Here is a 49,534-nt window from a genome sequence, read left to right on the forward strand (position 1 = left end):
AGGCGATCTTGTTCGTTGCAGCGAGTGGGGTCCGGTTCCGCGCCGCCGGCGACGCACCGGCCGCGACCGTCAGGGCCTAGACACCATAACAGCCTTTCAGCGTGTTGTAGGCCTGATTGATCACTTTCAGCTTTTCTTCCGCATCGCGGTTGCCGCCGTTGGCGTCGGGATGGTGGATCTTCACCAGTTCGCGGTAGCGCGCCTTGATCCGCACGAAATCGACCGGCGGCGCCAGGTCCAGCACGACCAGCGCGTCCTCCTCCGGGGTGCGCGCGGCGGCCCGGCGCGATGCCTGCTCGTCGCCGGGGCCGCGGCCGGTCTCGCCGCCGAAGGTGAAGCCGAAGCCATGGGTGGCGCGCTCGCGCAGGAACTTCTCCTGCGCCTGCCAGTAGCCGAGCGGCCAGCTCGGCCGCTGCCAGGTGGTGTCGCGCCGGGTTTCCGCCTCGATCTGCTCCGACGTCATGCCGGCGTAGTAATCCCACGAGGCGTTGTAGGCGCGGACATGGGCGAGGCAGAACCAGAAATACTCGTTCAGCCGGTCCCGCCCCTTGGGCGCACGGTGCTCACCTTCCGCGGTGCAGCCGGGGTGTTCGCACATCCGAAGGGCCGGATGGCGCGGTTCCTCGTACAAGCGAGCGGACGATCGTGCGCGGTTGCGTTGCATCGGGAAAGTATGGGGAGATGGGCCGCTGCTGGCAAGCACGCGGGCCGCGCCGGGCCTGGGTTCCGCGCACATATCGGCCTTGACAGCGGACCCGCCGCCGCCCCACGTCTCGGGGCCACGCCCCCTTGCGAGGACCACCCCGATGATCTACGCCGAACGCATCCGCCGGAAGCTGACCGAAGGCCTGGCGCCGACCCGTCTGGAGGTGGTCGACGAGTCCGGCCGCCACGCCGGCCATGCCGGCGCCCGCCCCGAGGGCGAGACGCACTTCAACGTCACCGTGGTGTCCAGCGCCTTCGATGGCAAGTCGCGGGTCGACCGGCAGCGCATGGTCTACGCGCTTCTGACGGACGAGCTGGCCGAGCGCGTCCACGCCCTGGCGCTCACCACCGCGACCCCGGCCGAGGTGGCCTGACCGGGGACCGGGGCGAGCCGGCCGGCGGGCCCGCATACGAATGCATGCAACCATCGCGCGATAGAGTCGATCCGCGACCGCGGTGAGCATGCAACATGGGTTGCAATTCGCGACGCATTCAGTACATTGCGGGTTATACAACCGACGTCGCCCCCGGCCCGGCCCCGTTCCGCCGGCCGGCGCCGAGCGGAGAAAGGGCAGCCCATGGCGAAGCGAGGGCCGAAGCGCAGGTCCGTGACTGCTCTGGGGGTGGAACCCCTGCGCAGCCAGAACGTGATGGTGAGGGGCCACCGGACCAGCATGCGGCTCGAGCCGTCCATGTGGGACGCGCTTGAGGAGATCGCACGGCGCGAAGCGCATGGCGTCAACGACCTGTGCACCCGCATCAAGGACCGCATCGACGAGCAGGCCCGCCAGCGCGGCCTGGCGCCCGAGGACAGCGACGTGACCCTCACCTCGGCCGTGCGGGTCTTCATCGCCGCCTATTTCCGCCGGGCCTGCACCGAGGACGGCCATTCGCGGGCGCGCCACGGCGAGGGCGACCCGTTCACCGGAACGCCCTTCGACCTCGACAAAGCGGACGACGACGAACCGCCGCCGGGCGGCGGCGCGGCGCGCCCCCTGCCCGACGGGGGCGAAGGCGGCCTGGGCGGGGCGCGCAAGCCGGAGACGACCGGGGCCGGCATCCACCGCCTGTGAGGGGCCGGGGCCAGCACCCCCGGGGGGGGCAGCCGCGGCGGCGGCGGGATCAGTCCGCCGCGTCGACCGCGCGCGGCCCGGTGTAGTGGGCCGGCCAGCGCTGGCGCGCCACCTCGCCGTCGCTGGCGAACATGTGGCACATGTTGAGCAGCACCGGGCGCGTGTGCCCCGGCTCCGCCGGCCGCCCCTCGGTCGCCGCCTGCCGCGCCCGCTCCCGGCTGAGGATGGGATAGATGGTCTGGAAGGCGGTGGTGCCGAGCGGCCCCAACAGCTCCACCAGGTGCGTGCAGCCGTGCACCCCGCCCAGGCGCTCGCGCACCGCGCGGGTCCAGCCCGCGGCGATGGAGAGGCCGACCAGCTTCTGGAAGGCGTCGACGATGCGGCCGCAGCCGTGGTACGGGCTCTTGTCGGTGACCGCCTCGACGGCCCGCACGGTGAGACTGTCGTCCACCGTCAGGCGCAGCCACATCTCGTGGATCGGGTCGCCCGGCTCCAGACGGCCCCGCTCCTCGGTGGTGAAGGCGTAGGCCTTGACGTCGGTGAGGTGGCCCTCGATGTCCCACAGCCCGTCGGCGCGCCGGTACCCGTTGAGGGTCAGGGTCCGGGTGTGGATGGGCTCGCGCTCGGCCGGGTCGGTGAGGGGCATGTCCGTGGCTTCGGTTGCTGCAATGCACAGCGAATATCGGGGCATGCCGGCCGCCGGTCAAGCCGGCGGCCGCGCGCGACCGACCGCGGTCAGGACGCCTGGACGGAGAAATGCGAGCCGAAGAAGAACGCCTCGCGCTCCTTGATCTCCTCTTCCAGGTTGTGGCGGACCTCGCTGTAGAGGTCGCGCACCGAGACGATGCCGACCACCGTGCCGCCGTCCACCACCGGCAGGTGGCGGTAGCGGTGGCGCTCCATCAGGTCCAGCGCCTCGCTGGCCGGCGCGTCGGGACCCAGCGTGTCGGGGTCGGCGGTCATCACCGCCGACAGCGGCGTTGTGGCGATGTCGCGGCCGGCGGCGGCGACCCGCACGGTGAGATCGCGTTCGGTGAAGATCCCCTTGAGCGTGGTCCCCTCGGTGACCAGGACCGCGGCGATCCGGTTCTTGGCCATCCGCTGCACGGCCTCGGCGACCGTGGCGCCGGGGGGCAGGCAGACCAGCGTCTGGTTCTTGATGACATCGGGGATGAGCTTGCGCTGCGGCATCGGTCGTTCCTCGCGTCCCTGTTGATGAAAGGCGTCCGTTATCAACCGACGATCCCCGTCGGCGTCCGGACGCTCGCATTCACTGTGCGGGATGCGGGGCGCTCGTTCAAGTCGCCTGCGGCGGCGCCGGCGGCGAGGGCGGCGACGGGGCCGGCGCGGCCGCTGATGGGGCCGGCGGGGACGGCGCAGGGCCGGCCGCCGGCCCCCCCGCAGGCGCCCCCGCCGGCGCCGGCATCGCCGCCGCGGCCGGGGCCGGCTTGACGAAGGGCCGCCGCAGCTCCGGCGGCGGCACCACCCGCAGCACCGTGATCTGGTGGCGGTGGCGGCGCAGGATCTCGAAGCGGAAGCCGTAGAAGGTGAAGACCTGGCCGACCTCCGGGATGCGCCGCGCCTCGTTCAGCACCAGGCCGGCGATGGTCGAGGCCTTGTCGTCGGGCAGCCGCCATTCGAACTGCCGGTTGAGGTCGCGCAGGGTCACCCAGCCGTCGACGATGTAGGCCCCGTTGGGCTGGGGGCGCACGCCGGCCACCTGGGCGTCGAGCTCGTCGGAGATGTCGCCGACGATCTCCTCCAGGATGTCCTCCAGGGTCACGACCCCCATCAGGCTTCCGTACTCGTCGACCACCAGGGCGAAGTGCTCGCGGCGCTGGCGGAAGGCCTGGAGCTGGTCGAACAGCGTGGTGGTGTCGGGGATGAACCAGGGCCGGGCGGCGATCAGCGCCACGTCCAGGTCCTCCAGGTTGGCGCCGCGCGCCCGCACCTCGCGCAGCAGCGCCTTGGCGTGCAGGACGCCGACGATGTTGTCGGTCTCGTCCTTCCACAGGGGCAGGCGGGTGAACGGGCTGCCCAGCACCTCGTCGGCGATCTGCGCCGGCGGCTGGCCGGCGTCGATCATCACGACGTTGCGGCGGTGGGTCATGATCTCCGACACCTCGACCTCCGCCAGGTCGAGGATGGAGCGCAGCATGGCCCGCTCGTGCCGGACCTCCTCGTCCTCCTGCTCCTCGGACTCCTCGCCTCGGTGCAGCTCGATGGCGCCGCGCAGTTCCTCGGCGGAGCTGCCCACCGAGATCTGCTGGATGTCGGCGCCGAACAGGCGGAAGATCTGCGCCACCACCCAGCCCACCGCCGCCGTCACCGGGCCGAACAGCCAGACCACCGCGGCGATCGGCCGGGCCACCGCCAGCGCCGACCGGTCGGCGTGGTTGAGCGAGTAGGTCTTGGGCATGACCTCGGAGAAGACGACCACCAGCACCGTCATGCCCAGCGTGGCGTAAGCCACGCCGCGATCGCCGAACACGCCGATCAGCACGCTCGTCGCCAGGGCCGACGCCAGGATGTTGACCATGTTGTTGCCGAGCAGGATGGCGCCGATCACCCGCTCCTTGCGCTCGCGCAGCCGGTTCACCAGGCGCGCACGGACGCTGCCCTCCTGCTCGAGCTGGTGCATGCGCGGGCGCGACGCCGCGGTGAGCGCCGTTTCCGCGCCGGAGAAGAACGCCGACATCATCAAAAGCACGACGACGGCGCCGAGTGACAACCACAAGGTCAGGTCCATGGAGGCAAACCCACTGGGCTAGCGGCGGACGGCGTCGTCCAGGAGGGCGCGCACCGCATCGGCCGGCACGTCGCGCTGGGTGAAGGCCGCGCCGATGGCGCGGGTCAGGACAAAGGTGATGCGGCCATCCTTGACCTTCTTGTCCTTGGCCATGTGGCCGATCAGCTCGTCGACGTCCCAGGCCACGCCGGACACCTCGGCCGGCGACACCGGCAGCCCGACGGCGGCGAGGTGGCGGCGCGCCCGCCCGGCGTCGGCCTCCGGGCACAGGCCCAGGCGCACCGACAGGTCGAAGGCCAGCACCATGCCGATGGCCACCGCCTCGCCGTGCAGCAGCCGCCCGCCGAAGCCGGTGGCCGCCTCCAGGGCGTGGCCGAAGGTGTGGCCGAGGTTGAGCAGCGCCCGCTCGCCGCTTTCGCGCTCGTCGGCGCCGACGATCGCGGCCTTGGCGCGGCAGCTCACCGTCACGGCGTGGCGGCGGGCGTCGGCGTCGCCGTCGACCACGCGCCCGCCGTTCTCCTCCAGCCAGGCGAAGAAGTCGGGCTGGCGGATCAGCCCGTACTTGGCCACCTCGGCATAGCCGGCCAGCACCTCGCGCCTGGGCAGGGTGTCCAGGGTCGCGGTGTCGGCGATCACCAGGCGCGGCTGGTGGAAGGCGCCCACCAGGTTCTTGCCGTGGCGCGTGTTCACGCCGGTCTTGCCGCCGACCGAGCTGTCGACCTGCGACAGCAGGGTCGTCGGCACCTGGATGAAGTCGATGCCGCGCAGGGCGATGGCGGCGGCGAAGCCGGTGATGTCGCCGACGACCCCGCCGCCCAGCGCGACCAGCACGGCGGCGCGCTCGATGCGGCGGCCCAGAACGGCGTCCATCAGCCGTTCCAGATGGGCGAAGTCCTTGGTCTTCTCGCCGGCCGGCAGGACCACGGCCTCGGCCGGGACCAGGCCCGCCGCCTCCAGGGCGCGGTTCAAGGTGGCGAGGTGCAGCGCCGCCACGGTCTCGTCGGTGACGACGATGGGCGCCCGGCCGCCGGTCACGGCGGCGATCGGCGCACCGGCCCCGGCAAGGATGCCGTCACCCACCAGGATGTCGTAGCTGCGGGGGCCGAGGTCGACCCGCACGGTGTCGGTCATCGCTGTGTCTCCTGCTGCGCGCCCGGCCCCAGCGCGAGGCCGAAATGGTCCTCCAGCGCCTCCAGGACCCGGTCGACGGTGTGCTCGGGCGGGTGCTCGTCGCTGACCACGCTCAGATCCGCCTCGGCGTACACGGGATAGCGCACCGCGATCAGGCGTTCCAGGGTCTCGCGCGGGTTCCCCTGCTTGAGGAGCGGCCGGTTGCCGCGCCGCGCCGTGCGCGCCAGCAGCACGTCGAGGTCGGCCTTGAGCCACACCGACACCGCCCGCTCGCGCACCAGGGCACGGGTCAGCGGGTCCATGAAGGCGCCGCCGCCGGTGGCCAGGATGTGCACCGGCGTCTCGGCCAGCAACCGGGCGATGACCTTGCGCTCGCCGATGCGGAACGCCGGTTCGCCGTCGCGGACGAAGATCTCCTCGATGCTGCAGCCCGCCGCCTTCTCGATCTCGGTGTCCGCGTCGCGGAACGGCAGGCCCAGCCGCGCCGCCAGCCGGCGGCCGATGGCGCTCTTCCCGGCCCCCATCAGGCCGACCAGAACCACCGTACGCGGCAGGGCCGGCAGGGCCGGCGGCGCATGCGGACGGCCGGTGTCGGCGGGCGGGGATCGGTCGGTCTTGGGCACTCGGGTCTCCTGGTCGCGCACGGGTCCCGGCGGGCCGCTGTTGCGTCGCGGGAACCGCTCGGGATAAGGTGGTTACTCCATACGGGCGTCGGTTGGCCGCCGGAGTCGCGGTCGTCAGTGCGTCTTAGCACGAAGCGCGTCCTTGTCCCATCCCGTACGGATTGTCGCCGTGGCACGTTCCCGCTATCGCTCCTCGTCCTACAACTCCTCGGGTCACATGAGCCGCATGGTCTCGGTCCTGGTCGTCCTCCTGCTGATCGTCCTGGGCGGCGGCATGGCGCTTCTCGCCACCTGGGAACTGCCCGCCCCGTCGCAGACGGTGGAAAGGGTCATTCCGGATGAGCGCTTCCCGCGCTGACGCCGGCCGCCCGCCGGCGCCGGGCTGAGGGGGCGCCGCGCCATGGCCCGCCGGGGCAGACCCTGCAAGCCGCGCCCGCTGGCCCGCTCGCCGCACGTCGACGCGTTCCTCGACATGCTGCTGGCCGAGCGCGGCGCCGCCACCAACACGCGCGACGCCTACGGCCGCGACCTCGCCGACGTGGCGCTGTGGCTGGCGCAGCGGGGCGCCGTGCTGGAGGACGCCTCCAGCGACGACCTGCGCGACTACCTCGACCACCTCGTGCGCTCCGGCGTGGCGCCGGCCCCGCGCACGGTGGCGCGCCGGCTGTCGGCCCTGCGCCAGTTCTTCCGCTTCCTGGTGTCGGAGGGACGGCGCGCCGACGACCCGTCGTCGGCCCTGGACAGCCCGCGCCAGGGCCGCCCGCTGCCCAAGATCCTGTCCGAGGCCGAGGTGCTGGCGTTGATCGAGACGGCGCGCCGGCGCGGCGGGGCGGAGGGGATGCGCCTGGTGGCGCTCCTGGAGATCCTCTACGCCACCGGGCTGCGGGTGTCGGAGCTGGTCGGGCTGCCGCTGGCCGGGCTGCTGCGCGACGGCCGCGGCCTGATCGTGCGCGGCAAGGGCGGCAAGGAGCGGATGGTGCCGCTGTCGGAGCCGGCCAGCGCCGCCATCGCCGCCTACCTGCCGCTGCGCCCCGCCTTTCTGGTGGGCGGGCGCGAGGGCCGCCAGGCCGGCTTCCTGTTCCCCTCGCGCAGCTCCGCCGACGGGCACCTGACGCGCCAGCGCTTCGCCCAGCTCCTCAAGGACCTGACGGTGGCGGCCGGGATCGACCCCGACAAGGTCAGCCCCCACGTGCTGCGCCACGCCTTCGCCACCCATCTGCTGGACCGCGGCGCCGACCTGCGCTCGGTCCAGAAGATGCTGGGCCACGCCGACATCGCCACGACCCAGATCTACACCCACGTGGTGTCCGACCGGCTGCGCCGGGTGGTGGTGGAGAACCATCCCCTGGCCGGCGCGGCCATGGCCCTGGCCGGGACGGCCGAGCCCGGAGCCGGGACGGCCGAGCCCGGAGCCGGGACGGCCGACCCCGGGGCCGTGTCGGCCGAGCCCGGGGCCGTGTCGGCCGCGCCCGGGGCCGTGTCGGCCGAGACCAAGGTCGACGCCCCGTAGCCCCGGGCGGGCGCGGCACAGCGCGCCTTGGGCGACCCTCACGCCTGTGCTATACCCCCGGTTGGAATGGGGCCGCGCCGCGGGCGAAGGACCGATGAACCGAGGGGAACACGCGATGGCGACCATCATCTCCGGTCTGGAGGTCCTGGGGCCCGTGACGCCGGGACCGGACGGCGTGGTGACGCCGGACGCCCTGGCCCTCCTGGCCGAGCTGGAGGGGCGCTTCGGGCCCGAGCGCCAGCGCCTGCTGGCGGTCCGCGAGACCCGCCAGGCCCGCATCGGGGCCGGGGCGCGGCCCGACGTCCTGCCGGAGACGCGGGCGGTCCGCGAGGCCGCCTGGAGCGCCGCCCCGCCGCCCCGCGACCTGCAGGACCGCCGGGTCGAGATCGCCGCCCCGCCGGCTGAGCGCGCAGCGTTCGTCGCGGCGCTCACCTCCGGCGCCGCCGTCGTCACCGCCGATTTCGAGGACGCGACCGCGCCGACCTGGGCCAACCTGCTGGAGGGCCAGGCCACCCTGCGCGACGCCGTGCGCGGGACCCTCGCGCACAGCGACCCCGACGGCGGCCGGGCTCACGCCGCCGGCGGCCACGCCGCCGTGCTCCAGGTGCGCCCGCGCGGCTGGCACCTGCCGGAGCGCCACGTCCTCATGGAGGGCGAACCGGTGTCCGCCGCCCTGTTCGACACCGCCCTGTTCCTCGCCCACAACGCCCGGGCGCTGATCGAGCGGGGCAGCGGCCCCTATCTCTGCCTGCCCAAGCTGGAAAGCCATTTCGAGGCGCGGCTGTGGAACGAGGCGCTGACGGTGGCCGAGGAGTACCTCGGCCTGCCCCACGGCGCCGTCCGGGTCACCGTGATGGTGGAGACGATCCACGCCGCCCTGGAGCTGGACGAGATCGTCTACGAACTGCGCGGGCGCTGCGCCGGTCTCGCCTGCGGGCCCTGGGACCACATCCTCAGCGTCGCCAGGGCGTTGCGCGACGACCCCGCCTTCGCCCTGCCCGACCGCGCGGCGTTGACCGCGGCGTGCCCGCTGGTGGCGGCGCAGGGACGGCTGGCGGTGGCCATCGGGCACCGCCGCGGCCTGCCGGTGATCGGCGGGATGGCCACGGCCCTGCCGGTCCCCTACGACACCGCCGCCAACGACGCCGCCCTCGCCGAGGTGCGCGCCGCGGCGGAGCGCGCGGTCGCCGCCGGCCAGGACGGCATGCGGGTCGCACACCCCGCCCTGGTGGAGGTCGCGCGGTCGGTGTTCGACACCCGCCCGCCCGCCGGCCCCGCCGCCAGCCCCGGGCCGGACGGCGCGGCGGTCGCGGCGGCCGGCCTTCTCGACCCGCCGCCGGGTCCGAGGAGCGAGGCCGGGCTGCGCCGCAACGTCGCCGTCGGCCTCGCCTATGTCGAGGCGTGGCTGAGCGGCACCGGCTGGGTGCACCTGTTCGACCGGGTCGAGGACGCGGCCACCGCCGACGTCGCGCGCACCCTGCTGTGGCAGTGGCAGCGCCACGGCGCGGCGCTGGACGACGGCCGCACGGTGACCGCCGACCTGATCCACCGCACCATCGCCGAGGAGCTGGCGGCGGCGCGCCAGCGCGTCGGCGCCGAGGCCTTCGCCGCCGGCCTCTGGGAAGAGGCCGCCCGCCTGTTCGGCGACGTGGCCACCGCGGACGCGTTCGTGCCGTTCCTGACCCTGCCGCTCTACGACCGGCTGGTCGACCGGGGGGCGTGAAGCCCCCCTACGTGTTGGCGTCGATGTAGGCCAGCAGCGTGTCCCAGTCGGCGCGGTGCTCGGCCGCGCGCTTGCCCGTCAGGTCGAACAGGCTGAGGCCGCTGGCCGCCGCGTCGGAGTAGATCTGGCTGTCGCGCAGCCGCGTCGCCACGGTGTGGCCGAGGCCGCCGAGGAAGGCGTCGAGGCGCTCCGACGCCTTGGTGCGCGCCTTCATGCGGTTGCCGACCACCGCCACCGCCTTCTTGTTCTTGGCGATCGGCTTCAGCTCCTCCAGCTTCTTCAGGAATCGCTGGGTCGCCTGCTCGTCGAAGGCGCCGGGCAGCACGGGAAGGACGACGATGTCGGCCATCCGCACCAGCTCCTCGATCTGCTTGGCCTTGAGCGCCGCCGGGGCGTCGATCACGAGGCGCTGCGTGCCCTTGGGAGGGTCGACGAAGTCCTTGGCCCAATCGATCCCGACCAGCGCGCTGGCGGCCGGCGGACGGCGCTCGACCCAGCCCAGCGACGAGCGCTGGCGGTCGACGTCGGCCAGCGCCGTGGCGTGCCCGGCCCTGGCGTAGGCGGCGGCGAGATGGGTGGCGATGGTGGTCTTGCCACACCCGCCCTTGATGTTGGCGACGAGGATTGCGCGCATGGTCGGCCCAGGTTACGGGGAGTGGGGGGGCTTGGACCAGAAGGGCTTCGCGTCGGCGAATTCCTCCCAGGCGCGGCAGAGCCGGGGCTCCAGCACGGCGATGCCGCGGGCGTGCCAGCCGATCACCAGCCCGGCCGCGCGGGCCTCGCCCGGGGCCACCGGGCTGCCGTCGTCGTGCAGGCCGTGCATCAGCCGGGTCGCCGTCGCCACGTCGTTGAGGTGGCCCAGGGAATCCTGGAACGCCGACAGCTCCGCGCCATAGCGCTTGGCCGCCTTCTCGTCGTAGAGGGTGCGGAAGAACTCGGTGGCGTAGCGCAACTTCTTCATGGCGATGCGCAGCTGGTGGCGGTCGTCGACCGACAGATGCGCGAAGCCGCGGCCGGCCTTGCGCGCCTTGCGGTGGCGCTTGGCCAGCAGTTCGCCGGCCAGCTCGGCCACCGGCTTGAACAGGCGGGCCGACTGCTCGCTGACCGGCTGCGCCCGCCAGCCCTGGCGCTCCAGCCACGCCGCGAGGTCGAGCTGGAAGGCGCCGTAGCGCGGCGACATCAGCGCCTCGCGCACCCCGGCGTAGGCGGCGTCGCGCTTCGCCCGCACCGCCGCCTCCAGCCCGTCGAGGTCGGCCAGCAGGGGCTTGCCGTGGCCGTTGGCGTCGGCGAAGCCGGTGCGCACCGGGGCGAACAGCTCGGTCAGGAAGACGTCCCAGTCGCGCGCCGGGCCGAGCACCGAGCCCAGCCACTTCACCTCGCCCACCATCCAGTCGTACTGGTCCGGCGGCAGGAAGGGGCGGAACAGGGCCAGGGCGGAGCGCAGCCGGCGCAGCCCGACCCGCATCTGGTGCACACCCTCGGGGTCGTCGCCGGCCAGCGTGCAGGCCTCGTTCACCGCCGCGTGGGTCAGGCAGCTCCGCACGATGCGGGCCAGCGCCGTCTCCACCGTGTCCTCGGCGTCCAGCGCCACCTTCTCCGCCTTCACCGGCCCGTCGGCGGTGCCGTCGGCCAGGGCGAAGCCGCGCGCCGCCTTGGTGCGGGTCTCCAGGCGCAGCGGCGCGACCTTGGCGAGGTCGGCCGCCAGCTCGAACAGGGCGGCGCTGTCGCCACCCTTCAGCTCCAGCTCCAGCTCCGACACCGCCAGGGTGGCGCCGTCGGGCAGCCGGATCTCACCCTGGTCGATCGCCACCTCGATGGTGGCGCCGGCCACCCCGAAGCCGGTGAGCACCCGGACGTTGCGCTGGATGTGGGTCTCGAACACCGGCGCCAACGCCGCGGCCTCGACGCCGTCCAGCAGGGCCAGCGCCTCGGCGTCCACCACCTTGGCGAGGTCGAAGGACGGCCCGTCCACCGCGGCCTCCCATTCGCCGCGGGTCAGGCCCGACTCCGACGACGGCGACGACTTCACGGTCTGGATGTAGGCGTCGCCCTGCCGGCGCACCCGCAGCGTCGCCCCGCGCGCCGACAGGGCGCGCTCGGGCGTGTCGAAGTAGACGCTCTCCAGGGCCTTGGTGACGGCGCGGCCGCGGCCGCGGCCCTTCAGCACCGGGGCGCGGCGCAGCGCCTCCAGATCCTGGGGGCGGACGCTCAGCTTGAGCTCGGTCTCACGGTTGGACTCGGGGGTGTCGGTCATCGTCGGTTCCGCTTGGCGCCCTGGTGTCGGATGGATCGCGGGAAGGGCAATGCGGCCGGCCCGCCAAAGGTTCCATGGTCCGCCACCCGTCGGCACCCGGGGCGAGCGCCGGCGACAACAATATTACAGTAATATGACAACTATATGACAGCCTTCGTGCTTGGCGCCGATTGCGCCTCCGCCCGATACGATCACGAAGAACCGGATTTCGCAAGAACCATCACTTTCGAAAGGAACGCCAGCTCACACGACCGGACGGCAAGACCGGCACCGGCGAACAGCGCCGGCAGGTCGGTCGCGGCGTAGTCGGCGAAGTACGGCTCGTGGAAGGCCACCGGGAAGAGCCGCAGCAGCCCGTCCATGGCGGGGTCGTCACCGGCCTGCAGGCTGTCCACGAACACGGCGATCCCGTCCGGCTTGAGGACCCGGGCGATCTCCGCGGCGACCCGCGGCCGCACCCGGCGCGGCAGCTCGTGGAACAGGTAGATGCAGGTCACCACGTCCTGGCTGGCGTCCGGCAGCGGCATGGCCTCGGCCAGCGCCTGGACCGTGCGGGTGCTGCGCGCCCACGGCGCCAGGCGGCGGCGCGCCTCGGCCAGATAGGCGTGGGAGAGGTCCAGCGCCACGGCCTCCAGGCGGGGATGGTTGTCCTTCACGAAGGTGAGGAAGCGGCCGGTCCCGGCGGCGACGTCGAGCAGCCGGCAGGCGGCCTGGCGGCGGTCCCTCAAATGGACATGGATGGGCACCAGGGCCTGGCGGCGCATGGCATCGGCGCCGCCGCCGAACAGCACCTCCACCTGGTGGTCGTAGAGCCGCGCGCTGTCCGCGGACAGGTAGCCGTCGGTCTGGAAATGGAAGTTCTGGCGGTAGTAGGCGGGCAGCCGCTCCGAACCCGGGGGCGGTGTCCGGCGCACCTCGGCGCCGACCCGCGCCTGGCGCCGCCGGCTCACCGCCGGCAGGTCGGCGAAGAAGGCGGCGGCGGCGGCGAGCACGCGGCGCGGCGCCGGCACCAGGTCGTGGGGCATGCGGTAGTGGCCGGCGGCGATGTGGGCGAGGTCGCGGGCCATCAGCCCGCGCAGGGCCGCCAGGATGGCGCGGCGATCGGGGACGGCGAGATCCGGCGGCCGCCGTTCCCGCGGCACCGCCGGCCCGCTCAGCCGCGCCGCCAGCGCGTATTGCCCGAAGAACCACGCCACCCGCGCCGCCTGCCCGGCGGTGTAGGCGAGCCGCCCGGCCGGGCCGAGCCAAGTGCCGTCACTCATGCACAGCAAGATGGTGGCCCGGCGGCCGAGTCCCAGGGGGTGGGCGGAATTGCCGTCCTCAGGAGGCCGGCGGGTCCGACGGCAGCAGGCGCTTCTTGTAGGCCACGGGGTTCATGTCGCGGATGTCGACGCTGACGCTGGTCACCGTCGGCAGCAGGCCGGCGAGGGCGCTGCGCAGGCGCACCGCCAGATGCTCCTTCTGGGCGTCGCTGCGCCCCTCCAGCAGGAAGGCGGTGACGTGCAGGAACGTCTCCTCCGGCCGCGGCAGGCGGTAGTGGTCGAACGCGGCGGCGCGGATCTTGATGTCGGCCGGGTCCATGACGCCGCTGCCGGCGCCGGCCTCGTGCACCGCCTCCATGACCGCGGCCATGTCGGCGACGGACTCCACGGGGCGGGCGTACTCGATGACGAAATGGGGCATGGCTCGGCGCTCCGCTGGAATGGGTCAGAACAGCGAAAAGTACTCGCGCTCCTCCCATTCCGACACCGTGGTGAGGTAGCGCTGCCACTCCGCCTGCTTGATGGTGGCGAGGTAGTCGACGAAGGTGTCGCCCAGCGCCCGGCGGTAGAAGGAGCCGCCGCGGAACGCGTCGAGCGCCTCGACCAGGCTGCGCGGCAGCACCGCGGCGTCGCTGTCGTAGGGCCGGTCGACCGGCGCCGGCGGCTCCAGGCCGCGCGCGACGCCGTCGAGTCCGCTCAGCACCTGCGAGGCCAGGTAGAGGTAGGGGTTGGCCGCGGGCTCGCCGATGCGGTTCTCGATGCGGCTGCCGCCGTCGCCGGGCCCGGCCAGGCAGCGGATCATGGCGCCACGGTTGTCGCGGCCCCACTGGATGCGGTCCGGGGCCAGGGTGAAGGGGCGGTAGCGCTTGTAGCCGTTGATGGTCGGCGTCGACAGGATGCAGCTCTCGCGGGCGTGGGCGAGGATTCCGGCGATCCACTGCCCGCCCAGCGGCGAGATCGCCTGCCCCTCCTCGGGCATGAACAGGTTGGCGCCGCTGGCGGCGTCCACCAGGGACTGGTGGAGGTGCCAGCCGCTGGCCATGGAATCGGGGAAGCGCGGCCGGCACATGAAGGTGGCGTGCAGCCCGGCGCGCCGGCACACCTGCTTCACCATGGAGCGGAACAGCACCATGTTGTCGGCCTGGGTCATGCCGTCGGCGGGGTCGAAGGTCACCTCGCACTGGCTGGGCCCGAACTCCGCCTCCAGCGAGCGCAGCGGCAGGCCGAGCCCCAGGCCGTTGCGGCGCACCAGGGTGAAGACCTCCTCCAGCTGGTCGAAGCGGTCCTCGGTCAGGTACTGGTAGCCGTGGGAGATCAGCTCCGTCTCGGGCGGCGCCTCGGGCTGGCCGGCGTCGGCCATGCCGAGGCGCGGGTCGGTCACCCGCAGCACGTGGAACTCCACCTCCAGCCCGGCGACGAAGCGCCGGCCGCTGGCCTCGAGCCGGGCCAGGGCGTCGCGCAGGATGGTGCGGGTGGACAGCGCCACCGGCCGGCCGTCCAGGTGGTAGAGGTCGGCCAGCAGCCAGCCGCTCTGGGGCGACCACGGCAGCACCCGGAAGGTGGTCGGGTCGGGCACCATCAGCAGGTCGCCGGCCCCGGTCATCTCGCCGGCGCCGAAGCCGGCGTCGTCCTGCCACACCGGGAACACGGTGCGGTGGGAGGTGTCCTTGAGCAGCAGGGTGGAGGTGACGGTGACGCCGCTGCGGAAGGTCGCGGCCAGCGCGTCGGCCATCACCGTCTTGCCGCGCAGCACGCCGTGCTGGTCGACGAAGGAGATCCGCACGACCTCCAGCCCCTGGTCCTCGACGGTCGTCAGCGCCGCCTCCGCCGCGGCATGGGCGGCGTCCGTCCACAGGGCGTGGCGTGCGACGAAACCCGACCGTCCGTAGTTTCCGGTATCCCTTGCCATGGCGTCCCTCTCGCGGGTCAGTGGCCGGGGCGGCGGACGCCCCGGCGGGTCGGTTCAGATGCGCGGTGGTCTGTGCCCGGCGGGCGACCGCCCCGTCACAGGGCGGCGTCCCACGGGCAGGCCGCGCGGCGCGCCGCGTCGCGCGCCAGCCACGAATCGTGCCACGCCGCGGTCGGGGCGATGGCGTCCACCGACACCGGCCCCTTGATGGCCGCCGCGGCGGCCGCGTCGGGGCGCAGCGGCAGGCCGCCGCCATCGCCGCCGTTGGCCACGGTGGCGATGGCGGCGCGCAGCATGCGGCGGTAGCGGACGATGGCGGCGTCGGAGGTCGCCAGATGCTCGGTCGTGCGGTCCTGGATCGGGCCCATGGACTCGCACGCCCACTGGTCGTGGACGTTGATGTCCAGCCCCATGCCGGTGTAGGTCAGCGTCTCCTGCTCGCGCGGGTCGTGGCCGTAGTTGTTGGCGCGGTTGCGCACCGGCGCGTAGTCCGGCAGCGTGTGCTCCTTCAGGCGCTGCGCCCGCATGGTCTCCTTGTCCACCGGCCGGGTGAAGCTGGTGAACATGGCGTACCAGTAGCAGCGCTCGTCATCGACCGGCACGTGCCACTGGGTGATGGTCATCTCGTTGGACATCGGGATGGTGATGGCGCAGGGGAAGACCTGGTTGGTGACCCGCACGTGGCTGCTGCCGTTGGCGAGGTCGCGCAGCGCGATGATGCGCAGGCCCCAGTCCGTCTCCTCGACCTTCAGCTCGGGCCGCGGGAACTCCCGCAGCACCTTGGTCATCGGCAGCTCGGTGTCGGCGGCGGTGTCGCGGAACTGCTTGCCGTAGCTGTCCTTGGGGTCCTCGTCCATGAGGAAGCGGTGGAGGAACGAGGCGTGCGCCGGGTCGATGCCGACCTCCAGCGCCTGCAGCCAGTTGCACTCCCACAGGCCCTTGAAGGCGAAGACGTGGGTGTCCGGGGCGACGAAGCAGTCGAAGGCCGGGAAGGCCGGCGGCTCGCCCGGGCCGAGATAGGCCCAGACGATGCCGTTGCGCTCCACCACCGGGTAGGCGGCGGTGCGGATGCGCTCGTGCATCTTCGACCCCGCCGGCTCGGCCGGCTGCTCGGTGCACTGGCCGGTGGCGTCGAAGTGCCAGCCGTGGAAGGGGCAGCGGAGGCCGCCGTCCTCGACCCGGCCGAAGCACATGTCGGCGCCACGGTGCGGGCAGTGCCGGCCGACCAGGCCCAGCCCGCCGTCGGGCTGGCGGAACAGGGCCAGCTTCTCGCCCAGCAGGGTCACCGGCACCACCGGGCGGCCGGCCCGCAGCTCCTCGCTCAGCGCGGCCGGCATCCAGTAGCGCCGGAGCAGCTCGCCCGCCGGCGTCCCGGGGCCGACCCGCGTGATCTCGTCGTTGCGTTCTTTGCTGATCATCGACGCATCTCCTGAAAAATCTTGTTCGTTCGTTGGTCACCGGCGGCCGGCGCCGTCACGCCACGTCCTTCAGACGGCGTTCGGGATCGGCGGCCACCGCCTTGGGCAGGTCGACGCCGGCGCCGACCAGGCGGCGGGCGGCAATGTGGTCGGCCGGCCGGTTGACGGAATCGACGCGGACCAGACGGTCGCCGCGGTAGTGGAAGAGGGAGAACCGCCCCTCCTCCGTGCGGCCGCGGCAGACCACGTCGTCGGCGTCCAGGGCGTCGCCGACCATCTGGATCTTGAGGTCCAGCTGGTCCGACCAGAACCACGGCGCGGCGCGCGGCGGGCGCGGCGCCCCGGCGATGGCGGCGGCCACGGTCTTGGCCTGGTCCACCGCGTTCTGGACGGATTCGGTGCGGCGCGCCACGCCGGTCAGGGGGTCGGCCCAGGCGGCGCAGTCGCCGGCGGCGTGGACGCCCGGCGCCGCGGTGGCGCAGTCCGCGTCGACCGGAATGCCGTCGCCGCCGGGCAGGTCGAGCGCGCCGGCCAGGACCACGTCCGCCACCGCGCCGATGCCCACCACCACCAGGTCGGCCTTGAGCGCCCGCCCGTCGGCCAGCCGCACCCGCCGCCCCCCGTCGGCCAACGGCTCCACCGCCACCACCCGGGCGGAGAACAGGAAGGCGGTGCCGGCGGCGCGGTGCCGCGCCTCCAGGAAGCCGGACAGCACCGGCGGGAACAGGCGGGCCAGCACCCGCCCCTCGCTCTCTACGACGCTGACCGCCTTGCCCAGGGTGCGGGCGGTGGCGGCGACCTCCAGCCCGATGAAGCCGGCGCCCACCACCACCACGCGGGTGGCGGCGGCGAGGCGGCCGCGCAGGGCGTCGGCGTCGGCCAGGGTGCGCAGGGTCACCACCGCCGCGTCGTCGCCGCCCGGCACCGGCAGCGGCCGGGCCAGGGCGCCGGTCGCCAGGACCAGGTGGTCGCAGGCGATCTCCTCGGGGACCGCCTGGGGGGCGCCGCCCGCCGGCTCCAGCCGCAGCCGCCTTCCGTCGGCCTCCAGCCCGCGCACCCGGGCGCCGGCGATCAGCTCGATGCCCTTGGCGGCGAAGAAGTCGGGGCCGCGCAGGGCCAGCGCCGCGGCGTCGACGGCGCCGGCGAGGTAGGCTTTGGAGAGCGGCGGGCGCTGGTAGGGCCGCGCCGTCGCGGCGTCGATCAGCCGCACCGGCCCGGCATAGCCCAGCTCGCGCAGGCTGGCCGCCGCCTGGACCCCGGCGTGGGAGGCGCCGACGATGGCCACCCCGCCGGCCGGCCCGCGGCTCACGACTGGCGCTCCGGCACCGTGAAGACCGCACCGGCCAGCGCCGGCACCACCGGGATCTGGCAGCTCAGCCGGCTTTCGGCGCGGCGTTCCGCCGCCGTCTCCTCCAGCATCGCCTCCTCCTCCTCGTCCGGCGGGGCGAGGCGGGCGGCGACGGCGGGGTCGGCGTAGACGTGGCAGGTGGCGCACATGCAGCTGCCGCCGCACTCCGCCTCGACGCCCTCGACGTTGTTGAAGACGGCGGCCTGCATGACGCTCTGGCCGACCGGGGCGTCGACCGCGACGAGCGCGCCGTCGGGCAGCCGGAACGTGATCGTGACCGTCTCGCTCATGATGGGTCCTCGTGAGATCGGGATCAGCCGCCGCCCAGCAGGCGGGGCAGGTACAGGGAAATCGCCGGGAAGGCGACGAGGATGGCCAGGCGCACCACGTCGGCGAGGACGAAGGGCAGCACCCCCACCATGACGTCGCCGAGCTTCAGGTCCTCCACCGCCCCCTTGACCACGAAGAGGTTCATGCCGACCGGCGGCGAGATCAGGCCGGTCTCCACCGTCACCACGGCGATCACGCCGAACCAGATCGGGTCGAAGCCGCTGGCCACCACCACGGGAAAGAAGATCGGCACGGTCAGCAGGATCATCGCCAGGCTCTCCAGGAAGCAGCCCATGACGATGTAGAAGACGACGATGGCCGCCATCACCTGCCACGGGGCCAGCCCGTAGGCCTGGATCATGTCGACCATGGCGAAGGAGATCTGGCTGACCGACAGCAGGAAGCCGAAGACCTCGGCGCCGATGAGGATGACGAAGATGGTGGCGGTGACCGCCACCGTCTCCACCACGGCCTCGCGGAAGCCGTCCCAGGTCAGGCCCCGCCACAGCGCCAGCACCAGCGCCAGGAAGGCGCCGACACCGCCGGCCTCGGTGGGGGTGAAGAGGCCGCCGTAGAGGCCGCCCATCACCAGCCCGAACAGCAGCGCCACCGGGGCGAACTGGCGCAGCGCAGCGCCCAGGGTGGCGGCGCCGTCGTCGGCACCGCCCTCCGCCGCCGCGGGATCGGGGCGCCAGTGCCGCGCCATGATCATCACGGTGACGAGGTAGAGGGAATAGGCCAGCAACCCCGGCAGGAAGCCGGCCAGGAACATGTCGCCGACCGAGGTCTCGGTGATCAGGCCATAGAGCAGCAGCGCCACCGAGGGCGGGATCATGATGCCCAGCGTGCCGCCGGCCGCCAGCGCCCCGGCCGCCAGGCGCGGGTGGTAGCCCTGGCGCCGCATCTCCGGATAGGCGACGCGGGTCATCGTCGAGGCGGTCGCCAGCGACGAGCCGGACACCGCGGAGAAGGCCGCGCTGCCGGTCACCGCGGCCAGCGCCAGGCCGCCGTTCCAGCCCCGGGTGAAGAAGCGGGCGGCGTCGAACAGGTCCTTGGACAGCCCCGCCCGCGACGCCAGGCTGCCCATCAGCAGGAACAGCGGGATCAGGGTGAAGGAGTAGTTGGAGGCGGTTTCGAAGGCGCCGGTCTCGATCACCTGCAAGGCCGGGGCGACGCCGACGATGGCGGCGAAGCCACCGGCGCCGACGAGGATCATCGACAGCCCGACGGGGCAGCCGACGGCAAGCAGCGCCAGCACGGCGGCGATGCCGATCAACCCGATCGTCAATGGGTCCAAGGCTCAGACTCCCGTGGGCTTCGCCGGCTTGAACCGCCTCAGCGCGAGCCACACGCCGGTGGCGGCGAGCCCGAGGCAGAACAGGGTCAGCGTCCCGTAGATGAGGTAGAGCGGCACCTGCAGGTCCTGAGTGGCGTCGCCGCGCGCGGCCATGGTCAGCGTCTTTTCACCGAACAGCCACGCGAGGATGCCGCCGAAGGCGGCCAGCACCAGGTCCCAGGCCCGTTCCAGGGCCCGGCGCAGCCATCCCGGCAGGGCGCCGACCAGCAGGTCGACGCTGACCAGCCCGCCGAGCGCCGCCCGCGGCAGCGCCGCGAAGACCAGGATGAGCAGGGAATAGCTCGCCACTTCGATGGCACCGGGGACGATCAGATTGACCGTGCCCCCGGTGGCGTCGAACAGGGCGCGCGCCGCCACGCTCTCGACGACGACGGCGAGCATCGCCACCGTCGCCGCGAACGCGATCCAGTCGAAGATCCGGATCAGGCGTTCCATGGAGGGGTCCGCCCCTGCGTCAGAGTTCGGCCTTGCAGGCGGCGACGTAGCCCTTGACCTTCTCGTAGGTCGCGGTGCCCGGCAGCCCCTGGGAGTCCAGCTTGTCGAGATAGGCCTTGGTGGCGCGGGCGGCGGCGGCCTCCCAGGCCGGGCGCTCGGCGGCGCTCAGCGCGTGGATCTGCCCGCCGGTCGCCGCGATCTGGGCGATGCCGTCCTTGTCGCCCTGGTCGTAGCCGCGCCCGGCGACCACCGCCCACTTCATGCCGGAGTTGGCGTCGACCACCGCCTTGAGATCGGCCGGCAGCGCCTCGTAGGCCGCCTTGTTCATGGCGACCACGAACGCCAGGGAGTAGAAGCCGAAATCGGTGTGCTGGCTGCCCACCTCATAGGTGCGGAAGCTCTTCACCGACTCCCACGGCAGCATGTAGCCGTCGATGGCGCCGCGCTGCATCGCCTCGTAGGTCGCCGGGGCGGGCATGCCCACGGGCTCCGCGCCGAGCTGGCTCAGCAGCTCGCCCACGACCTCCGTCGGGCGGCGGATCTTCAGCCCCTTCAGGTCGTCCAGGGTGGTCACGGCCTTGTCCTTGGTGTGCAGGTGCCCGGGGCCGTGGGTGTGGACGTAGAGGACGTGGGTCTCCTTGTACTCCGCATCCAGCGCGCCGCTGTCATACAGCTTCTGGAACGCGCAGGAGCCGACGGCGCCGGTCTCGAACAGGCCCGGCAGCTCGACGATCTGGCTCAAGGGGAAGCGGTTGGCGGTGTAGCCCTGGACCGTCCAGGCGATGTCGGCGATGCCGGTCTTGGCGTTGTCGTACCCCGCCGGCGCCTTGCCCAGGGTCTGGGCGGGGAACACGGTGACGCCGATGCGCCCGCCGGACTCGGCCTCGACCGCCTTGGCCCAGGCATCGAACATCTTGTCGTGCTGCCAGCTGCCCTGGGGCATGAAGTGGGCGTAGCGCAGATTGACGTCGGCGGCCTGGGCGACGCCGAGGCACGAGGCGCACCCGGTGACGACCGCGGCGACGGCGGCGGCGGCGGCGGCGGTGGCGGTGGCCGCGGACTTGAGAGCGTTGGCTGCTGTCTTCATAACCCTGTTCCCCTTTTTTTACCCTGTACGTTTCGCCTCACATGAGCGATTATCGATCATCGGAGCTATTATCGCTCACCTGCCCGATTATAGGGATCGCTGCCGGGCGGCCGTCAAGCGTGGAATTGGAAGAATTCGCATGAACAACCCCGTGTCTGATAAGGACATTTCCCTCACCTTCGCCAAGGGCCTGGACGTGGTGGAAGCGTTCGGGGCCGGCGACCACGCCATGACCATTCCCGACATCGCCCGCAAGACCGGGCTGAACCGCACGGTCGCCCGCCGGCTGGTCCTGACCCTGGAGCATCTCGGTTACCTGGAGTGCCGCAACCGGGTCTACACCCTGACCCCGCGGGTGCTGCGGCTGGCCGCGGGATTCCTGCAGGGGCGCCAGGTCGGCAAGTCGATCATGCCGATCCTCCACGCCTTTTCCGGGCGCCTGGGCGAAGCGATCTCCTTCGCCATGCTCGACGGCGGCGAGGCGGTCTACGTCGCCCATTCCCCGGGGGAGCCGCACATGATCACCATGGGCTTCACCATGGGCACCCGGCTGCCGCTGCTGCCCACCGGCCTGGGCCGCGCCCTGCTCGCCTACAGCGCCCCCGCCGACCGCGAGCGGCTGCTGGCCGACCTGCCGCTCCAGCCCTTCACCCGGACCACCAAGCGCAGCCTCGACGAGGTGCGGCGCGACCTCGCCGACACGGTCGCGCGCGGCTACGCCCATGTGGAGGGGGAGTTCGAGGAGGGCGTGTCCTCCCTGGCGGTGCCGGTGCTGCGCCCCGACGACACCCTGGTCGGCGCGCTGGGCGTCGTCGGCCCCAGCCCGCGATTCGCCGACGAGGCGGCGCGCCGCCTGCGCGTCGGCGTGCTGCGGGACTGCGCCCAGGCGATCGCCGCCGCCTCCTGATCCCGCGGCGGCCGCCCGGGCGCGCAGGGGCTCCCCCGCTCGTCCGGGCGGGGTCGCCCCGCGGCGGGTCCCTGCGACCCGGGCGCCGTTGCAATGCGCGGCGCCCTGTGCTTCGGTTGCGGCAAAATCAGACCCAGTGGAGCTCGCGGCCATGCCCGATTTCAACACCATCGACGACCTCGACGTGACCGGAAAAACGGTGCTGGTCCGCGCCGACCTGAACGTGCCGGTGAAGGACGGCCAGGTCAGCGACACCACCCGCATCGACCGCCTCGCCCCGACCCTGACGGAGCTGGCGTCCAAGGGCGCCAAGGTCGCCATCCTCTCCCACTTCGGCCGGCCCAAGGGCGGGCCCGACGCCAAGAACTCGCTGCGCCTGGTGCTGCCGGCCCTGTCCAAGGCGGTCGGCCAGGAGGTCGCGTTCGCCGAGGATTGTGTCGGCCCCGCCGCCAAGGCCGCCATCGACGCCCTCGCCCCCGGCGCCATGGTGCTGCTGGAGAACACCCGCTTCCACGCCGAGGAGGAGAAGAACGAGGCGGCCTTCGCCTCGGCCATGGCGGCGCTGGGCGACCTCTACGTCAACGACGCGTTCTCCGCCGCCCACCGTGCCCACGCCTCCACCGAGGGCGTGGCCCACCACCTGCCGGCCGCCGCCGGCCGGCTGATGCAGGCCGAACTGGAGGCGCTGGGCAAGGCGCTGGAGAAGCCGGAGCGCCCGGTGTGCGCGGTGGTCGGCGGCGCCAAGATCTCCACCAAGCTCGACCTGCTGGGCAACCTGGTGAAGCGGGTCGACATGCTGGTTCTGGGCGGCGGCATGGCCAACACCTTCCTCTACGCCCAGGGCACCGACGTCGGCGCCTCCCTGTGCGAGAAGGACATGGCCGACCAGGCCCGCGCCATCATGGAGACCGCCAAGGCGGCGGGCTGCGAGCTGCTGCTGCCGGTCGACTTCATCGTCGCCAGGGAGTTCAAGGCCGGCGCCGCCAGCCGCGCCGCCGCCGCCGACGCCATCGGCGCCGACGAGATGGCGCTGGACGTCGGGCCGAAGACCGTGGAGTTCCTGACCCTGAAGATCCAGGGCGCCAAGACGGTGGTGTGGAACGGGCCGCTCGGCGCCTTCGAGATCGCCCCCTTCGACGCCGGCACCAACGCGGTCGCCGGTGTCGTGGCCAAGCGCACCGAGGACGGCGACCTGCTGTCGGTGGCGGGCGGCGGCGACACCGTGGCCGCCCTCGGCCAGGCCGGCGTGGACGGATCGTTCACCTACGTCTCGGCCGCCGGTGGCGCCTTCCTGGAGTGGCTGGAAGGCAAGACCCTGCCCGGCGTCGCGGCGCTCGCGCGGACGTAGCGCACCCCGGGTGTGCGGACGGGGAACGGCGTACCCCGTCCGCACCGCCCGCCCCGACGGGAGTCCCGGGGTGTACCGCCGTTGCATGCGGGCACTCCGTGCGATCGGGGCGTACCTTGTCCCTACCCCCAGCCGATCGCCGCCACCTTCCACCGCCGGGCGCCGCCATGCACCAAGTCGCCACCCCCACCCTTGCGCCGCCCCCCGGGCGGCCGACACCGGTCCCTTCCAGGCCGGTCGCCGCGACCGCACCGCGCCTGGTCCTGACCGACCGGACGGCGCCACCGCGGGAGGAGTCGTTGCGCGGCGTCCGGCTGGTGCTGGTGTGGCTGGCCATGCTCCTCGCCTCGTGGCTGGTCGCGGTCGGCCTCGGCTACGGCCTGTTCCTGGCACTGGACGCCCTGGCCGGGTAGCCGGCCAGGGCCCTCCCACCGTCCGCGCCACCCACCCCATCGCCCGTCCCCCATGGCCGGCCCTGGAGGCCGGCGGCGAATGCTGCTAGGGTCCCGTGACTCCGCACCGGACACCGAGGGACCAGCATGAGCGCCGCGGCTTCGCCCATCTTCTGCGCCATCGACACGACCGAGCGGGAGGCCGCCCGCGACCTCGCCGGCGCGCTGGCCGGGCTGGTCGGCGGCGTCAAGCTGGGCCTGGAGTTCTTCATGGCCAACGGCCCGGCCGGGGTGCAGGCCGTGGTCGGCGCCGACGGACCGCCGCTGTTCCTCGATCTCAAGCTCCACGACATCCCCAACACGGTGGCCGGCGCGGTCCGCGCGGTGCTGCCGCTGGCCCCGACCTTTCTGACCGTCCATGCGGCGGGCGGGCCGGCGATGATGCGCGCCGCCGCGCAGGCCGCGGCGGCGGCCGGGCCGGGCCGGCCGCGGCTGCTGGGCGTGACGGTGCTGACCAGCCTCGACGACGGCGACCTCGAGGCGGTCGGCCAGTCTGCCCCGGCCGCGGCCCAGGTCGAGCGGCTGGCCCGCCTCGCCCGGGACTGCGGGCTGGACGGCGTGATCTGCGCGCCCGCCGAGGTGGCGGAGCTGCGCCGCGCCTGCGGCCCCGGCTTCGTGCTGATGGTGCCGGGCATCCGCCCGACCTGGGCGGCCGCCGGCGACCAGAAGCGGGTGATGACCCCGGCCGAGGCGATGGCCGCCGGCGCCGACCACCTGGTGATCGGCCGGCCGATCACCAGCCAGCCCGACCCGGCCGCCGCCGCCCGCCGCATCGCCGGGGAGATCGCCGCACCCAGCGACCGGGCGAGGGCCGGGGCGGTCACGGCGGGAGGCGCGCCGTGACCGTCCAGTCCAAGATCTGCGGCATCACCGAACCGGAGGCGCTGCGCGCCGCGGTCGGCGGGGGCGCACGCTGGATCGGCTTCGTCTTCTACGCCCCGTCGCCGCGGTCGGTCGCGCCGGCGATGGCGGCCGAGCTGGCCCGGCTCGTGCCCACGGGGGTGCGGACGGTGGGGCTGTTCGTCGACGCCGACGACGATTTCCTGGAGCACGTGGTGAGCCAGGTCCCCCTCGACGTGCTGCAGCTCCACGGCGCGGAGACGCCGGAGCGGGTGGCGACGGTGAAGGCGGCGTTCCGCGTCCCGGTGATGAAGGCCATCACGGTGGGCGGCCCGGACGACCTGACCCGCGCCCTCGGCTACGCCGCGGCCGCGGACTGGCTGCTGTTCGACGCCAAGCCGCCGGCCCGGGTGGCCGCCCTGCCCGGGGGCAACGGCCTGGCCTTCGACTGGACCCTGCTGCACGGCCGCACCTGGCCGCGCCCGTGGATGCTGTCGGGCGGCCTGAACGACGGCAATCTGGCCGATGCGGTGCGCGAAACTGGCGCCACCGCGGTCGACGTGTCGTCGGGCGTCGAGGACCGCCCCGGCCATAAGGACCCGGCCAGGGTGCGCGCCTTCCTCGACGCGGCGAGGGCGCTGTGAACGCCCGCGCGTCGCGCCTGGCCCTGCTGGCAGGCGTGGCCGTGTTCTTCACCCTCGTTGCGCTTGGCAACGTCACCGACTACGCCAGCAACTTCGCCTTCGTGCAGCACGTGCTGGCGATGGACACCACCTTCCGCAGCCCGTCGCTGATGTGGCGGGCGATCGACGCGCCGGCGCTGCACCACGCCGCCTACATGCTGATCATCGGCTGGCAGATCCTGACCGCCGCCCTGTGCTGGTGGGGCTCCTGGCGGCTGTGGCGGGCGCGCCGGCGCGACGCCGCGGCGATGGCGCGCGCCAGGCGGCCGGGCATCGCCGGGCTGACCGCCGGCTTCCTGCTCTACGCCGTCGGCTTCATCGGGATCGGCGGGGAATGGTTCGCCATGTGGCAGTCGTCGACCTGGAACGGCCAGCACAGCGCCGCCATCTTCCTCAGCATGGTCGGCATCGCCCTGCTGCACCTCTGCGGTGGCGACACCGACAGCCCCTGACCGGCACCCGGTCGGGGCACCCCCCGTCCCTTCGGTTGACCCCCCTTGGCCGCATGGCGGTGGCGGCCCGCACGCGCTAGATTGCTGGGGTCGCCACGTCCCCGACGGCCGCGTCGCGCAGGAACCCCATGACCGAGTCCGACACCCCGCGATCCTCCGCCGAGGGGCTCGGCGCCGTCCTGGACGAGCACCTGCGCTGGGTCGGCCAATGGCACCGCGCCGCCTTCTACCGCTCCGGCCAGGGCGGCGAGCACGCCGCCGCACCCGCCGCCTTCGCCCGCTGGTGCGCCGCCGTCCGCAAGGAGGAGCTGACCCACCAGCCGGCGATCGAGCGGCTGGTGGAGATGCACGAGCAGATGCACCGCCAGGCCCGGCTGGTGCTGCTGAAGGCGGCCAACGGCGAGCCGCCGGACGAGGCCGAGTACGAATCGGTGATCGGCCGCTTCGAGGCGTTCGTCACCCTGCTGCGCCGCATGGAGCGGGCGTTCGGCGCCGCCGCCTCCGGCCTCGACCCGCTGACCGGGCTGCGCTCGCGCCGCGGCATGCACGAGGCGCTGGAGCGCGAGATGAACCGCTTCCGCCGCACCGGCCAGCCGTTCTGCGTGGCGCTGTGCGACATCGACAAGTTCAAGGCCGTCAACGACACCTACGGGCACGACATCGGCGACCGCGTGCTGGCGGCCATGGCGGCGGTGGTCAGCCGCGGCATCCGCAGCTTCGACGAGGCCTTCCGCATGGGCGGCGAAGAGTTCCTGGTGTGCCTGAAGGAAACCGTCCTGGAGGACGGCTGGCAGGTCATCGAGCGGCTGCGCGCCGACCTGATGGACAGCGCCATCGCCCTTCCCGACGGCCGCATCTTGAAGGTCACCGCCTCCTTCGGCCTGGTCGAGGCGAGCGACGACGCCACCCTGGACGAGCTGGTGGTGCGCGCCGACCGGGCGCTCTACCACGCCAAGAACAGCGGCCGGAACCGGGTGGTTCGCTACGGCCGGGACATGCCGGAGCCGCCGCCCGCCGACGCGCGCCCGGTCTAGGCGCTATCGCCGGACCGCGGGGCGCGCTAGGATCGGCGCGTACAGGACGCGAAACGGGGATTCGATGCGCACCCATCCCGATTTTCCCAACCTCTTCATCCTCGACCACCCGCTGATCCAGCACAAGCTGACGCTGATGCGCGACAAGCAGCGCTCGACCAGCGGCTTCCGCAACCTGCTGCGCGAGATCTCCTTGCTGATGGGCTACGAGATCACCCGCGACCTGCCGCTGACCACCGAGCGCATCGACACGCCCATGGAACCCATGGACGCGCCCATGCTGTCGGGCAAGAAGCTGGCCATCGTGCCGGTGCTGCGGGCCGGCCTCGGCATGGCGCAGGGCCTGCACGAGCTGGTGCCCTCGGCCCGCGAAGGCCACATCGGCCTCTACCGCGACCCCGAGACCCACCTGCCGGTGGAGTACCTGGTCAAGCTGCCCGAGGCCGAGGGGCGCCTGTTCGTCGTCGTCGACCCGATGCTGGCCACCGGCAACTCCGCCGTCCACGCCTGCGACGTGCTGAACCGCCACGGCGTCGACGACGAGAACATCCGCTTCCTGGCGCTGGTGGCGGCGCCGGAGGGCATGCGCGTGTTCGCCGCCGCCCACCCCCGCATCAAGGTCTTCACGGCCTCGCTCGACAGCCACCTCGACGACCACGACTACATCGTGCCCGGCCTGGGCGACGCCGGCGACCGCATGTTCGGCACGAAATAGGCACCCCGCCGGGGTGCCGCCCGCGCCGCCCGCGCCCCGTTGCCCCGCCCCCTCCCGACCCCATAGTTATGGAAAAGGAGGAGGCGATCCATGGTTGCGCAGCCACCGCCGGGTGTCCGCCCCGACTTCACCCTCGACCAGCGCTGGGATGCCTACACCGATCGGGACCACGCCACGTGGCGCACCCTGTTCCGCCGCCAGGAGGAGGTCCTGAAGGGGCGCGCCGCCCCCGCCTTCCTCGACGCGCTGCACGCCCTCGCCATGCCCGCCGACCGCGTCCCCGACTTCGAGCGGCTCACCGCGCGGATGGAGCCGGCGACCGGCTGGCGGATCGTCGCGGTGCCCGGGCTGGTGCCCGGCAACGTGTTCTTCGAGCACCTCGCCAACCGCCGCTTCCCGGTGACGGTGTGGATCCGCCCGCCCGAGCAGCTGGACTACCTGGAGGAACCCGATCTCTTCCACGACACCTTCGGCCATGTGCCGCTGCTGATGAACCCCGTGTTCGCCGAGTTCATGCACGCCTACGGCCGGGCCGGCCGGGAGGCGACGCGGCTGGGCTGCCTCGACCTGCTGGGCCGGCTCTATTGGTACACGGTGGAGTTCGGGCTGATCCGCGACCGCGGGGCGTTGCGCATCTACGGCGCCGGCATCGTCTCCTCGCGGGGCGAGTCGGTGTGGAGCCTGGAGGACGCCTCGCCCAACCGGGTCGGCTTCGACCTGGAGCGGGTGATGCGCACCGACTACCGGATCGACGACTATCAGCAGACCTACTTCGTCATCGACGGCTACGACCAGCTGTTCACGGCGCTGAGGCAGGACCTGCGGCCGGTCTACGAGCGGCTGCGGCGGCGGCCGGTGCTGGACCCCGCCACCGTCCGGGCCGGCGACGCGGTGTTTCAGCGCGGCACCGGCCAGCATCACCGCGCCCGGCGGATGGCCGCGGAATAGGCGCGACCGACAGCGCCGGGACGACCGGCCGAGGAGGGGCGACGCCGCTGGCGACGGCCGGCCGCCGCGTCAGCGCACCACCGTCGGCGGCGCGCGCCGGGCCAGGCGGTCCAGCAACTCGGCGATGAACACCTCGTCGGTCTTGCCGGCCAGCGCCGCCAGCCCCTGCAGCATGGACCCGCCGAACGCCAGCACGCCGGTGATGTCGATGCGCCACGCCCCGCCCTCGCGCACAAAATCGGCGGGGACCGGCGAGGGGCGGTTCTTCACCAGCAGGATGGCCGAGGCGCGGTCGCCGCGCACCCGGACCGGGCCGAGCGCGCTCTGGGCGACGGCGTTGGGGCCGAGCCAGCCCCGGGCCATGGCGTGGTCGGCGATGTCGGCCACCGTCATCCGCCGCAGCGCCGCCGGCTCGAGATAGCGGCGCAGGCCCAGCGCCGCGAACTTCTCCGCCGGTCCGAGGCGCACCAGGCTGGCCCGGTCGCCGGCGCGGGCCGCCCGGCGCACCCCCTCCAGCGCGCTGACGCTGTCGCGCGACAGCAGCGGCAGCACGGCCGCCCCGTCGCCCGCCGCCAAGGCGGCGCGCGCCGTGTCGAACACCGCGGCGACCGCGCGCTCCTCCTCGCTGGGCGCCGCCGCGGGCGCCGCCAGCACGGGCGGGGCGACGGCCAAAGGGGCCAGGGCCGCGGGTGCCAGCAGCGCGGATAGGATGATCAGACCGGGAAGGCGCATCGCCGAACGCTCCGGGTTGCCGCTCATTTGGCGGAGGAATCGATGCCGAAGAACTCGAGCTGCCAGCGCATGTCGTCCTCGGTCAACGGGTAGAGAACACCCTCGCGGGCGTTCAGTGCCGTCTTCGGCGGAATCTGCGCCAGGCGGAGCTGGACCTGCCGGGCGAAGCGCATGGACATGCCGGTGCGCCACACCAGGGAGGTCACCGCGCGCGGCGCGTGGGTGGCGATGATGCGGTCGACGACGCCGACGGGGATGTCGGCCAGCAGCCCCAGCGCCGCCATCACGAAGGCACGGTCGCCTTCGACGAGGGAGTTCTCCAGGAGCTTCTCGGTGAGCTTGCCCTCCTTGTGCAGACGGGCGGCGCGGTCGCCCGGCCGCTCCTCGGATTTGTCGCCGGCGGCGCCCTCCTCGCCCCACAGGTCGACCGGGCCGCCGGGACGCTGGCCGTTGGGGCCCTTGCCGACGCGCTCGCGCACCGCCTCGGCCAGCTTCTCCGCCGCGCCTGGCTCCAGATCCGTGCGGTCCTGCAGGACCTTCAGAAGGTTGTCGGCGACAAAGCTGGCGAGCCGCGCCACGGCGCGCGCCGGCAGGCGGGGGCGGCGCACCAGGGGCGCGTGCCACGGCTCGTGCCGCGGCGCCTGGTCGACGATGCGGTCGAGGGTCTCCTCGCGGATCTGCGCCGACGGGTTGGCGAGCAGCGCCGACACCGCCACGTCGTCCTCCGACCGCGCGATGGCGTCGGCCACCGAGGCGGACACGCCGCGCCGGCCGGCGATGGCCGACAGCGCCCCCGCCACCGGACCCAGCAGGATGATGTCGAGAAGGTCGTCCTCGGTGAGGATCGGCGAGTGGCGCAGCACCGGCCCGCACACCTGCAACTCGACGTCGCGGGCCAGCGCGTTGATCACCGCGTGGGGGGCGTTGGGCAGGTCCTTCAGGGTGTCGGCCAGGATGCCGCGGACCTCCGACGCCTGGTCGCGGGCCAGCGTCTCCAGGCAGTCCATGGTCATCCGCTCGATCTGCGAGAGCTGGCTGGCCGGCAGGTCGGGCACCAGCCGGGCGATCTTGCGGGCCAGCGCGCCGCGCACCGACTCCTCGCGGTCCTTGGCCAGCAGCAGGTCGGCCTGGCGCGGCGTCCCGGCGTTGGTGGCCAGCGCCCGGCGCACCTCCGCCGCGGCGTCGGCGGCGAGGTAGTAGAGCAGCTCCGGCTTGGCCTCGGGGTGTTCGGCGACCCGGCGCCGCACCGCGGGATCGGCGCTGCGCACCATCTCCTTGGCGGCGTCGTAGTCGCTCGGGTCGAGCGTGGCCGACGGGCCGGGCGGGGTCGAGGCGCGGGGGCTCACGATGCGGTCTCCGGCGCGGGCGAAGGGGCGGGAGCGAAGGCGTAGCTGCCCTTGCCGCCCGCCTTGGCCGCGTACATGGCGGCATCCGCGCGATCGGTCAACTCCTGAACGCCCTCGCCGCTGTCCGGTCGGTGCACGGCCAGGCCGATCGACAGGCCGAGCGGCTTGTCGGGGCTGGCCGAGAGGTAGCCGAGGTCGGCGATGCCGGCCAGCAGCCGCTCGGCGACCACCCGCGCCCGGTCGGCATCGGTGCGCCCCAGCCACAGCACGAACTCGTCGCCGCCCAGCCGCCCCGGCAGGTCGCCCGGCCGCACCCCGCCGGTCAGCAGCGCACCGATCGCCTTGAGCACGAGATCGCCCTGCTGGTGGCCGTGCAGGTCGTTGACCGCCTTGAAGTTGTCGAGGTCCACGTAGAGCAGGGTCGAGGGCCCGGCCTCGGGCCGGGTCAGCTGCTCGTCGAGCCGCTCGAAGAAGGTGCGGCGGTTGAACAGCCCGGTCAGGCCGTCGCGCTCCGACAGGCGGCGCAGGCGTTCCTGGTAGGCGAGGTGGGCGTGGGCCAGGCCGATGTGGTCGGCGACACCGGCGATGAGCTGGCGGTCCTCGTCGTCCCAGGGGTCGGCGTCGTCGCCGCGCCACACCAGCACCGCGCCGTTGACCGCACGCTGGTGCTCGGTCCGGCAGGCCAGCAGCCGGTTTCCGCCGAGCGCGCCGACGATCGGCTCCGGACTCCGGGCGACGCGCGCCAGGGTGCCCCCCAGCGCCGCCGGCTCCAGCTCCGCCGGCGCCTCGGCGCCGAACTCGGCGACCGGCACGAACTGGCCGCCGTCGCTGGCCCGCAGGATGCGGCAGCCGTCGGCGCCAAGCGCCCGCGCCGTCTCGGTCACCGCCACCGCCAGCGCCTCGGCGGCGTCGAGCCGGTTGCGCAGCGTGTGGACGACGTGCGCCAGCAGCTTCTCGCGGTTGCGGACGCGGGCCAGTTCGGCGGAGCGGAGCACCTGCTCGGTCACGTCGCGGCAGACGCCGCGCGCCCCCAGCCACTCTCCGGACGGGCCGAAGAGCGGCAGCGCCGAGGCGACCACGCAGGCCGGCGCCCCGTCGGTGGCCTTCAGCCACAGCTCGCTCTGATCCACCGGCCGCCGCGTGTCGAAGGGCAGCGGCAGGTCGCCCCATTCGTCGACCGCCAGGCTGCGCGGATCGCGGCCGATCAGCGCCTCCGGCTCGTAGCCCAGCGCCCCCTTCGGGGTGACGAAGACGAAGCGCCCGTCCGGCCCGGTCTCCCAGGCGAAGTCGCTGGACACCTCGACCAGGTCCTTGTAGCGCCGCCGCGACTCGGTGAGGGTCTGGCGGAGCTGGCGCTCCAGCGTGGCGTCGCGGCCGAACAGCAAGGTCGTGCCGTCGGACAGCGGCGACGCCGCCCATTCCACCACCATCGGCCCGCGCGGCATCTCCACCGGGGTCGAGCGCAGGCCCGGGGCGACGCTGGCGCCGTCCAGCCAACGCCGCACCTCCTCCAGCCAGCGCGGATCGTGGTGCAGCATGTCCGCGGCCGCGGCGTTGACGGCCAGCGGCTCCTGGTCGGCGTCGAGCCGCAGCGCCGGCCCGGGGAATCCGGCCAGCGCCGCCGCCAGGTCGGGGGCGTCGGGCGTACGGACGGAGGAAACAGTGTCCGCTGTCGCGTGGGGCGGTTGCATGTGGGAACGGTACCCGTCAAAAGCTAACAACACCCGAATCCGCCGGTCGCACCGCGGGCGGGCACCGACCGGGCCGGCGGCGTGGCGGGTGCGGCAGGGCGGCGTTCCGGCCTTGCCCGGCCGCGCCACCTGCCCCATTGTCTCGGCATGATGACCGCCCTGCCCGACGTCGAGGCCTGGATCTTCGACCTCGACAATACCCTTTACCCGGCCTCGTGTAACCTGTTTGCGCAGGTGGACCGGCGCATCGGTGCCTTCATCGCCGATCATTTCGGCATCGCCTACGACGAGGCGCGGGCCATGCAGAAACGGTTCTTCCGGGAGCATGGAACGACGTTGCGCGGCCTGATGGTGGAGCACGACGTCGACCCCGTGCCCTTCCTGGACTACGTCCACGCCATCGACGTGACCCCCGTGGCGCCGAGTCCGCGCCTCGACCGCGCCCTCGAGCGGCTGCCCGGGCGGAAGCTGGTCTACACCAACGGATCGGCCGCGCACGCCGCCAACGTGATGGACCGCCTGGGAATCGCCGGGCGGTTCGACGGGGTGTTCGACATCGTCGCCGCCGGCTATGTGCCCAAGCCGGACCCCCGCCCTTACGAAACGATGGTGGCACGGCACGCCATCGACCCACGCCGCGCCTGCATGGTCGAGGACATCGCCCGCAACCTGGCGCCGGCCCACGCCATGGGCATGGCGACGGTGTGGGTGCGCACCGACGCGGACTGGGCCCGCCCGGACCGCGGGGGGGTCGGCAGCGCCAGCCACATCGACCACGAGGTGGACGACCTGGTGGACTGGCTGGAGCGGGTGCCCGGATAAGGGAGCGCACGGGCGTCCGCGCGCATCCCTCGGCGACCGCGCCGGGGGAATCGGGGGGATGGCGACGACGCACACGCGAAAATGGCGAGAAAGCCGGGGCCCTCTCGCCATTCGGCGGGCGGTCATCCGGAAGCCGGATGCCCGCCCAAGGGTCGGCACCCTTGAGGGTGCTCGATTTGGTGACGTTCCTCCCCAACTCGGGCCTGGACGGCGCAAGCGTCACTGTCGCGGACTATAGTCGGGAAATTTGTTTTGCTATGCAAGCGGATTCGTTGCCCGGCCACGGAAATGTCAGTAGTCGGCCGAAGGCGGTGCCGCGCAATACGCATCGGTACGGTGACATGATCTGTCGGGGCGGCGGTGCCGCAAGAAGTTGTGCGCCGCAGCAAGCGCTTTTCAATCGCATTCCTTTCCGATGCCGGCCGGCAACGCGACCACGACTTGTATGGTAGGGCGCAAAACCGACGCGGCAGGCCGTTGACAAGGCGCGGCCGGGCGGCCCATGGTTCGCCGCCTTTTTTCGCCGCCAGCGCCCGAGGATTCCGCCCATGACCGACGCCCAGCTCGCCCCCGCCATCGACGCCGCGTGGGACGCCCGCGACACGCTGTCCGCCTCGACCACCGGCCCGGTGCGCGACGCGGTCGAGGCCGCGCTGGCCGGGCTCGACGCCGGGACGCTGCGGGTGGCCGAGCCCGCCGACGGCGGCTGGCGGGTCAACCAGTGGCTCAAGAAGGCAGTGCTGCTGTCCTTCCGCCTCAACGACATGGCGGTGATCGAGGGCGGCCCGGGCGGCGCCACATGGTTCGACAAGGTGCCGTCGAAGTTCGCCGGCTGGGACGAAGGCCGGTTCCGCGAGGCCGGGTTCCGCGCCGTGCCCGGCTGCGTCGTGCGCCATTCGGCCCACATCGCGCCCGGCGTGGTGCTGATGCCCTCCTTCGTGAACCTCGGCGCCCACGTCGCGTCCGGCACCATGGTCGACACCTGGGTGACGGTCGGGTCGTGCGCCCAGATCGGGCGCAACGTCCACCTCTCCGGCGGCGTCGGCATCGGCGGCGTGCTGGAGCCGCTGCAGGCCAACCCGGTGATCATCGAGGATGATTGCTTCATCGGCGCGCGCTCCGAGGTGGTCGAAGGGGTGATCGTCGAGCGCGGGTCGGTGCTGTCCATGGGCGTGTTCATCAGCGCCTCGACCAAGATCATCGACCGCGCCACCGGCGAGGTGTTCGTCGGGCGCGTCCCCGCCTATTCGGTGGTGGTGCCCGGCAGCCTGCCCGGCAAGCCCCTGCCGGACGGCACGCCCGGACCCGGCCTCTATTGCGCCGTGATCGTCAAGCGGGTGGACGAGCAGACCCGCGCCAAGACCTCCATCAACGACCTGCTGCGCGACTGATGCTCCCGTCCGTCGCGCCCGACGATCCCGTGGCGCTGGCCGGCGCCCTGATCCGCTGCCCCAGCGTGACGCCGGCCGACGCCGGCGCGCTGGACGTGCTGGAGCGGGCGCTGGGCCGGCTCGGCTTCGCCTGCCACCGCCTGCGCTTCGCGGCGCCGGGCGAGGCGGCCGTCGACAACCTCTACGCCCGCCTCGGCGAGGCCCGGCCCAACCTCTGCTTCGCCGGTCACACCGACGTGGTGCCGCCGGGCCCGCCGGAGGGCTGGTCGGTCGACCCCTTCGGGGCGGAGATCCACGCCGGCAACCTCTACGGCCGCGGCGCGGTGGACATGAAGGGCGCCATCGCGGCCTTCGTGGCGGCGGTGGCCCGCACGCTCCAGGACGGCGGCCGGCCGGCCGGGTCGATCAGCCTGCTGATCACCGGCGACGAGGAGGGCATGGCCATCAACGGCACCCGCAAGGTGCTGGACTGGCTGCGCGCCCGGGGCGAGCGCATCGACGCCTGCCTGGTGGGCGAGCCCACCAACCCGCGCCGGCTCGGCGACATGATGAAGATCGGCCGGCGCGGCAGCTTCACCGGCCGGCTGACCGTCCACGGCGTGCAGGGGCACGTCGCCTACCCGCACCTCGCCGACAACCCGCTGCCGCGCCTGGTGCGCATGCTCGACGCCATCACCCGCGCGCCGCTGGACGCCGGGAACGCCCATTTCCAGCCGTCCTCCCTGGCGCTCACCACCATCGACGTGGGCAACCCCTCGAACAACGTGATCCCGCCCTGCGGCAAGGCGACCTTCAACATCCGCTTCAACGACATGCACGACGCGGCGCGGCTGGAATCCTGGCTGCGCGGCCATTTCGACGCGGTCGGCGGGTCCTACGACCTGGACTGCCACTGCAGCGGCGACTCGTTCCTCACGCCGCCGGGGCCGCTGACCGACCTGGTGGCCGACGCGGTCGAGCGGGTGACCGGCCACCGGCCGGAGCACTCGACCACCGGCGGCACCTCCGACGCCCGATTCATCAAGGACCACTGCCCGGTGGTGGAGTTCGGGCTGGTCGGCCAGACCATGCACAAGGTGGACGAGCACGTCGCCCTCGACGATCTCGCCGCGCTAACCGACATCTACCGGGCGGTGGTGGGCGACGCCTTCGCCCGGCTGCCCGTGAGCCCCCGCTGACCGCCGCCCCCAGACCCCGGTTGCCCCGATGCCAACCTTGACCGTACGGGACCTCGTCTACGCCCTGATCGGAGCCTTCCGGCTGGCCCGGTTTGACGCCTCGGGGCTGGACTGCTTCGACCGCACCGCCGGCGGTGCGGTGAAGTCCTTCTACGCGGCGCTCGTGGTGTTGCCGGGCTACGCGGTGCTGATGGCGCTGCGCCCGGGGGACGCGGCGCAATCGGCGCCGCTGCTGCCGTTCCTGGCGGTCGAGGCCATCGCCTACGTGGTGAGCTGGACCGCCTTCCCCGTCGCCATGATTTCCATCGCCCGGCTGCTCGACCGGGCCGAGCGCTACAGCGGTTTCATCAGCGCCTACAACTGGTCGTCGGTGGTGCAGATGACCGTCTACCTGCCGGCCGTCCTGCTGGCCGAAAGCGGCCTGCTGCCCTCCGGTGCCGCCGAGGGCATCGTCCTCGGCGCCATGATGGCCATGCTCACCTATCAGTGGTTCATCACCCGCGCCGCCCTCGACGTGCCTGGCACCACCGCCGCGGTGCTGGTGGTGACCGATCTCTTCCTGTCGGCGATCGTCACCGACTACGCCAACGGGCTGCTCTGACCGGCGGCCGGCGGCCTCACGACGCGGAGAGGGAGCCCCGACGACCGGCGTCGAAGGGCGCATGGGCCCCGCCGAGCGGGCCGTCCTCGGCCAGAGCCGGGGTGTCGGCGCTCCGGGAAAACAGGAAGGCGTCGAGCCCCATCAGCTCGGTGGCCCGCAGGTAGCTGGTGCGGCTGAGGATGAAGGCCGGCGGCGCGATGCGGGTCAGCCCGGTGAAGGCGTCGAGCCCTTCCTGCATCGCGTCGGCGAAGGGCCGGGCGGCGGCCAGCGGACCGGCCAGGATGAACTGCTCGGGATGGACCAGCGCCACCACCGACAGCACCGCCCGGGCCAGCAGATGGGCGGCGTCGCGGAACACCGCCACGACGCGGGGATCGCCGGCGTTGGCCTGGCGGATCGTGTGGGGCAGGCCGAGATGCAGGCCGGCATCACCCGTCAGCGTGCCGTCGTCGGCGCTGAGATGGCCCAGCCGGCGCAGGATGGCCCGCCCCGAGGCGACGTCGGTCAGCCGTTCCGGGGCGTCCGGCGTGCCGCCCGCCAGGATGCACTCCACACCGCTTTCATGGTCGCCGCCGACCGAAAGCAGGCCGTGGCTCATCAGGCTGGCGCTGAGGCCGAGCCCGGCATGGACCAGCAGGCTGTGCGACGAAACCCGCCCGTCGCCGTAGCGCACCTCCCCGACGTGCAGCGCGTTGGCGACGCTTTGCAGACGCGCCGGCACACCCAGAGCGTCCGCCAGCACGGTGGCGAGCGCCACGTCGCGCCAGCCGATGGCCGGCGCCCGCAGCACCACGCCGCGCCGTGCGTCGATGTCGCCGGACAGGGACACGGCGATTCCCGTGAGCCGCTCCGCCTTGACGTCCGGGCGGGTGCCGAGGGCCGCCACCCGGTCGCGCAGATGGGCCGCCACCTCGGCCGGCGTCGCGCCGGGCAGGCCGGGGATGGACCCTTCGATCACCCGCTCTCCCGTCGAGCCGACGACCGAGAACTTGTGCTCGTAGGCGGTGAGGGTGACGCACAGAACATAGGCACCATCGGAGCGCAGCCACAGGCCGACGTTGGGTCGCCCGCGCATCGGCCGGTCGGCCGGCGTCTCCATTTCCATCACCAGCCCTTCGGCGATCAGGTCCCGCGAAATGCGCGACAGCGACGCCTCCGTCAGGCCGATCCGGAGCGCCAGCTGCCGGCGGGAAACGCCCGGCATGCGGCGGATTTCCGACAGGATGCGCGACCGGTTGACGTGGCGGATCTGCTGGGGGCTGGGCGAGGTGGGGGCATGCGGCATGAAGCGGGAATGCCAAGGGGCTGCCGGGGAGGTGGGCAAGGCTGGTCTCAACGATGACGGGTGTCAAGGACACAAGGGGCGCACACGACCGACGGGTCGGGCGAGCGGCGGGCACGGACGGCACCCCGGCCGCCCCCCCGATCAGCGCGGACGGACGGCCCCGTGCGCGGCCAACAGGCGCTTTTGTGTGCGTCATCATGGCAGTTGCCCATTTTGGTGTCACCCTCGTTGCTGCGGTGCGAGAGGCGCGCGCCGACGGGACCGCCGCCACACCGGGAAAATGTGTTCAATGCCAATGGATTATAATATTTTACAGCAAGTAAGTAAAGTGGCATGGGCCTTGCTGAAAGGGGGTACGTCCCGGAACCTGTCAGGAAAAGAGGTCATCCCCATGGAGCGTAGGACTTTCCTGAAGACGACTGCCGCGGTTGGCGGCGCGCTGGCCATGCCGTCGATCATCGGCAGCGCCCACGCGGCCGAACCGCTGAAGCTCGGCTGCCTGTTCTCGTCGTCGGGCACGATGGCGAACATCGAGGGCCGTCTGTCCCATGTCTGCCGCATGGCGGCGGCCGAACTGAACGCCAAGGGCGGCGTTCTGGGCCGGCCGGTCGAGGTGATCGCCACCGATCCGGCATCCGACTGGCCGCTCTACGCCCAGATCGGCCGCCAATTGCTGCTGCAGGACAAGGTGTCGGCCCTCTTCGGCTGCTGGACGTCGGTGTCGCGCAAATCGGTCCTGCCGGTGGTTGAGCAGAACAACGGCCTTCTGTTCTACCCTCTGCATTTCGAAGGCGAGGAAAACTCCAAGAACGTGGTGTACCTCAACTCCCCGCCGGCGAGCTCCGTGCTGCCCGCGTTGGAGTACCTGATGAGCGAGGACGGGGGCAGCGCCAAGCGCTTCTACATGCTTGGCTCGGACTACGTCTGGCCGCGGACGATCAACAAGATCTGCAAGGGCTACTGGCAGTCGAAAGGGTTCACCGAGGCGGCCTGGCGCGAGGAATACGTGCCGTTCGGCTTCTCCAACTTCCAGACCCTGGTCAACGACATCCGCAAGTTCGCCAGCGAGCCCGGCGGCCAGCCGATCATCGTGCTGACCGTGGTCGGCGACAGCATCCCGGCGTTCTTCAAGGAGATCATCAGCCAGGGCATCCGGGCCACCGACATCCCGGTGCTGGGGCTCGACGTGCTGGAAGCCGACCTGGAGGGTCTGGACACCGCGCCGATGGTCGGGCACCTGAACTGCTGGGCCTATCTCCAGAACGCGGAGTCGCCGCAGAACACCGCGTTCAAGGCGACCTGGAAGTCCTACGTCGAGAGCAACAGCCTGCCCTACCGCGCCGACACGGTGATCGACCCCATGGTCTCCACCTATGACGGCGTGCATCTGTGGGCGGCGGCCTGCGAAAAGGCCGGAACGGCCGAGGTCGACGCGGTCCGCTCCGCGTTCGATGGCCTGACCTTCGCCTGCCCGTCCGGCTACACGATCGCGATGAGCGGCGAGAACAACTACGTCTCACGCGGCGTCTTCATCGGCTCGGTCAACGACCAGCAGGGGTTCGACATCCTGTGGCAGTCGGAGGACACGCCCAAGCCGGTGCCCTTCAGCCCCTATGCCTGAGGCACCCCCACCGGTGCCTCTTGCTGTCGCCACCCTCTCCCCGCCCGGGGAGAGGGCCGGTTCCAGAGCCACGGCGGCGGTTCCGACCGTCGACCGGGGAGGTGTCATGCGACGCATCCGGATGAGACCGGTCCGCGGCCGGTGCCGGCCCGGGCTGCTGGCCGGGCTGCTGGTCGGCCTGCTGATCGGGCTGTTGCTGCCGTTCGGCGGGCCGGTGGCCGCCCAGCAGATCGGCGGCCCGGCGGCCGCCCAGCAGACCGAAGGCCGCGCGGCCATCGTGCAGGGATTCTGTGCGGCGAAGACCGAGCCGATGACCGGCGCGCTCGACACCCTGCTGACCGCCGTGGCGCAGGGGCGGGAGGACGCGGCCTGGGGAGCGCGCATCGTCGCCGCGCTGGCCGGCAAGGACCTGCGCTGCCGGCCGACCGGGCCGGCGGTGCTGCAGGACGGCGACACGCTGCGCGATCCGGTGACGATGACCGCCGTTGCGACGCCGGAGGCCCTGCCCGGCGCTCCCTTCGTCAATCTGCGGACCCGCGCCTGGGTCGAGATGGCGACGGGTCTGCTGGGCCTGCTGGTCGCCCCGGACGGGCCGGAGGCCGACGGGCGGATCGCGGCGCTGGAAAAGCAATACGCGATCGTGCCCGACGCGGCGCTGGCCGCGGCGATCGAACGGCAGGAGGACACCGACCGGCGCGAGCGGCTGCTGCTGGTCCGGGCGCTCAAATCCCTGGAGGCTCCCGACGCGGCGACCCGCGTGGAGGCGATCGCCACCATCGCCACGATGCCGACCGAGCGCAACCGAACCGCCCTCGTCACCCTGCGGGGCACGCCCGGCTACGCCGATGCCCCCGACGTCGCGGCGGCGCTGGACGCGGCGATCGGCACGATCGACACCTGGATCGGCGTGGGACGCGCCGGAGCGGTGCTGTTCAGCGGCCTCAGCTACGCCAGCATCCTGTTCATGGCGGCCCTGGGCCTGGCCGTCATCTTCGGCCTGATGGGCGTGATCAACCTGGCCCAGGGCGAGCTGATCATGATCGGCGCCTACGCCACCTACGGCATCCAGCAGGCGCTGCGCGCCGTGGCGCCGGGGCTGCTCGACTGGTACCTGGTGCTGGCCATCCCGGCGGCCTTCGCCGCGTCGGCCCTGGTGGGCATGGTCATGGAGACGGTGGTGATCCGCCATCTCTACCGGCGGCCGCTGATGACCCTGCTGGCGACCTGGGCGATCAGCCTGTTCCTGGTCAATTCCGTCCAGGTGCTGTTCGGCACGCAGAACCTGGAGTTCGTCGTGCCGTCCTTCCTGGCCGGCGGCACGCGGCTGGTGGCCGACTTCATGGTCACCTGGAACCGCCTGTTCGCCATCGTCTTCGCCGCCGGCACGCTGGTGCTGGCGCTGCTGCTGCTCCACCGCACCCCGCTCGGCACCTATGTGCGCGCGGTGACCGAGAACCGCGACATGGCCGAATGCGTCGGTGTCTCCACCCGGCGGGTCGATCTGCTGAGCTTCGGCGTCGGCTCCGGCCTGGCCGGGCTCGCCGGGCTGGCGCTGACCCCGATCTACAACGTCAACCCGACCATGGGCACGAACTTCATCGTCGATGCCTTCCTGGTGGTCGTGCTGGGCGGAGTCGGCAACCTGGCCGGCACGCTGATCGCGGCGCTGGGCATCGGACAGGTCAACATCGTCATCGAACCCCTGTGGGGCGCGGTGGCGGCCAAGGTCATGGTGCTGCTGATGATCATCCTGTTCATCCAGTTCCGCCCCGAAGGCATCTTTGCCGTGAAGGGCCGGCGATGAACCCGCTCGCGCACGCCGCCACCGGGCGCCGGACGACCGGCCTTCTGCCCAAGGCGCCGGCCGTTCCGGTCGCGGCGGTGCTCGCCCTGCTCGCCGTCGCGGTGCTGGTCGCCGGCCGGGGCGACGACGGCCCGTCGGTCTATCTGATGAACCTGGTCGGTCAGGTCATGGTCTATGGGCTGCTCGCCATCTCCCTGGACCTGATCTGGGGTTACGCCGGCATCCTCAGCCTGGGCCACGGCCTCTATTTCGCCATCGGCGGCTACCTCATCGCCATGCATCTGGTGACGGTGGCCTTCGCCGAAACCGCCACGCCGCCCGACTTCATGCTGTTCATGGGCTGGAACGATCTGCCGTTCTACTACGCCGGCATGGAGCATCTGCCCTACATCGCGGCGCTCATCCTCCTGCTGCCGGCCCTGGTCGCCTTCCTGTTCGGCGTCGTCTCCTTCCGCTCGCGGGTGACCGGCGTCTATTTCGCCATCATCACCCAGGCGCTGGTCTACGTGGCGATGCTGCTGTTCTTCCGGAACGACACCGGATTCGGCGGCAACAACGGGATGACCGGCTTCACCGCCATCGCCGGGCAACCGCTCGCCGAGCGCACCACGGTCGCCGGATTGTGCGCGGCCTCCATGCTCGCCGCGGCGCTCGCCCTGTTCGGGCTGGACCGCCTGACACGCTCGCGCTTCGGCCACATGCTGCTGGCGATCCGCGACGACGAGGCGCGGCTGCGCTTCCTCGGCTACGACACGCTGTGGATCAAGCTGGCGGCGTGGTGCCTGTCGGCGGTGCTGGCGGCGGTGGCCGGGGCGCTCTACGTGCCGCAGGTCGGCATCGTGAACCCGCGCGTCCTGTCGCCGGAACTGTCCATCGAGATCGCCGTGTGGGTGGCGATCGGCGGGCGCGGCACGCTGGTGGGACCGTTCCTGGGGGCCATCGCCGTCACCACGCTGCGCTTCATCCTCACCGCCACGCTGCCGGAGCTGTGGCCGTTCGTCCTGTCGATCCTGGTGCTCGTGGTGGTGCTGACGCTGCCCAACGGGTTCCTCGACGTGCCGGCGACCCTGAAGGGGCTGCGCCGCCGCGGCGGCGGAGGCGGGCCATGACCGCCGCCGTCCCCGCCCTCTACATCGACGGCCTGGCCGTCGCCTTCGGCAAGCTCCAGGCCATCGACAACCTGTCGCTGATCGTCAACCAGGGCGAGGTGCGCGCGGTGATCGGCCCCAACGGGGCGGGCAAGACGACGCTGCTCGACATCATCACCGGCAAGACCCGGCCCGACCGCGGCCGGTTGCTGCTCCACCCCGACCGCGACCTGCTGGCCATGTCGGAGGCGCAGATCGCCCTGGCCGGGGTCGGTCGCAAGTTCCAGAAGCCCAGCGTCTTCGAGGCGCTGAGCGTGCGTGACAACCTCAGCCTTGCCGTGCGGTCCCCCCGCCGCTCGATCCTCGGCGAAATGGTGCACCGGCCCGACGCGGACGAGGATGCGCGGGTGGACGCCGTGATCGACCGCATCGGCATGGCCGCCTCGGCCGGTCGGCGCGCCGGGGTGCTGTCGCACGGTGAAAAGCAGTGGCTGGAGATCGGCATGCTGCTGATCCAGGAGCCGCGCGTGCTGCTGCTCGACGAGCCGGTCGCCGGGATGAGCGACGCGGAGACCGAACGCACCGCCGAACTGGTGCTGTCCCTGCGGTCCCCCGAGCGGGCGATCGTGGTCATCGAGCACGACATGAGCTTCGTCGCGCGAATCGCCGACCTGGTCACCGTCCTGCACGAGGGACGGCTGCTGGTCGAGGGCTCGATGCAACGGGTGCAGGCGGACCCGAGGGTCCGCGAGGTCTATCTGGGGCGCTGACATGAACCTGACCGTCGACAGCCTGAACCAGCATTACGGCAGCAGCCACATCCTGCGGAACATCTCCTTCGACATGGGGGAGCACCAATGCCTCGCCGTGCTCGGCCGCAACGGCGCCGGCAAGACGACGCTGCTGCGTTGCCTGATGGGATTGCTGCGCGTGACCTCCGGCAGCATCCGCCACGGCGCGGTGGACCTGACCGGGCTCGCCCCCCACCGGCGCGTCCGCACCGGCCTGGCCTATGTCCCGCAGGGGCGGGAGATCTTCACCAACCTCAGCGTCCGCCAGAACGTCGAGATCGCCTCGCGCGCCGCCGGCGTGAGCGATGCCGGCGCCGTCGCCGAGGAGGTGGTCGCCATGTTCCCGGTGCTGGGCGAGATGTGGCACCGCCGGGGCGGCGACCTGTCGGGCGGGCAGCAGCAGCAGCTCAGCATCGCCCGGGCGCTCGCCACCCGCCCGTCGGTGCTGATCCTCGACGAGCCCACCGAAGGCATCCAGCCCTCGATCGTCCAGCGCATCGAGGACGTCATCGCGTCGCTGAAGGAAAAGATCTCCATCCTGCTGGTCGAGCAGTACTTCGACTTCGCCCAGAGCATTTCCGACCGCTACGTCGTGCTGTCGCGCGGCGCCGTGGTCGCCGCCGGCGACACCGCATCCATGGACACCGACGCCATCAAATCCTTCGTCTCGGTCTGACCGACCGGGCGCTTCGAGCCGGAGAGCCACCCATGATCGAACTTCAAGCCGATCCGCAGAACGTGTTCTGGGGATACTTCGACGCCGACACCCCGCCGGTGCTCACCGTGGAGTCCGGGGCGGTGGTGAAGATCCACACGCTGCCGGCCTGCTTCCCCGAGGATCTGCCCCCCGACGCCACCCTGGTCACCCCCGACCACCGCCGCGCCATCGACGAGCTGACCCCCGGCGGCGACGGCTCCAAGGTTGTGGCGGGGCCGGTCGGTCCGCACATGATGACCGGCCCGATCTGGGTGGACGGCGCCCAGCCCGGCGACGTGCTGCAGGTGGACATCCTGGAGATCGAGCCGCGCCAGGACTGGGGCTTCTGCGCCATCCTGCCCCTGCTCGGCACCCTTCCGGAGGAGTTCACCGACTACGAGCGCATCCACATCCGCGTCGACCGCGCCGCCAGGGAAGGGGTGCTGCCCTGGGGCACGCGCATCCCGCTCGACCCGTTCTTCGGCATCCTGGGCGTCGCCCCGCCCAAGGAGTGGGGCCGCGTCGGCTCGCCGGAGCCGCGCGCCTTCGGCGGCAACATGGACAACAAGGACCTGCGCCCCGGCACCACCTTGTACCTGCCGGTGTTCAACGAGGGGGCGCTGTTCTCCGCTGGCGACGGCCACGGCTGCCAGGGCCATGGCGAGGTGTGCATCACCGCCCTGGAAACGGCGCTGAACGGCACCTTCCGCCTGACCGTGCGCAAGGACATGAAGATCAGCCAGCCCTTCGCCGAGACCGGCACCCATCTGCTGTCGATGGGCCTGAACGTCGACCTGGACGAGGCGGCACGCCAGGCGGTGCGCGAGATGGTGCGGCTGGTGGTCGAGCGCTCCAAGCTCACCCGCAACGAGGCCTACATGCTGTGCAGCCTCGTCGCCGACCTCCACGTGACCCAGCTGGTCGACATCAACAAGGGCGTCCACATGCTGTTTCCCAAGGCCTATCTGGGATCGGACCGCTAGCGGCCCGATCGCGTCCAACGGGCTGGACTGACCGCCCCCCGCCGCGTCACCCGGCGGGGGGAGGAGACCCGGCCTGCGCCAGCAGGCGGGCGCGCAGCCACCGCTGCGCGGGGTGGTCGGTCACGCGGTCGTGCCAGATCAGGCTCAGCCGGAATCCCGGCACCGGGATCGGCGGTTCCAGCACCCGGAGGTCGCCGGCGTGGCCGCGGGCGATGCGCTCCGGCAGCAGCGCGACCATGTCGGTCCGCCTGACGACGTCGGGCACGATGAGGAAGCCGGGCGCCGACAGGACGACGCGCCGCACCCGGCCATGGGCCGCCAGCGCGGCATCGGCCGGACCGGCGAAGCCGCCGCCGCTGGGCGAGACGACGACATGGTCGAGGGCGCAATAGGTGTCCAGGTCCAGCGTGGCGCCCACCGCCGGGTGATCGTGACGCACCACGGCGACGTATCGTTCCTCCATGAGATGGCGCGCGCGCAGCCGCTCCGGCGCCAGCTCCGGGGTCGCCACGGCGAGGTCGACCTCCCCCCGCTCCATCTGCGCCACCAGGGCCACCGGGTCGATGGTGCGGAAGGCCAGCCTCACCCCCGGCGCCTCGGCGGACAGCGTGGCCGCCAGCGGCACCAGCACCGCGGACTGGATGTAGTCGCTGCCGGCGATGGCGATGGTGAGCCGGGCCGCCGCCGGGTCGAAGGCCAGTCCCGCGGCGAGGACGCCGCGCACCTCCTCCAGCGCACGGTGGAGGGGTTCCTGCAGGTCCAGCGCGCGCTGGGTCGGGATCATGCCGCGCTGGGCGGGCAGCAGGAGCGGGTCGCCGATCAGATCGCGCAGGCGCGCCAGTTGCGCCGACAGCGCCGGCTGGCTGCGGTTCAGCCGGCGCGCCGCGCGCGTGACGTTGCGCTCGGCCAGCAGGGCCTCCAGCGCGACCAGCAGGTTGAGGTCGATGCTCCTATCCATGAATCCGATACCAGCACGATGGTCTATCGATTTCAAGGATGGCTGGAAATGACGTCAGATCCCCGTCACCGGCACGCCAAGGAGCACTGCGCCATGAACGTCTTTCTCATCCATGCCCACCCGGAACCCCGGTCGCTGAACGGGTCGTTGACGGCGGTGGCGATCGAAACCCTGAGCGGCCTCGGCCACACCGTCGCGGTGTCCGATCTCTACGCCATGCGCTGGAAGGCGGTGGCCGACGGTGACGACTTCGGCAGCCGCACGGACCCCGGCCGGCTGCGCTACGCCGCGGAATCCAAGCACGCCTTCCAGGAGGGCGGGCAAAGCGACGACATCACGGCCGAGCAGGAGAAGCTCCTGTGGGCCGACGCCGTCATCCTCCAGTTTCCCCTGTGGTGGTTTTCCATGCCCGCCATCCTCAAGGGCTGGTTCGAGCGCGTCTTTGCCTACGGTTTCGCCTATGGCGTGGGGCAGCACGGCGGAGAGCGCTGGGGCGACCGCTACGGCGAGGGGCGCCTGGCCGGCCGGCGCGCCCTGGTTTCGATGACGGTCGGCGGCCGGGAACCGCACTACGGGCCGCGCGGTGTCAACGGCGCGCTCGACGACGTGCTGTTCCCGATCCAGCACGGCACCCTGTACTATCCGGGCATGTCGGTGATGGAGCCCTTCGTCGTCTACCAGGCGGACCGCCTGGCGGAGGAGGCCTGGCCCGGCGTCGCCGCGCGTTACCGGGACCGGCTGCGCGGCCTGTTCACCGACGCGCCCATTCCGTTCCGCCTTCAAAACGGTGGGCACTATGACGGTCAGCAGGTCCTCAAGGACGGCCTTGGCCAGGGGGCGGCCGGCACCCGCATCCATCTGGTGCAGACCGGAGAGCCGCCGCAGGATACCCCCGATCGCCGGTGACCTGCCCCGATCGAACGGAGCGGCCCCTTGGGAACTCCCCGACGCCCCCCTTGCGCATCCCATGACGCTAACTTTACAGTTCCATGACGAATCGATGATGCGCGGTCTGTCCCCACAGGGAGGTCGGAAGCATGTTCGAGCTGTTCGTCATGAGCTGCGTGGCCCTGCGGGCCTGCGAGTACGTCACCGTCCCCATCACCTACCCGACCGAGGCGCGCTGCGCCCAGCAGGCGGCCATCGTCGCCGGGATGGTCGGCGCCCGGCATCCCTACCGCGACCTCACCTACGAATACAGTTGCCGGCCGGCCGCCGGGCCGCGCACGGCCCAGACCGCGGCGGCGCGTTAGCCGGCCAGGGCGTTGGCCGGCCAGGGCGTTGGCCGGCCGGGGCGTTGGCCGGCCGGGGCGTCAGGCGCCGGCCTTCCCGCTGACCCCGGCCTCGGCGAAGGTCGCCATGCCGGCGTGGCAGGCGGCGGCGGCGCGCAGCAACGGGATCGCCAGCGCGGCGCCCGAGCCCTCGCCCAGACGCAGGCCGAGGTCGAGGAGCGGCTCCTTGCCGATGGCCTCCAGCAGGCGGGCGTGCCCCGGTTCGACCGAGCGGTGGGCGACCACGCAATGGTCCAGCGCCCGGCGGTCCGCCTTGAACAGCACCGCGGCGGCCGCGGTGCAGGCGTAGCCGTCCAGCACCACCGGCACCCGCGCCATGCGCGCCGCCAGGATCGCCCCGGCGATGGCCGCCAGCTCGTAGCCGCCGAGCCGGCGCAGCGCCTCGAACGGGTCGTCCGCGGCCGCGGGGTTGGCGGCCAGCCCGGCCTCCACCGCCGCCACCTTGCGCGCCAGCCCGGCGTCGTCGACGCCGGTGCCGCGGCCCACCCAATCCTCGGCGGCACCGCCGAACAGGGCGTGGGCGAGGGCGGCGGCCGACGTGGAGTTGCCGATCCCCATCTCGCCCAGGGCCAGCAGGTGGATGCCCATCTCCACCGCCATCATGCCGTAGGCCATGGCGCGGCAGCATTCCTCCTCGTCCATGGCCGGACCCTGGGTGAAGTCGCGGGTCGGGTTGTCCAGGTCCAGCTCATAGACCCGGAGGTCGGCGTCGGCGATCTGCGCCAGCTGGTTGACCGCCGCACCGCCGCTCTGGAAGTTCGCCACCATCTGCGCCGTCACCGCCGCGGGGAAGGCGGACACGCCCTGCGCCGCCACCCCGTGGTTGCCGGCGAACACGGCGACGCGCGGGCGCTGCACCTCCGGCGGGTGCTGGCCCTGCCAGGTGGCCAGCCACTCGGCCAGCGCCTCCAGGCGGCCCAGGGCGCCCGGCGGCTTGGTCAGCTCACGCTCGCGGGCCACCGCGGCGGTGCCGGCGCCGAGGTCGGGGCCCGGCAGGTTGCGCACCAGCGCACGGATTTCCTCGAAGGACAGGGCGGGCTGGGGAGAGCTCATGGCGGTTACCGCGAAGGGGGTCGGACAGTGGCCGGGACATTGGCAGGAAAGGACCGGCCCGTCAAAGCCTCGGGGACCGGCCCGCGCCGCCCTCGACCGGCGCCGCGAAAGCCGCCACACTCCGCCCGGACCAACCGGCGGAGGGACGGCATGGCTCGGGAAACGGATCGGCAGGACGCGACGATGGCGGTGCGGGCGCGCATCACCGGCCGCGTCCAGGGGGTGTGGTACCGGGGCTGGACGGTGGAGCGGGCGACCGGGCACGGGCTGCGCGGCTGGGTGCGCAACCGTGCCGACGGGTCGGTGGAGGCGCTGTTCGCCGGGCCGGCGGCGGCGGTGGAGCGGATGCTGGCCGAGTGCCACGACGGCCCGCCCGCCGCCCGCGTCGCCGCGGTGGCCGTGGAGCCCGCCGAGGATCCCGGCGCCGGCGGCTTCACCCAGGCCCCGACGGTGTGAGTTAGGAGTCCGTTAGCCACGATCGGCTAGCGTGGCCCGGACTTCAACGGGTGCTTCGGACGGGGACGCGGGATGGACGGGAGGCAGGGGACGACCGGATGCGGGACGGCGATCCGCCGCCGCCGGTGGGCGTTGCCGGCCGGCCGTCGTCTCGCCGTCCCGCTTCTCCTCGCGATGCTTCCCGCCGCCGCCGGGGCCGCCGCCGCCGGCCCGCTGGAGCGCACCGACCCGCAGCATCTCGGCCCGCTGCCGCCGGGCGGCTACGACCTGCCCCTGTCGCCGCCGGTGATGCGCTTTCCGCTGCCGCCCCAATGGGTGACCATCCGCACCGACGAGGACTGGCGCAGCGTCGGCCGCGTCGACCGCGAACTGTCCAGGGCGTGCGCGGAGCGGCGGTTCCGCGAGACGGTGCCGATGCGCTTCCGGGCCGTGTTCGGGCGCGACGTGCTGGGCGTCGCCTTCGGCCACGGCCTCAACCTGGTGGATTCCGGCCGACTCGCCGACCCGGCGATGATCTACATGTTCCGCAATGGCGACAGCACCGGCTGCGTGGTCGTGGCCATGACCAACCAGGACGCCCGCGTCCTCCAGCGCACCGGCGCGGCGCCGCCGGCGGCGCGCTAGACCTCGGCCAGGGCCGCCCCCGGCGGCAGGTTCACACCCGCCACCCGCCACGCCGCCGGCTGGGCGTCGACCGCGATGTGGTCGAGCCGGGTGAGCGACAGGGTGTCGATGCGGAACTGAAGCGAAGCCTCCGGCTCCAGGCGCAGGGCGTGGGACAGGGCGGCGCGGATGGGACCGCCATGGACCACCGCGACGACGTCGCGGCCGGCATGGGCGGCGGTCAGCCGGTCGAGCGCACCGGCCACCCGCTCCGCCACGTCGGCGTAGCTCTCGCCGCCGGGCGGCCGCTGGGTCGCCGGGGCGATCCAGAAGCGGTGCGCGGCGTCGGGCTGGCGGGTGTAGAGCTCGTCGTGGGTGAGGCCGGTCCAGGCGCCGAAATGCTGCTCGGCGAGCGCGGCCTCGATCGTGGGCGGCGGCGGCGGGTCGCCGTCCCAGGCGGCGCGGATGGCGGCGGCGGTCAGGGTGGTGCGGGCCAGGGGGGTCGCCAGCCACACCGCGCCGCGCGGCAGGGTGCCGGCCAGGGCGGCGAACGCGGTGGCGTCGGCGGTGTCGCAGTCGATATCGCTCTGGCCGTAGATGCGGCGGTGCGGGTTCACCACCGGGGCGTGGCGGATCAGCCACCAGCGCGTCGTCACCACCGTCATCCCCCTTGCCCTCCCCGTTGCGTTCGATCAGCGCAGCGCGACCAGAACGAGCAGACCGGCGACCTCCGCCGCCTGCTGCGCCGCGCCCAGCGCATCCCCGGTGTCCCCGCCGACGTGCCGGCGCGCCAGCCCGCCGACCGCGGCGGCGGCGGCGGCGGCGGCCAGCGCCACCGCGGCGGCGGCC

The 49,534-nt window shown here is 72.7% G+C and carries 52 protein-coding genes; 27 read left to right on the forward strand and 25 right to left on the reverse strand.

Features of this window, described 5'->3' with window-relative positions; translation table 11 throughout:
* Positions 1–76 precede the first annotated feature (76 nt).
* On the reverse strand, positions 77–598 hold the full coding sequence (locus tag AC6H2I_RS12835; protein WP_497501032.1) for a J domain-containing protein: 522 nt from the start codon (positions 596–598) through the stop codon (positions 77–79).
* A 208-nt stretch (positions 599–806) separates the two neighbouring features.
* On the opposite strand from AC6H2I_RS12835, the gene AC6H2I_RS12840 reads away from it, so the two are divergent.
* Positions 807–1,079 (forward strand): BolA family protein, encoded by a 273-nt coding sequence (locus AC6H2I_RS12840; protein ID WP_497501033.1) that lies wholly within the window; start codon positions 807–809, stop codon positions 1,077–1,079.
* A 234-nt stretch (positions 1,080–1,313) separates the two neighbouring features.
* On the forward strand, positions 1,314–1,778 hold the full coding sequence (locus tag AC6H2I_RS12845; RefSeq protein WP_497501034.1) for a ribbon-helix-helix domain-containing protein: 465 nt from the start codon (positions 1,314–1,316) through the stop codon (positions 1,776–1,778).
* A 49-nt stretch (positions 1,779–1,827) separates the two neighbouring features.
* Here the strand turns inward: AC6H2I_RS12845 and AC6H2I_RS12850 are convergent, their stop codons facing one another.
* The 5 genes from AC6H2I_RS12850 to AC6H2I_RS12870 form a co-directional block, all read right to left on the reverse strand.
* On the reverse strand, positions 1,828–2,424 hold the full coding sequence (locus tag AC6H2I_RS12850) for a DUF2889 domain-containing protein (RefSeq protein ID WP_497501035.1): 597 nt from the start codon (positions 2,422–2,424) through the stop codon (positions 1,828–1,830).
* An 89-nt stretch (positions 2,425–2,513) separates the two neighbouring features.
* Complete coding sequence (locus AC6H2I_RS12855; protein WP_497501036.1) at positions 2,514–2,969, reverse strand: CBS domain-containing protein; 456 nt, start codon at positions 2,967–2,969, stop codon at positions 2,514–2,516.
* Between the two features lie 106 nt (positions 2,970–3,075).
* Positions 3,076–4,527, reverse strand: a complete 1,452-nt coding sequence (locus tag AC6H2I_RS12860) for an HlyC/CorC family transporter (protein WP_497501037.1) — start codon at positions 4,525–4,527, stop codon at positions 3,076–3,078.
* 18 nt (positions 4,528–4,545) lie between these two features.
* Entirely contained in the window at positions 4,546–5,658 is a 1,113-nt protein-coding gene (aroB, locus tag AC6H2I_RS12865; RefSeq protein ID WP_497501038.1) for a 3-dehydroquinate synthase, read from the reverse strand.
* A complete protein-coding gene (locus tag AC6H2I_RS12870) occupies positions 5,655–6,182 on the reverse strand; it encodes a shikimate kinase (protein WP_497501083.1) in 528 nt (175 codons plus the stop codon). The genes aroB and AC6H2I_RS12870 overlap by 4 nt, the downstream gene beginning before the upstream one ends.
* A gap of 268 nt (positions 6,183–6,450) precedes the next feature.
* Between AC6H2I_RS12870 and AC6H2I_RS12875 the strand changes: the two genes are divergently transcribed.
* The 3 genes from AC6H2I_RS12875 to AC6H2I_RS12885 all read left to right on the forward strand — a co-directional run bounded on the left by AC6H2I_RS12875 (position 6,451) and on the right by AC6H2I_RS12885 (position 9,514).
* Entirely contained in the window at positions 6,451–6,639 is a 189-nt protein-coding gene (locus AC6H2I_RS12875; protein WP_497501039.1) for a hypothetical protein, read from the forward strand.
* Positions 6,640–6,681: 42 nt separating this feature from the next.
* Entirely contained in the window at positions 6,682–7,791 is a 1,110-nt protein-coding gene (locus AC6H2I_RS12880; protein WP_497501040.1) for a site-specific tyrosine recombinase XerD, read from the forward strand.
* Positions 7,792–7,906: 115 nt separating this feature from the next.
* Positions 7,907–9,514 carry a malate synthase gene (locus AC6H2I_RS12885; protein ID WP_497501041.1) on the forward strand — a complete coding sequence of 536 codons (1,608 nt, stop codon included), beginning with the start codon at positions 7,907–7,909 and terminating at the stop codon, positions 9,512–9,514.
* Between the two features lie 7 nt (positions 9,515–9,521).
* Here the strand turns inward: AC6H2I_RS12885 and AC6H2I_RS12890 are convergent, their stop codons facing one another.
* The 11 genes from AC6H2I_RS12890 to AC6H2I_RS12940 form a co-directional block, all read right to left on the reverse strand.
* The gene (locus AC6H2I_RS12890) at positions 9,522–10,148 is read right to left on the reverse strand and encodes a nucleotide-binding protein (RefSeq protein ID WP_497501042.1); all 627 of its coding nucleotides are present in this window, start codon (positions 10,146–10,148) and stop codon (positions 9,522–9,524) included.
* Between the two features lie 12 nt (positions 10,149–10,160).
* Entirely contained in the window at positions 10,161–11,768 is a 1,608-nt protein-coding gene (locus AC6H2I_RS12895; RefSeq protein WP_497501043.1) for a CYTH and CHAD domain-containing protein, read from the reverse strand.
* A gap of 191 nt (positions 11,769–11,959) precedes the next feature.
* Entirely contained in the window at positions 11,960–13,030 is a 1,071-nt protein-coding gene (locus AC6H2I_RS12900) for a class I SAM-dependent methyltransferase (protein ID WP_497501044.1), read from the reverse strand.
* A gap of 58 nt (positions 13,031–13,088) precedes the next feature.
* Positions 13,089–13,451: a 5-carboxymethyl-2-hydroxymuconate Delta-isomerase gene (locus tag AC6H2I_RS12905; RefSeq protein WP_497501045.1), complete on the reverse strand. Its 363-nt coding sequence runs from the start codon at positions 13,449–13,451 to the stop codon at positions 13,089–13,091.
* Between the two features lie 24 nt (positions 13,452–13,475).
* On the reverse strand, positions 13,476–14,939 hold the full coding sequence (locus AC6H2I_RS12910) for a glutamine synthetase family protein (protein ID WP_497501046.1): 1,464 nt from the start codon (positions 14,937–14,939) through the stop codon (positions 13,476–13,478).
* Positions 14,940–15,034: 95 nt separating this feature from the next.
* A complete protein-coding gene (locus tag AC6H2I_RS12915; RefSeq protein ID WP_497501047.1) occupies positions 15,035–16,357 on the reverse strand; it encodes a Rieske 2Fe-2S domain-containing protein in 1,323 nt (440 codons plus the stop codon).
* A gap of 55 nt (positions 16,358–16,412) precedes the next feature.
* Positions 16,413–17,666 carry an NAD(P)/FAD-dependent oxidoreductase gene (locus AC6H2I_RS12920; RefSeq protein ID WP_497501048.1) on the reverse strand — a complete coding sequence of 418 codons (1,254 nt, stop codon included), beginning with the start codon at positions 17,664–17,666 and terminating at the stop codon, positions 16,413–16,415.
* Positions 17,663–17,995, reverse strand: a complete 333-nt coding sequence (locus AC6H2I_RS12925) for a 2Fe-2S iron-sulfur cluster-binding protein (protein ID WP_497501049.1) — start codon at positions 17,993–17,995, stop codon at positions 17,663–17,665. Before AC6H2I_RS12925 ends, AC6H2I_RS12920 begins: the two co-directional genes overlap by 4 nt.
* A 23-nt stretch (positions 17,996–18,018) precedes the next feature.
* Complete coding sequence (locus AC6H2I_RS12930) at positions 18,019–19,332, reverse strand: TRAP transporter large permease (RefSeq protein WP_497501050.1); 1,314 nt, start codon at positions 19,330–19,332, stop codon at positions 18,019–18,021.
* A 3-nt stretch (positions 19,333–19,335) separates the two neighbouring features.
* Positions 19,336–19,827 (reverse strand): TRAP transporter small permease, encoded by a 492-nt coding sequence (locus AC6H2I_RS12935; protein ID WP_497501051.1) that lies wholly within the window; start codon positions 19,825–19,827, stop codon positions 19,336–19,338.
* A 19-nt stretch (positions 19,828–19,846) separates the two neighbouring features.
* Positions 19,847–20,914: a TRAP transporter substrate-binding protein gene (locus AC6H2I_RS12940; protein ID WP_497501052.1), complete on the reverse strand. Its 1,068-nt coding sequence runs from the start codon at positions 20,912–20,914 to the stop codon at positions 19,847–19,849.
* A gap of 139 nt (positions 20,915–21,053) precedes the next feature.
* Here AC6H2I_RS12940 and AC6H2I_RS12945 point away from each other — a divergent pair, with 139 nt between their 5' ends.
* From AC6H2I_RS12945 to phhA, 8 genes are all read left to right on the forward strand, one after another.
* Complete coding sequence (locus tag AC6H2I_RS12945) at positions 21,054–21,821, forward strand: IclR family transcriptional regulator (protein WP_497501053.1); 768 nt, start codon at positions 21,054–21,056, stop codon at positions 21,819–21,821.
* Between the two features lie 151 nt (positions 21,822–21,972).
* The gene (locus tag AC6H2I_RS12950) at positions 21,973–23,169 is read left to right on the forward strand and encodes a phosphoglycerate kinase (RefSeq protein WP_497501054.1); all 1,197 of its coding nucleotides are present in this window, start codon (positions 21,973–21,975) and stop codon (positions 23,167–23,169) included.
* A 539-nt stretch (positions 23,170–23,708) separates the two neighbouring features.
* Positions 23,709–24,464: an orotidine-5'-phosphate decarboxylase gene (pyrF, locus tag AC6H2I_RS12955; protein ID WP_497501055.1), complete on the forward strand. Its 756-nt coding sequence runs from the start codon at positions 23,709–23,711 to the stop codon at positions 24,462–24,464.
* Complete coding sequence (locus AC6H2I_RS12960; RefSeq protein WP_497501056.1) at positions 24,461–25,105, forward strand: phosphoribosylanthranilate isomerase; 645 nt, start codon at positions 24,461–24,463, stop codon at positions 25,103–25,105. The genes pyrF and AC6H2I_RS12960 overlap by 4 nt, the downstream gene beginning before the upstream one ends.
* A complete protein-coding gene (locus AC6H2I_RS12965; RefSeq protein WP_497501057.1) occupies positions 25,102–25,596 on the forward strand; it encodes a DUF2165 family protein in 495 nt (164 codons plus the stop codon). Before AC6H2I_RS12960 ends, AC6H2I_RS12965 begins: the two co-directional genes overlap by 4 nt.
* Before the next feature lie 128 nt (positions 25,597–25,724).
* The gene (locus tag AC6H2I_RS12970) at positions 25,725–26,630 is read left to right on the forward strand and encodes a diguanylate cyclase (protein WP_497501058.1); all 906 of its coding nucleotides are present in this window, start codon (positions 25,725–25,727) and stop codon (positions 26,628–26,630) included.
* Between the two features lie 64 nt (positions 26,631–26,694).
* Positions 26,695–27,345 carry a uracil phosphoribosyltransferase gene (gene upp, locus AC6H2I_RS12975; protein WP_497501059.1) on the forward strand — a complete coding sequence of 217 codons (651 nt, stop codon included), beginning with the start codon at positions 26,695–26,697 and terminating at the stop codon, positions 27,343–27,345.
* Between the two features lie 90 nt (positions 27,346–27,435).
* The gene (gene phhA / locus AC6H2I_RS12980) at positions 27,436–28,293 is read left to right on the forward strand and encodes a phenylalanine 4-monooxygenase (protein ID WP_497501060.1); all 858 of its coding nucleotides are present in this window, start codon (positions 27,436–27,438) and stop codon (positions 28,291–28,293) included.
* A gap of 69 nt (positions 28,294–28,362) precedes the next feature.
* On the opposite strand, the gene AC6H2I_RS12985 is transcribed toward phhA, so the two are convergent.
* Genes AC6H2I_RS12985 through AC6H2I_RS12995 form a run of 3 tightly spaced genes read right to left on the reverse strand, consistent with a single transcriptional unit; the run spans position 28,363 to position 32,062 of the window.
* Positions 28,363–29,025, reverse strand: coding sequence for a hypothetical protein (locus tag AC6H2I_RS12985; RefSeq protein ID WP_497501061.1), 663 nt, complete (start codon positions 29,023–29,025; stop codon positions 28,363–28,365).
* Between the two features lie 23 nt (positions 29,026–29,048).
* Complete coding sequence (locus AC6H2I_RS12990) at positions 29,049–30,371, reverse strand: DUF2336 domain-containing protein (RefSeq protein WP_497501062.1); 1,323 nt, start codon at positions 30,369–30,371, stop codon at positions 29,049–29,051.
* A complete protein-coding gene (locus AC6H2I_RS12995; RefSeq protein ID WP_497501063.1) occupies positions 30,368–32,062 on the reverse strand; it encodes a sensor domain-containing diguanylate cyclase in 1,695 nt (564 codons plus the stop codon). The genes AC6H2I_RS12990 and AC6H2I_RS12995 overlap by 4 nt, the downstream gene beginning before the upstream one ends.
* A 147-nt stretch (positions 32,063–32,209) precedes the next feature.
* On the opposite strand from AC6H2I_RS12995, the gene AC6H2I_RS13000 reads away from it, so the two are divergent.
* The 4 genes from AC6H2I_RS13000 to AC6H2I_RS13015 all read left to right on the forward strand — a co-directional run bounded on the left by AC6H2I_RS13000 (position 32,210) and on the right by AC6H2I_RS13015 (position 36,054).
* Entirely contained in the window at positions 32,210–32,884 is a 675-nt protein-coding gene (locus tag AC6H2I_RS13000) for a pyrimidine 5'-nucleotidase (protein ID WP_497501064.1), read from the forward strand.
* A gap of 548 nt (positions 32,885–33,432) precedes the next feature.
* Entirely contained in the window at positions 33,433–34,275 is an 843-nt protein-coding gene (gene dapD, locus AC6H2I_RS13005; protein ID WP_497501065.1) for a 2,3,4,5-tetrahydropyridine-2,6-dicarboxylate N-succinyltransferase, read from the forward strand.
* Positions 34,275–35,453: a succinyl-diaminopimelate desuccinylase gene (dapE, locus tag AC6H2I_RS13010; protein ID WP_497501066.1), complete on the forward strand. Its 1,179-nt coding sequence runs from the start codon at positions 34,275–34,277 to the stop codon at positions 35,451–35,453. The genes dapD and dapE overlap by 1 nt, the downstream gene beginning before the upstream one ends.
* A 28-nt stretch (positions 35,454–35,481) precedes the next feature.
* On the forward strand, positions 35,482–36,054 hold the full coding sequence (locus AC6H2I_RS13015; protein ID WP_497501067.1) for a hypothetical protein: 573 nt from the start codon (positions 35,482–35,484) through the stop codon (positions 36,052–36,054).
* A 16-nt stretch (positions 36,055–36,070) separates the two neighbouring features.
* Here the strand turns inward: AC6H2I_RS13015 and AC6H2I_RS13020 are convergent, their stop codons facing one another.
* Positions 36,071–37,339 carry an ROK family transcriptional regulator gene (locus AC6H2I_RS13020; RefSeq protein WP_497501068.1) on the reverse strand — a complete coding sequence of 423 codons (1,269 nt, stop codon included), beginning with the start codon at positions 37,337–37,339 and terminating at the stop codon, positions 36,071–36,073.
* A 391-nt stretch (positions 37,340–37,730) separates the two neighbouring features.
* On the opposite strand from AC6H2I_RS13020, the gene AC6H2I_RS13025 reads away from it, so the two are divergent.
* From AC6H2I_RS13025 to AC6H2I_RS13050, 6 genes are all read left to right on the forward strand, one after another.
* Positions 37,731–38,960, forward strand: coding sequence for a transporter substrate-binding protein (locus AC6H2I_RS13025; RefSeq protein WP_497501069.1), 1,230 nt, complete (start codon positions 37,731–37,733; stop codon positions 38,958–38,960).
* A 106-nt stretch (positions 38,961–39,066) separates the two neighbouring features.
* On the forward strand, positions 39,067–40,764 hold the full coding sequence (gene urtB / locus AC6H2I_RS13030; RefSeq protein ID WP_497501070.1) for an urea ABC transporter permease subunit UrtB: 1,698 nt from the start codon (positions 39,067–39,069) through the stop codon (positions 40,762–40,764).
* Entirely contained in the window at positions 40,761–41,873 is a 1,113-nt protein-coding gene (urtC, locus tag AC6H2I_RS13035) for an urea ABC transporter permease subunit UrtC (protein ID WP_497501071.1), read from the forward strand. Before urtB ends, urtC begins: the two co-directional genes overlap by 4 nt.
* Positions 41,870–42,622, forward strand: a complete 753-nt coding sequence (gene urtD, locus AC6H2I_RS13040; RefSeq protein WP_497501072.1) for an urea ABC transporter ATP-binding protein UrtD — start codon at positions 41,870–41,872, stop codon at positions 42,620–42,622. The genes urtC and urtD overlap by 4 nt, the downstream gene beginning before the upstream one ends.
* Before the next feature lies 1 nt (position 42,623).
* Positions 42,624–43,319: an urea ABC transporter ATP-binding subunit UrtE gene (gene urtE, locus AC6H2I_RS13045; protein WP_497501073.1), complete on the forward strand. Its 696-nt coding sequence runs from the start codon at positions 42,624–42,626 to the stop codon at positions 43,317–43,319.
* 32 nt (positions 43,320–43,351) lie between these two features.
* Entirely contained in the window at positions 43,352–44,323 is a 972-nt protein-coding gene (locus AC6H2I_RS13050) for an acetamidase/formamidase family protein (protein ID WP_497501074.1), read from the forward strand.
* A gap of 46 nt (positions 44,324–44,369) precedes the next feature.
* Here AC6H2I_RS13050 and AC6H2I_RS13055 read toward each other — a convergent pair whose 3' ends face one another.
* Positions 44,370–45,281, reverse strand: a complete 912-nt coding sequence (locus AC6H2I_RS13055; RefSeq protein WP_497501075.1) for a LysR family transcriptional regulator — start codon at positions 45,279–45,281, stop codon at positions 44,370–44,372.
* Between the two features lie 48 nt (positions 45,282–45,329).
* Here AC6H2I_RS13055 and AC6H2I_RS13060 point away from each other — a divergent pair, with 48 nt between their 5' ends.
* Together AC6H2I_RS13060 and AC6H2I_RS13065 are read left to right on the forward strand one after the other, a co-directional pair.
* A complete protein-coding gene (locus AC6H2I_RS13060) occupies positions 45,330–46,187 on the forward strand; it encodes an NAD(P)H-dependent oxidoreductase (RefSeq protein WP_497501076.1) in 858 nt (285 codons plus the stop codon).
* Positions 46,188–46,318: 131 nt separating this feature from the next.
* Positions 46,319–46,534, forward strand: a complete 216-nt coding sequence (locus AC6H2I_RS13065) for a hypothetical protein (protein ID WP_497501077.1) — start codon at positions 46,319–46,321, stop codon at positions 46,532–46,534.
* A gap of 60 nt (positions 46,535–46,594) precedes the next feature.
* On the opposite strand, the gene cobT is transcribed toward AC6H2I_RS13065, so the two are convergent.
* Positions 46,595–47,626, reverse strand: coding sequence for a nicotinate-nucleotide--dimethylbenzimidazole phosphoribosyltransferase (gene cobT / locus AC6H2I_RS13070; protein WP_497501078.1), 1,032 nt, complete (start codon positions 47,624–47,626; stop codon positions 46,595–46,597).
* A gap of 183 nt (positions 47,627–47,809) precedes the next feature.
* Here cobT and AC6H2I_RS13075 point away from each other — a divergent pair, with 183 nt between their 5' ends.
* Both AC6H2I_RS13075 and AC6H2I_RS13080 read left to right on the forward strand, forming a co-directional pair.
* Positions 47,810–48,082, forward strand: coding sequence for an acylphosphatase (locus AC6H2I_RS13075; RefSeq protein WP_497501084.1), 273 nt, complete (start codon positions 47,810–47,812; stop codon positions 48,080–48,082).
* Positions 48,083–48,154: 72 nt separating this feature from the next.
* Positions 48,155–48,706, forward strand: a complete 552-nt coding sequence (locus tag AC6H2I_RS13080) for a DUF8265 family protein (RefSeq protein ID WP_497501079.1) — start codon at positions 48,155–48,157, stop codon at positions 48,704–48,706.
* On the opposite strand, the gene AC6H2I_RS13085 is transcribed toward AC6H2I_RS13080, so the two are convergent.
* Positions 48,703–49,350, reverse strand: a complete 648-nt coding sequence (locus AC6H2I_RS13085; protein ID WP_497501080.1) for a histidine phosphatase family protein — start codon at positions 49,348–49,350, stop codon at positions 48,703–48,705. The genes AC6H2I_RS13080 and AC6H2I_RS13085 overlap by 4 nt on opposite strands.
* Positions 49,351–49,377: 27 nt before the next feature.
* Entirely contained in the window at positions 49,378–49,521 is a 144-nt protein-coding gene (locus tag AC6H2I_RS13090) for an adenosylcobinamide-GDP ribazoletransferase (protein WP_497501085.1), read from the reverse strand.
* Between the last annotated feature and the right edge of the window lie 13 nt (positions 49,522–49,534).

This window comes from Azospirillum sp. NS33 (assembly GCF_059703765.1).

What these genes read in the sequence shown, in the direction of transcription:
- AC6H2I_RS12835 (WP_497501032.1), bottom strand. Translation starts at nt 598, where the DNA reads ATGTGCGAACACCCCGGCTGCACCGCGGAAGGTGAGCACCGTGCGCCC.
- AC6H2I_RS12840 (WP_497501033.1), top strand. Translation starts at nt 807, where the DNA reads ATGATCTACGCCGAACGCATCCGCCGGAAGCTGACCGAAGGCCTGGCG.
- AC6H2I_RS12850 (WP_497501035.1), bottom strand. Translation starts at nt 2,424, where the DNA reads ATGCCCCTCACCGACCCGGCCGAGCGCGAGCCCATCCACACCCGGACC.
- AC6H2I_RS12855 (WP_497501036.1), bottom strand. Translation starts at nt 2,969, where the DNA reads ATGCCGCAGCGCAAGCTCATCCCCGATGTCATCAAGAACCAGACGCTG.
- AC6H2I_RS12860 (WP_497501037.1), bottom strand. Translation starts at nt 4,527, where the DNA reads ATGGACCTGACCTTGTGGTTGTCACTCGGCGCCGTCGTCGTGCTTTTG.
- aroB (WP_497501038.1), bottom strand. Translation starts at nt 5,658, where the DNA reads ATGACCGACACCGTGCGGGTCGACCTCGGCCCCCGCAGCTACGACATC.
- AC6H2I_RS12870 (WP_497501083.1), bottom strand. Translation starts at nt 6,182, where the DNA reads ATGGGGGCCGGGAAGAGCGCCATCGGCCGCCGGCTGGCGGCGCGGCTG.
- AC6H2I_RS12880 (WP_497501040.1), top strand. Translation starts at nt 6,682, where the DNA reads ATGGCCCGCCGGGGCAGACCCTGCAAGCCGCGCCCGCTGGCCCGCTCG.
- AC6H2I_RS12885 (WP_497501041.1), top strand. Translation starts at nt 7,907, where the DNA reads ATGGCGACCATCATCTCCGGTCTGGAGGTCCTGGGGCCCGTGACGCCG.
- AC6H2I_RS12890 (WP_497501042.1), bottom strand. Translation starts at nt 10,148, where the DNA reads ATGCGCGCAATCCTCGTCGCCAACATCAAGGGCGGGTGTGGCAAGACC.
- AC6H2I_RS12895 (WP_497501043.1), bottom strand. Translation starts at nt 11,768, where the DNA reads ATGACCGACACCCCCGAGTCCAACCGTGAGACCGAGCTCAAGCTGAGC.
- AC6H2I_RS12900 (WP_497501044.1), bottom strand. Translation starts at nt 13,030, where the DNA reads ATGAGTGACGGCACTTGGCTCGGCCCGGCCGGGCGGCTCGCCTACACC.
- AC6H2I_RS12905 (WP_497501045.1), bottom strand. Translation starts at nt 13,451, where the DNA reads ATGCCCCATTTCGTCATCGAGTACGCCCGCCCCGTGGAGTCCGTCGCC.
- AC6H2I_RS12910 (WP_497501046.1), bottom strand. Translation starts at nt 14,939, where the DNA reads ATGGCAAGGGATACCGGAAACTACGGACGGTCGGGTTTCGTCGCACGC.
- AC6H2I_RS12915 (WP_497501047.1), bottom strand. Translation starts at nt 16,357, where the DNA reads ATGATCAGCAAAGAACGCAACGACGAGATCACGCGGGTCGGCCCCGGG.
- AC6H2I_RS12925 (WP_497501049.1), bottom strand. Translation starts at nt 17,995, where the DNA reads ATGAGCGAGACGGTCACGATCACGTTCCGGCTGCCCGACGGCGCGCTC.
- AC6H2I_RS12935 (WP_497501051.1), bottom strand. Translation starts at nt 19,827, where the DNA reads ATGGAACGCCTGATCCGGATCTTCGACTGGATCGCGTTCGCGGCGACG.
- AC6H2I_RS12940 (WP_497501052.1), bottom strand. Translation starts at nt 20,914, where the DNA reads ATGAAGACAGCAGCCAACGCTCTCAAGTCCGCGGCCACCGCCACCGCC.
- AC6H2I_RS12945 (WP_497501053.1), top strand. Translation starts at nt 21,054, where the DNA reads ATGAACAACCCCGTGTCTGATAAGGACATTTCCCTCACCTTCGCCAAG.
- AC6H2I_RS12950 (WP_497501054.1), top strand. Translation starts at nt 21,973, where the DNA reads ATGCCCGATTTCAACACCATCGACGACCTCGACGTGACCGGAAAAACG.
- pyrF (WP_497501055.1), top strand. Translation starts at nt 23,709, where the DNA reads ATGAGCGCCGCGGCTTCGCCCATCTTCTGCGCCATCGACACGACCGAG.
- AC6H2I_RS12970 (WP_497501058.1), top strand. Translation starts at nt 25,725, where the DNA reads ATGACCGAGTCCGACACCCCGCGATCCTCCGCCGAGGGGCTCGGCGCC.
- upp (WP_497501059.1), top strand. Translation starts at nt 26,695, where the DNA reads ATGCGCACCCATCCCGATTTTCCCAACCTCTTCATCCTCGACCACCCG.
- phhA (WP_497501060.1), top strand. Translation starts at nt 27,436, where the DNA reads ATGGTTGCGCAGCCACCGCCGGGTGTCCGCCCCGACTTCACCCTCGAC.
- AC6H2I_RS12985 (WP_497501061.1), bottom strand. Translation starts at nt 29,025, where the DNA reads ATGCGCCTTCCCGGTCTGATCATCCTATCCGCGCTGCTGGCACCCGCG.
- AC6H2I_RS12995 (WP_497501063.1), bottom strand. Translation starts at nt 32,062, where the DNA reads ATGCAACCGCCCCACGCGACAGCGGACACTGTTTCCTCCGTCCGTACG.
- AC6H2I_RS13000 (WP_497501064.1), top strand. Translation starts at nt 32,210, where the DNA reads ATGATGACCGCCCTGCCCGACGTCGAGGCCTGGATCTTCGACCTCGAC.
- dapD (WP_497501065.1), top strand. Translation starts at nt 33,433, where the DNA reads ATGACCGACGCCCAGCTCGCCCCCGCCATCGACGCCGCGTGGGACGCC.
- dapE (WP_497501066.1), top strand. Translation starts at nt 34,275, where the DNA reads ATGCTCCCGTCCGTCGCGCCCGACGATCCCGTGGCGCTGGCCGGCGCC.
- AC6H2I_RS13015 (WP_497501067.1), top strand. Translation starts at nt 35,482, where the DNA reads ATGCCAACCTTGACCGTACGGGACCTCGTCTACGCCCTGATCGGAGCC.
- AC6H2I_RS13020 (WP_497501068.1), bottom strand. Translation starts at nt 37,339, where the DNA reads ATGCCGCATGCCCCCACCTCGCCCAGCCCCCAGCAGATCCGCCACGTC.
- AC6H2I_RS13025 (WP_497501069.1), top strand. Translation starts at nt 37,731, where the DNA reads ATGGAGCGTAGGACTTTCCTGAAGACGACTGCCGCGGTTGGCGGCGCG.
- urtB (WP_497501070.1), top strand. Translation starts at nt 39,067, where the DNA reads ATGCGACGCATCCGGATGAGACCGGTCCGCGGCCGGTGCCGGCCCGGG.
- urtC (WP_497501071.1), top strand. Translation starts at nt 40,761, where the DNA reads ATGAACCCGCTCGCGCACGCCGCCACCGGGCGCCGGACGACCGGCCTT.
- urtD (WP_497501072.1), top strand. Translation starts at nt 41,870, where the DNA reads ATGACCGCCGCCGTCCCCGCCCTCTACATCGACGGCCTGGCCGTCGCC.
- urtE (WP_497501073.1), top strand. Translation starts at nt 42,624, where the DNA reads ATGAACCTGACCGTCGACAGCCTGAACCAGCATTACGGCAGCAGCCAC.
- AC6H2I_RS13050 (WP_497501074.1), top strand. Translation starts at nt 43,352, where the DNA reads ATGATCGAACTTCAAGCCGATCCGCAGAACGTGTTCTGGGGATACTTC.
- AC6H2I_RS13055 (WP_497501075.1), bottom strand. Translation starts at nt 45,281, where the DNA reads ATGGATAGGAGCATCGACCTCAACCTGCTGGTCGCGCTGGAGGCCCTG.
- AC6H2I_RS13060 (WP_497501076.1), top strand. Translation starts at nt 45,330, where the DNA reads ATGACGTCAGATCCCCGTCACCGGCACGCCAAGGAGCACTGCGCCATG.
- AC6H2I_RS13065 (WP_497501077.1), top strand. Translation starts at nt 46,319, where the DNA reads ATGTTCGAGCTGTTCGTCATGAGCTGCGTGGCCCTGCGGGCCTGCGAG.
- cobT (WP_497501078.1), bottom strand. Translation starts at nt 47,626, where the DNA reads ATGAGCTCTCCCCAGCCCGCCCTGTCCTTCGAGGAAATCCGTGCGCTG.
- AC6H2I_RS13075 (WP_497501084.1), top strand. Translation starts at nt 47,810, where the DNA reads ATGGCGGTGCGGGCGCGCATCACCGGCCGCGTCCAGGGGGTGTGGTAC.
- AC6H2I_RS13080 (WP_497501079.1), top strand. Translation starts at nt 48,155, where the DNA reads ATGGACGGGAGGCAGGGGACGACCGGATGCGGGACGGCGATCCGCCGC.
- AC6H2I_RS13085 (WP_497501080.1), bottom strand. Translation starts at nt 49,350, where the DNA reads ATGACGGTGGTGACGACGCGCTGGTGGCTGATCCGCCACGCCCCGGTG.